This is a genomic window from Corallococcus sp. RDP092CA (genome assembly GCF_041903675.1).
GTDB lineage: Bacteria > Myxococcota > Myxococcia > Myxococcales > Myxococcaceae > Corallococcus.
The window spans coordinates 113,391-170,070 of sequence record NZ_JAYESI010000004.1 but is presented as its reverse complement, the minus strand read 5'-3'; the positions used below and the strand labels follow the sequence as shown (position 1 = coordinate 170,070).

Annotated in this window: 47 protein-coding genes (2 of these 47 only partly in view); 28 read left to right on the top strand and 19 right to left on the bottom strand. The window is 71.1% G+C overall.

From position 1 onward, the window contains the following. From U8525_RS06775 to U8525_RS06765, 3 genes are all read left to right on the top strand, one after another. Positions 1-747: the 3' portion of an acyl-CoA dehydrogenase family protein gene (locus U8525_RS06775; RefSeq protein ID WP_374262673.1), read on the top strand. It extends 390 nt beyond the left edge of the window; the window shows 747 of its 1,137 coding nt (coding positions 391-1,137); the start codon falls outside the window, past its left edge; it ends in the stop codon at positions 745-747. Between the two features lie 131 nt (positions 748-878). Beyond that, a complete protein-coding gene (locus U8525_RS06770; protein WP_374262670.1) occupies positions 879-1,676 on the top strand; it encodes an EtfB protein in 798 nt (265 codons plus the stop codon). A gap of 45 nt (positions 1,677-1,721) precedes the next feature. Then, a complete protein-coding gene (locus U8525_RS06765; protein ID WP_374262667.1) occupies positions 1,722-2,687 on the top strand; it encodes an electron transfer flavoprotein subunit alpha/FixB family protein in 966 nt (321 codons plus the stop codon). Between the two features lie 102 nt (positions 2,688-2,789). Here the strand turns inward: U8525_RS06765 and U8525_RS06760 are convergent, their stop codons facing one another. After that, positions 2,790-3,353, bottom strand: a complete 564-nt coding sequence (locus U8525_RS06760) for a cytochrome c oxidase assembly factor Coa1 family protein (protein ID WP_374262665.1) — start codon at positions 3,351-3,353, stop codon at positions 2,790-2,792. A 112-nt stretch (positions 3,354-3,465) separates the two neighbouring features. On the opposite strand from U8525_RS06760, the gene U8525_RS06755 reads away from it, so the two are divergent. The 4 genes from U8525_RS06755 (at position 3,466) to U8525_RS06740 (ending at position 7,156) form a co-directional block, all read left to right on the top strand. After that, positions 3,466-4,443, top strand: coding sequence for an N-acetyltransferase family protein (locus U8525_RS06755; RefSeq protein ID WP_374262662.1), 978 nt, complete (start codon positions 3,466-3,468; stop codon positions 4,441-4,443). 87 nt (positions 4,444-4,530) lie between these two features. Then, positions 4,531-5,451, top strand: coding sequence for a DMT family transporter (locus tag U8525_RS06750; protein WP_374262659.1), 921 nt, complete (start codon positions 4,531-4,533; stop codon positions 5,449-5,451). A gap of 76 nt (positions 5,452-5,527) precedes the next feature. Next, the gene (locus U8525_RS06745; protein WP_374262657.1) at positions 5,528-6,502 is read left to right on the top strand and encodes an MBL fold metallo-hydrolase; all 975 of its coding nucleotides are present in this window, start codon (positions 5,528-5,530) and stop codon (positions 6,500-6,502) included. 36 nt (positions 6,503-6,538) lie between these two features. Beyond that, positions 6,539-7,156 carry an MOSC domain-containing protein gene (locus tag U8525_RS06740; protein WP_374262654.1) on the top strand — a complete coding sequence of 206 codons (618 nt, stop codon included), beginning with the start codon at positions 6,539-6,541 and terminating at the stop codon, positions 7,154-7,156. A gap of 11 nt (positions 7,157-7,167) precedes the next feature. Here the strand turns inward: U8525_RS06740 and U8525_RS06735 are convergent, their stop codons facing one another. Together U8525_RS06735 and U8525_RS06730 are read right to left on the bottom strand one after the other, a co-directional pair. After that, positions 7,168-8,586, bottom strand: a complete 1,419-nt coding sequence (locus U8525_RS06735; protein ID WP_374262651.1) for a DUF3943 domain-containing protein — start codon at positions 8,584-8,586, stop codon at positions 7,168-7,170. A 368-nt stretch (positions 8,587-8,954) separates the two neighbouring features. Beyond that, on the bottom strand, positions 8,955-10,433 hold the full coding sequence (locus U8525_RS06730) for a pentapeptide repeat-containing protein (RefSeq protein ID WP_374262649.1): 1,479 nt from the start codon (positions 10,431-10,433) through the stop codon (positions 8,955-8,957). A gap of 44 nt (positions 10,434-10,477) precedes the next feature. On the opposite strand from U8525_RS06730, the gene U8525_RS06725 reads away from it, so the two are divergent. Together U8525_RS06725 and U8525_RS06720 are read left to right on the top strand one after the other, a co-directional pair. After that, the gene (locus tag U8525_RS06725; RefSeq protein WP_374262647.1) at positions 10,478-11,440 is read left to right on the top strand and encodes an RluA family pseudouridine synthase; all 963 of its coding nucleotides are present in this window, start codon (positions 10,478-10,480) and stop codon (positions 11,438-11,440) included. A gap of 30 nt (positions 11,441-11,470) precedes the next feature. Then, positions 11,471-14,044: a penicillin-binding protein 1A gene (locus U8525_RS06720; protein WP_374262644.1), complete on the top strand. Its 2,574-nt coding sequence runs from the start codon at positions 11,471-11,473 to the stop codon at positions 14,042-14,044. Positions 14,045-14,075: 31 nt separating this feature from the next. On the opposite strand, the gene pyrF is transcribed toward U8525_RS06720, so the two are convergent. From pyrF to U8525_RS06700, 4 genes are all read right to left on the bottom strand, one after another. Next, positions 14,076-14,927: an orotidine-5'-phosphate decarboxylase gene (gene pyrF / locus U8525_RS06715; RefSeq protein WP_374262642.1), complete on the bottom strand. Its 852-nt coding sequence runs from the start codon at positions 14,925-14,927 to the stop codon at positions 14,076-14,078. A gap of 14 nt (positions 14,928-14,941) precedes the next feature. Next, a complete protein-coding gene (locus U8525_RS06710; RefSeq protein ID WP_374262639.1) occupies positions 14,942-15,703 on the bottom strand; it encodes an SDR family NAD(P)-dependent oxidoreductase in 762 nt (253 codons plus the stop codon). Between the two features lie 192 nt (positions 15,704-15,895). After that, positions 15,896-17,713 (bottom strand): hypothetical protein, encoded by a 1,818-nt coding sequence (locus tag U8525_RS06705; RefSeq protein ID WP_374262636.1) that lies wholly within the window; start codon positions 17,711-17,713, stop codon positions 15,896-15,898. Between the two features lie 142 nt (positions 17,714-17,855). Then, complete coding sequence (locus tag U8525_RS06700) at positions 17,856-19,355, bottom strand: arylsulfatase (protein ID WP_374262633.1); 1,500 nt, start codon at positions 19,353-19,355, stop codon at positions 17,856-17,858. A gap of 522 nt (positions 19,356-19,877) precedes the next feature. On the opposite strand from U8525_RS06700, the gene U8525_RS06695 reads away from it, so the two are divergent. The 5 genes from U8525_RS06695 (at position 19,878) to U8525_RS06675 (ending at position 26,352) form a co-directional block, all read left to right on the top strand. Beyond that, a complete protein-coding gene (locus tag U8525_RS06695; protein WP_374262631.1) occupies positions 19,878-20,870 on the top strand; it encodes an HAD family hydrolase in 993 nt (330 codons plus the stop codon). Then, positions 20,870-21,772 carry a bile acid:sodium symporter family protein gene (locus U8525_RS06690; protein ID WP_374262628.1) on the top strand — a complete coding sequence of 301 codons (903 nt, stop codon included), beginning with the start codon at positions 20,870-20,872 and terminating at the stop codon, positions 21,770-21,772. The genes U8525_RS06695 and U8525_RS06690 overlap by 1 nt, the downstream gene beginning before the upstream one ends. Before the next feature lie 116 nt (positions 21,773-21,888). Next, a complete protein-coding gene (locus tag U8525_RS06685; protein WP_374262625.1) occupies positions 21,889-23,646 on the top strand; it encodes a SulP family inorganic anion transporter in 1,758 nt (585 codons plus the stop codon). Between the two features lie 4 nt (positions 23,647-23,650). Continuing rightward, complete coding sequence (locus tag U8525_RS06680; RefSeq protein WP_374262622.1) at positions 23,651-25,087, top strand: hypothetical protein; 1,437 nt, start codon at positions 23,651-23,653, stop codon at positions 25,085-25,087. After that, entirely contained in the window at positions 25,084-26,352 is a 1,269-nt protein-coding gene (locus U8525_RS06675) for a threonine/serine exporter ThrE family protein (RefSeq protein ID WP_374262620.1), read from the top strand. Before U8525_RS06680 ends, U8525_RS06675 begins: the two co-directional genes overlap by 4 nt. Before the next feature lie 3 nt (positions 26,353-26,355). On the opposite strand, the gene U8525_RS06670 is transcribed toward U8525_RS06675, so the two are convergent. After that, positions 26,356-27,357 (bottom strand): formylglycine-generating enzyme family protein, encoded by a 1,002-nt coding sequence (locus U8525_RS06670; protein ID WP_374262617.1) that lies wholly within the window; start codon positions 27,355-27,357, stop codon positions 26,356-26,358. Between the two features lie 105 nt (positions 27,358-27,462). On the opposite strand from U8525_RS06670, the gene U8525_RS06665 reads away from it, so the two are divergent. Both U8525_RS06665 and U8525_RS06660 read left to right on the top strand, forming a co-directional pair. Continuing rightward, the gene (locus tag U8525_RS06665) at positions 27,463-27,963 is read left to right on the top strand and encodes a hypothetical protein (protein ID WP_374262614.1); all 501 of its coding nucleotides are present in this window, start codon (positions 27,463-27,465) and stop codon (positions 27,961-27,963) included. 46 nt (positions 27,964-28,009) lie between these two features. Further along, a complete protein-coding gene (locus tag U8525_RS06660; protein WP_374262611.1) occupies positions 28,010-28,366 on the top strand; it encodes a hypothetical protein in 357 nt (118 codons plus the stop codon). Between the two features lie 56 nt (positions 28,367-28,422). On the opposite strand, the gene U8525_RS06655 is transcribed toward U8525_RS06660, so the two are convergent. From U8525_RS06655 to U8525_RS06635, 5 genes are all read right to left on the bottom strand, one after another. Continuing rightward, the gene (locus tag U8525_RS06655; RefSeq protein WP_374262608.1) at positions 28,423-30,081 is read right to left on the bottom strand and encodes an arylsulfatase; all 1,659 of its coding nucleotides are present in this window, start codon (positions 30,079-30,081) and stop codon (positions 28,423-28,425) included. Positions 30,082-30,175: 94 nt separating this feature from the next. Continuing rightward, on the bottom strand, positions 30,176-30,931 hold the full coding sequence (locus U8525_RS06650; RefSeq protein ID WP_374262605.1) for a DUF5953 family protein: 756 nt from the start codon (positions 30,929-30,931) through the stop codon (positions 30,176-30,178). Then, positions 30,928-31,830: a DUF6310 domain-containing protein gene (locus U8525_RS06645; protein WP_374262603.1), complete on the bottom strand. Its 903-nt coding sequence runs from the start codon at positions 31,828-31,830 to the stop codon at positions 30,928-30,930. The genes U8525_RS06650 and U8525_RS06645 overlap by 4 nt, the downstream gene beginning before the upstream one ends. A 227-nt stretch (positions 31,831-32,057) precedes the next feature. Further along, positions 32,058-33,893 carry an aspartate:alanine exchanger family transporter gene (locus tag U8525_RS06640; RefSeq protein ID WP_374262600.1) on the bottom strand — a complete coding sequence of 612 codons (1,836 nt, stop codon included), beginning with the start codon at positions 33,891-33,893 and terminating at the stop codon, positions 32,058-32,060. A 28-nt stretch (positions 33,894-33,921) separates the two neighbouring features. Beyond that, the gene (locus U8525_RS06635; protein WP_374262597.1) at positions 33,922-35,313 is read right to left on the bottom strand and encodes a glutamate decarboxylase; all 1,392 of its coding nucleotides are present in this window, start codon (positions 35,311-35,313) and stop codon (positions 33,922-33,924) included. 229 nt (positions 35,314-35,542) lie between these two features. Between U8525_RS06635 and U8525_RS06630 the strand changes: the two genes are divergently transcribed. From U8525_RS06630 to U8525_RS06615, 4 genes are all read left to right on the top strand, one after another. Beyond that, positions 35,543-36,739 (top strand): porin, encoded by a 1,197-nt coding sequence (locus U8525_RS06630; RefSeq protein ID WP_374262594.1) that lies wholly within the window; start codon positions 35,543-35,545, stop codon positions 36,737-36,739. A gap of 140 nt (positions 36,740-36,879) precedes the next feature. Further along, a complete protein-coding gene (locus tag U8525_RS06625; protein WP_374262591.1) occupies positions 36,880-37,689 on the top strand; it encodes a hypothetical protein in 810 nt (269 codons plus the stop codon). 43 nt (positions 37,690-37,732) lie between these two features. Next, positions 37,733-38,356 (top strand): hypothetical protein, encoded by a 624-nt coding sequence (locus U8525_RS06620; RefSeq protein WP_374262588.1) that lies wholly within the window; start codon positions 37,733-37,735, stop codon positions 38,354-38,356. A gap of 706 nt (positions 38,357-39,062) precedes the next feature. After that, positions 39,063-39,584 carry a hypothetical protein gene (locus U8525_RS06615; RefSeq protein WP_374262585.1) on the top strand — a complete coding sequence of 174 codons (522 nt, stop codon included), beginning with the start codon at positions 39,063-39,065 and terminating at the stop codon, positions 39,582-39,584. A gap of 7 nt (positions 39,585-39,591) precedes the next feature. Here the strand turns inward: U8525_RS06615 and U8525_RS06610 are convergent, their stop codons facing one another. Next, positions 39,592-40,638 carry a histone deacetylase gene (locus U8525_RS06610; RefSeq protein ID WP_374262582.1) on the bottom strand — a complete coding sequence of 349 codons (1,047 nt, stop codon included), beginning with the start codon at positions 40,636-40,638 and terminating at the stop codon, positions 39,592-39,594. A gap of 91 nt (positions 40,639-40,729) precedes the next feature. On the opposite strand from U8525_RS06610, the gene U8525_RS06605 reads away from it, so the two are divergent. The 7 genes from U8525_RS06605 to U8525_RS06575 all read left to right on the top strand — a co-directional run bounded on the left by U8525_RS06605 (position 40,730) and on the right by U8525_RS06575 (position 49,398). Beyond that, positions 40,730-42,793, top strand: a complete 2,064-nt coding sequence (locus U8525_RS06605) for a methyl-accepting chemotaxis protein (protein ID WP_374262579.1) — start codon at positions 40,730-40,732, stop codon at positions 42,791-42,793. Positions 42,794-42,822: 29 nt separating this feature from the next. After that, positions 42,823-44,124, top strand: coding sequence for an MFS transporter (locus U8525_RS06600; protein WP_374262576.1), 1,302 nt, complete (start codon positions 42,823-42,825; stop codon positions 44,122-44,124). Positions 44,125-44,267: 143 nt separating this feature from the next. After that, positions 44,268-44,753, top strand: coding sequence for a Sec-independent protein translocase protein TatB (gene tatB, locus U8525_RS06595; protein WP_374262573.1), 486 nt, complete (start codon positions 44,268-44,270; stop codon positions 44,751-44,753). A 39-nt stretch (positions 44,754-44,792) separates the two neighbouring features. Then, positions 44,793-45,998, top strand: a complete 1,206-nt coding sequence (locus tag U8525_RS06590; protein WP_374262570.1) for a twin-arginine translocase subunit TatC — start codon at positions 44,793-44,795, stop codon at positions 45,996-45,998. 12 nt (positions 45,999-46,010) lie between these two features. Continuing rightward, positions 46,011-47,102, top strand: a complete 1,092-nt coding sequence (locus U8525_RS06585; protein WP_374262568.1) for a TrkA family potassium uptake protein — start codon at positions 46,011-46,013, stop codon at positions 47,100-47,102. Positions 47,103-47,447: 345 nt separating this feature from the next. Continuing rightward, positions 47,448-48,389, top strand: coding sequence for an SRPBCC domain-containing protein (locus U8525_RS06580; protein WP_374262565.1), 942 nt, complete (start codon positions 47,448-47,450; stop codon positions 48,387-48,389). A gap of 199 nt (positions 48,390-48,588) precedes the next feature. After that, on the top strand, positions 48,589-49,398 hold the full coding sequence (locus tag U8525_RS06575; RefSeq protein ID WP_374262562.1) for a transglycosylase SLT domain-containing protein: 810 nt from the start codon (positions 48,589-48,591) through the stop codon (positions 49,396-49,398). 20 nt (positions 49,399-49,418) lie between these two features. On the opposite strand, the gene U8525_RS06570 is transcribed toward U8525_RS06575, so the two are convergent. From U8525_RS06570 to U8525_RS06560, 3 genes are read right to left on the bottom strand one after another with little or no spacing between them, the layout of a single operon-like run. Next, positions 49,419-51,932 carry a bifunctional aspartate kinase/homoserine dehydrogenase I gene (locus U8525_RS06570; protein ID WP_374262559.1) on the bottom strand — a complete coding sequence of 838 codons (2,514 nt, stop codon included), beginning with the start codon at positions 51,930-51,932 and terminating at the stop codon, positions 49,419-49,421. Next, positions 51,929-53,266 (bottom strand): alpha/beta fold hydrolase, encoded by a 1,338-nt coding sequence (locus tag U8525_RS06565; protein ID WP_374262556.1) that lies wholly within the window; start codon positions 53,264-53,266, stop codon positions 51,929-51,931. Before U8525_RS06565 ends, U8525_RS06570 begins: the two co-directional genes overlap by 4 nt. 4 nt (positions 53,267-53,270) lie before the next feature. Next, positions 53,271-54,563, bottom strand: a complete 1,293-nt coding sequence (locus U8525_RS06560) for an O-acetylhomoserine aminocarboxypropyltransferase/cysteine synthase family protein (protein WP_374262554.1) — start codon at positions 54,561-54,563, stop codon at positions 53,271-53,273. A 408-nt stretch (positions 54,564-54,971) separates the two neighbouring features. Here U8525_RS06560 and U8525_RS06555 point away from each other — a divergent pair, with 408 nt between their 5' ends. Next, positions 54,972-55,151: a hypothetical protein gene (locus U8525_RS06555; RefSeq protein WP_374262551.1), complete on the top strand. Its 180-nt coding sequence runs from the start codon at positions 54,972-54,974 to the stop codon at positions 55,149-55,151. On the opposite strand, the gene U8525_RS06550 is transcribed toward U8525_RS06555, so the two are convergent. Together U8525_RS06550 and U8525_RS06545 are read right to left on the bottom strand one after the other, a co-directional pair. Continuing rightward, complete coding sequence (locus tag U8525_RS06550; RefSeq protein WP_374262548.1) at positions 55,124-55,750, bottom strand: glutathione S-transferase family protein; 627 nt, start codon at positions 55,748-55,750, stop codon at positions 55,124-55,126. The genes U8525_RS06555 and U8525_RS06550 overlap by 28 nt on opposite strands. Positions 55,751-55,859: 109 nt before the next feature. Then, positions 55,860-56,680 carry the 3' portion of a hypothetical protein gene (locus U8525_RS06545; RefSeq protein WP_374262545.1) on the bottom strand. Its footprint extends 160 nt past the window's final position, so only the last 821 of its 981 coding nucleotides appear in the window; its start codon lies off the right edge, out of view; the stop codon is at positions 55,860-55,862.

Genomic DNA, 56,680 nt, shown 5'->3' with positions numbered 1-56,680 from the left:
TCGGACGTGGCGGCCATGAGCACCACCGCGCGCCGCGAGGGGGACGAGTACGTCCTCAACGGCAGCAAGTGCTTCATCACCAACGCCGGCTACGCGGAGCAGTTCACCGTGTTCGCCACGCTGGACAAGGGCAAGAAGCACAAGGGCATCACCTGCTTCGTCGTGGAGGGCCGTCCGCAGGGCCTCACCACCGGCAAGCACGAGAACAAGATGGGCCAGCGCGCCAGCAACACCACCACCGTCACGTTCGACGAGGTGCGCGTCCCGGTGAAGAACCGCATCGGCGAGGAGGGCGAGGGCTTCAAGATCGCCATGGCCACGCTGGACAACAGCCGCCCGCTCACCGCGAGCATCTCCATCGGCATCGCGCGCGCGGCGCTGGAGCACTCGCTGGAGTACTCGGCGCAGCGCCACACCATGGGCAAGCCCATCCGCGAGCACCAGGCCGTCCAGTTCATGCTGGCGGAGATGGCCATGAACACGCACGCCGCGCGCCTGCTCACCTGGGAGAGCGCGCAGGTGCTGGATGAAGGACAGCGCAACACCCTCCAGTCCAGCTACGCGAAGTGCTTCGCCGCGGACATGGCCATGAAGGTCGCCACGGACGCGGTGCAGGTGTTCGGCGGCTACGGCTACATGAAGGAATACCCCGTGGAGAAGCTGATGCGCGACGCCAAGCTCATCCAGGTCTACGAGGGCACGAGCCAGGTGCAGCGCCTGGTCATCGCGAAGGAACTGTTCAGGTAGAAAAGCAAAACTGTGCCCGGCGGGGCTTTCCCGTTGCCGCCGCCGTGCGCGGATGTCTATTACTCCGGCCCTGATGCGCGACGCGTCAAGCGCCCCGATTCCAAACACTCCCCACTGAGGAGAAGCCCGCCGTGAAGATTCTCGTCACCGCCAAGCGCGTGGAAGATCCCGAGTCGAAGATCAAGGTGAAGCCGGACGGCTCGGACATCGTGAAGGAGGGGTTGAAGTACAAGATCAACCCCTTCGATGAAATCGGCGTGGAGGAGGGCCTGCGCCTCGCGGCGAAGCACACCGGCGAGGTGGTGGTGGTCTCCATCGGCGGCAAGGAGGTGCAGGAGCAGCTGCGCCACGCGCTGGCCATGGGCGCCAACCGCGCCATCTGGGTGAACCACACGGGCCCGCTGGATCAGCTGGGCATCGCGGCGCTGCTCCAGAAGGTCGCGGAGAAGGAGAAGCCGGACATCGTCCTCCTGGGCAAGCAGTCCATCGACGACGACCAGAACCAGGTGGGCCAGTACCTGGCCGAGTTCCTGGGCTGGGGCCAGGCCACGTTCGCCTCCAAGGTGGAGTCGCTGGAGAGCGACCAGGAGAAGAACAAGGTCCCGGCGGTGGTGCTGTCCGCGGACAAGAAGAGCGTCCAGGTGGTGCGTGAGGTGGACAACGGCCTGGCGACCCTGGAGGTCCAGCTGCCCGCCATCGTCACCACGGACCTGCGCCTCAACCAGCCGCGCTACGCCAGCCTCCCGGGCATCATGAAGGCGAAGAGCAAGCCCATCGAGGAGCTGACGCCGGCGGGCCTGGGCGTGGACGTGGCCCCGAAGATCCAGGTGCTCAAGCTGGCGTCGCCGCCGGCGCGCAAGGCGGGCATCAAGGTTCCGGACGTGGCCACCCTGGTGGAGAAGCTGCACAACGAGGCGAAGGTCGTCTGACCGCCGCTGCCAACCCTTCCAAACGATTCCGGAGACAGACACACCATGTCCATCGTCCTCATCGTCGCCGAGCAGCAGCCGGACGGGAACCTGCGCAAGGCCTCCCTCAACGCCATCGCCGCGGGCAAGCAGCTGGCGGACAAGGCCGGCGCCGAGCTGCACCTCGTCCTCCTTTCCAAGGACCCGTCCAAGCTGGCGGAGGAGCTCAAGGGCTCCGGCGCCAAGGTCATCCACACCGCCGCCGCTCCTGAGTTCGAGCACTACCTGGCGGAGGTCTACGCCCCCGTCGTCGCCGGCCTGGCGCAGGAGCTGAAGGCGTCCTTCGTGGGCGCGGCCTCCACGGCGCAGGGCAAGGACCTGCTGCCGCGCGTCGCCGCCCGGCTGAAGGCCGCCATGGCCACCGACATCACCGGCATCAACGGCAGCGGCGCGGACATCACGTTCACCCGCCCCATGTGGGCCGGCAACGTGTTCGCCGAGGTGAAGCTCACCACGCCGGTGCAGGTCATCAGCATCCGCGCCACGGAGTTCAGCGCGGCCGAGGCCGCGGGCGGGGCCGCGGAGGTGAAGTCCTTCCAGCCGAAGCTGGAGGCCTCCAAGACGAAGTTCGTCGCCTTCAACGAGGTGAAGAGCGCCCGCCCGGAGCTCACCGAGGCCAGCGTGGTGGTGTCCGGCGGCCGCGGCACCAAGGGCGACTTCAAGGAGATCGAGGCCCTGGCGGACCTGCTGGGCGCCGCGGTGGGCGCGTCCCGCGCGGTGTGCGACGCGGGTTGGGTGCCCAATGACCTCCAGGTCGGTCAGACGGGCAAGGTCGTCGCGCCGAAGCTCTACATCGCCGCGGGCATCAGCGGCGCCATCCAGCACCTGGCCGGCATGAAGTCCTCGAAGACCATCGTCGCCATCAACAAGGACCCGGAGGCGCCCATCTTCCAGGTGGCCGACTACGGCCTCGTGGACGACCTCTTCAAGGTCCTGCCCGCGCTGCGCGAGAGCATCCAGAAGCTGAAGTAGTCCGCTGCCGCCGTCCTGACGGCGGACCGTGACATCCGAGGGGCGCGTCGCCGGAAGCCTTCCGGGGGCGCGCCCCTCGTCGCGTCGTGGCGCCCGTGGGCCCTACAGCTCGATGTCGTGGTCGCGGTCGGGCTTCCCCTCCGCTGGCGGCGCGTCGGGCCCGGCCTCATCCGGCCGCTCGCCGGGCTCCAGCTCGTGGGGGACCTCGGGCTCCTCGGGAGGCGCCTCGCCCGTGTCGAGCAGGTCGATGCGGCTGCCGTCCTCCAACTGGACGTAGAGGGTGCGGAAGGTCCACGACTCGCCGTCCTTGTCCGCCACGGCGTGGAGGGTGCCGTCCGCCTTGGGGCCATCCAGCGGGACGGTGAACTCCGCGTGGGCGCGGCCGTTGACGCTGCTCACCTGCGAGTGGCTGGGGAAGCCCGGCTTGAAGGTGCCGCCCAGGGCCCGCTGCACGTGCGGATCCTCCTGGGCCTCGGCGATGGCGTCCGTGTACGCGCCCATGTCCTTGAAGGACGCGTAGCCCCAGCCCACGGCGACGGCCGCGAGGCAGAAGCACGAGCCCAACATCCCCAGGCAGCCCACGGGCACCGCCCACTTCCAGTTGCGGCTCCACCACCCCTGGCGGGGCGCGGGTGCGAAGTCTCCCTCGGGACGCGTCGGCGGCATGGGCCCTCCTGGCCTGGACCTGGGGCCGTGTCATAGCCGGTTCCGGACGAAGCGGGGCAGGGCCTGCACCGGAGGCGGGCTTCGGGGGCGCCTTCATGACAGAGTGGAGGTCATGCCCCCTGGTGGCGTCTCGACGGCCGAGCTCGCGGACCTGCTTGCGGCGCTGCCCTTCGGCCACCGGCTGTGGGTGCGCGGCATGGGGCGGTGTCTCTACCCGCTCCTGCGCAGCGGGGACGCGGTGCGGCTGCTGCGCTGCGGGCCGGAGCGGCTGGCGCGCGGGGACGTGGCGCTGGTGCGGCACGGGCCCCGGCTGGCCGCGCAGGTGGTGCTGTCCACGGAGCCCTGGGTGACGGAGTCGCTGTTGGGCGGTACGGACGTGGCGGGCGGGGAGCTGGTGGGGCGCATCATCGCGCTCAAGCGGGGGCGCTGGGTGGTGCGGCTGCCCCGGCCCACGCGGCCCGCGCTGTTCCTCCTCCAGCGCACGCTGTCCGGCGTGTGGACGCAGCCCGCGTCCCGGAGGGTGTTCCGCCAGCTGCGCGACCTGTTCTCCGGGTGGACGAAGCCGCTGCGCCGCCACTTCGTGGGCCCGCTGGAGATCCGGCTGGTGCGCCCGGAGGACCTGGACGCGCTGCTCTCCTTCGCCACCGAGCGGCTGGTGGTCTCCGGCGCCTTCCTGCGCCGCCAGCTGCGCGACCGGTGGGGCCTGCCCCCGGACCGGCGCGTGGGGGCGGCGGCGGGCGCGTTCGACGCGCAGGGGCACCTGCTCGGCTTCGCGTGGGCGGACGACTACCACCAGGAGGGGCTGGCCCTGGACGGCTTCTGGGTGCGCTCGCTGGTGGTGTCGCCGCGGGTGCGGCGCATGGGCGTGGCCACCGCGCTGGTGCGGTGCCTGCTGGAGGAGATCCAGCGGCAGGGCGCGGACCGGCTGCACGCGGACATCGACGAGGACAACACCGCGTCCCTGCGGACCTTCTCCGGCCTGGGGTTCCAGCCCGCGCCGGAGGCGCTGACCACCGCCACGAACCAGCAGTGGGACGCGGCCGGAGGCAGCAAGCGACTGGTCGTGCTGGTGCGCCCGCTCCCCCCCTGACGCCCGACGGGGGTTGCGCTTCGCCGGTGGCTGGGCCAAACGGCGGGGTGTTCTGCCTCGGTTGCGTGGGCAGGGAAGGTGGAGCCGGTGTCTGAAGGGCGCGAGGGTGTGCAGTGGCGGGCGGACGGAGCGCTGGTGCTCCTCACCGTCTTCTGGGGTTTGACGTTCGTGGTGGTGAAGGACGCGCTCGCGTTCGCGGATCCGTTCACCTTCCTCACGCTGCGCTTCCTCGTGGGGGCGGCGGTGCTGGGGGCCCTCGCGCGCGGGCGGATGTTCGCGCCCGGCATCGTCCCCAGGGGGCTGCTCCTGGGGGCGGTGCTGTTCCTGTGCTTCGCGCTCCAGACGGTGGGGCTGACGGACACCACGCCGTCGCGCGCGGCGTTCCTCACCGGCCTCAACGTCCTCTTCGTCCCGCTGATGTCCATGGTGCTGCTCAAGCGGCTGCCCCGGTGGGGCACCGCCGTGGGGGTGGTGCTGGCGGCGGTGGGGCTGTACTGGCTGACGCGGCCCACCGAGGAGGCCCTGCCGGGGGACGTGGGCGGGCTGCGCCTGGGGGACTGGCTGTCCTTCGGGTGCGCGGTGGCGTACGCGGGGCACATCCTGCTCACCGAGCGCTTCGCCACGAAGGACAACGCCCTGGGCCTGGTGGCGGTGCAGCTCGCGGGCGTGGCGGCGCTGTCCGCCCTGGGGCTGCCCTTCGTGGAGCGCAAGCTGGAGTGGACCCCGCAGCTCGTGGGGGCGGTGCTCGCGTGCGGCGTGCTCGCGAGCGCGCTGGCCATCCTGGTGCAGACCTGGGGCCAGGCGCGCACCAGCGCGGTGCGCGCGGCGCTCATCTTCGCGCTGGAGCCGGTGTTCGCCTCGGCCTACTCCGTCGCGGTGGGCCGCGAGGTGCTGGGCCTGAAGGAGTGGCTGGGCGGCGCGCTCATCGTCGTGGGCGTCTTCGCGTCGGAGCTGGGCACGGTGGTGTGGGACGGATGGCGGGCGCGGGGCCGCACGCCCGCCGCCTGAGCGTCCGACGCGTGGGGTGGGGCGCCCGGCCCGGGGGCGCGGGCGGCCGGACCGCGCTATAGACAGCGCCCATCCCATGAGCGTGGAGCTGAGACGCAACGGCCTGCACCTGACGGGCACGCCCCTGTCGCTGGACGCGAAGCGCAAGTCGCCGCTGTCCTTCGTCAGCCACGGGCACTCGGACCACATCGCCCGCCACGAGCGCACCATCGCCACCGCGGCCACGCTGCGCTTCATGGCCCACCGGCTGGGGCCGGTGGCGGCCCCGCTGTCCGTGCCCTTCCGCCGCCCGTTCGAGCTGGGGCCGCTGCTCCTGGAGCTCCTGCCCGCTGGCCACATCCTGGGCAGCGCGCAGCTGCGCGTCACCCGCGCGGATGGCAGGCGCATCGTCTACACGGGCGACCTGAACACCGCGCCGTCGCTCACCGCGGAGGCCACGGAGGTGGCCACCTGCGACACGCTGGTCATCGAGTCCACCTTCGGGCACCCGCGCTACCGCTTCCCGCCGCGCGCGGAGGTGCTGGGGCAGGTGGAGGCGTGGCTGCGCGCGCAGCTGACCCGGGGCGTGACGCCGGTGCTCCTGGGCTATCCGCTGGGCAAGAGCCAGGAGGCGATGAAGCAGCTGGCCCTGCGGGGCTTCCAGCTGGTGGCGCACCCCTCCATCTTCGAGGTCGCGGAGCTGTACGCGGAGCTGGGCGTCCCCATCGAGAACCTGCGGCGCTACGACGGCCGCGTGGAGCCGGGCGAGGTGCTCTTCTTTCCGCCGCACCTGGCGCGGGGCGGGGCCCTGGCGCCGCACTGGCCCCGCGCGACGGCGGTGCTCACCGGCTGGGCCATGGACCCCGGCGGCGCGCGGCGCTACGGCGCGGACGTGGCCTTCCCGCTGTCGGACCACGCGGACTTCCCGTCGCTGCTGCGCTACGTGAAGGACACCGGCGCCCGCGACGTCATCACCTGCCACGGCTTCGCCGAGGAGCTGGCCCAGGCGCTCCGGGACGCGGGCACGGATGCCCGCCCGCTGGGCAAGCCACAGCAGCTGACCCTGTTTTGATTTCACCGCGCCGGCGTGTTGGAACGGGCGCCCGATATGCCCGCTCCCGCCCCCTCGCTGACCGGACACCTGGCCAACGTGCTGCTGTGCACGGACGCCGCGCCCAAGCGCTTCGTCACCCGGGAGGTCCCGGAGGTGAGGGTCACCTTCGAGGGCATCGTCGGAGACCGCCACGCGGGCCTCACGCGCAAGGCGGACGTGCGCGTGCCGTGGTTCCCCAAGGGCACCCTCATCCGCAACACGCGGCAGCTGTCCCTCGTGTCGCGCGAGGAGCTGGCGGAGGTGGCGCGCGCGCTGGGCGTGCCGCACGTGCTGGCGTCGTGGCTGGGCGCGAACCTGGAGCTCGTGGGCGTGCCGCGGCTCACGCAGCTGCCGCCGGGGACGCGGCTGTTCTTCCCGGAGGAGGCCACGCTGGTGATGGAGGGGGAGAACCAGCCCTGCGTGGGGCCGGGCCGCGTGCTTGAGGCGCACCACCCGGACCTGCGGGGGCTGGCGAGCCGCTTCGTGAAGGCCGCGTGGCGGAGGCGCGGGCTGGTGGGCTGGGTGGAGCGCCCGGGCCTCATCCGCGCGGGCGACGAGGTGCGCGTGATGCTGCCGCCGCCGGTGACGTACTCGCTGCCCTCCGCGTCGCCGGAGTCGGAGGCGGTGGGCTGAGCGCCCCCGCTTCAGTGCAGGGAGAGGAAGACGCGCAGCTGCCAGGTGTCCTTCGTCACGTCCGGGTAGGACTCGAAGACGCTGTGGCGCTGGAAGAAGTTGAGCTGCGAGCCCATCCCCAGGTGCTTGTAGACGGGGAGGTCCACCTGCACCTGGGCCTGGTGCACCTGGTGTGAGCCCCCCGAGCCGTCCAGCACCAGCACGCGGGACGCGCCCGCCTCCAGCGTGACGACCTCCCAGTCCTCGCGCAGGTACGCCATCTGGAGCTGGAGGCCCAGGGCGGGGCCGTAGTCGTAGTTGCGGCCCTCGCCGTCCTCGCCGTCGCTGTGCTCGGAGGAGACGCCGGTGAGGATGCTACCGTCCACGAGCAGCGCGGTCCTCAGCCGGGAGCGCTTGGGGAGCTGGCGCTCGTGCAGCAGGCCGAAGTCCAGGGACTGGCCGCCCACCTCATACGCGAGCGTGTCCGTGTAGCTGAGCTGCTGGAGCAGGCCCAGGCGCAGCTCGTCGCGCTCGGTGCGCCAGAGCGTGGACTTCACCAGCAGGCCCTGCAGCCGCGCGTTGCTGACGAGGCTGTCCTCCCGCGTGGTGAACTGGACGCGGGCGTCGAAGGAGTCGAAGGGGCGGTGGTGCCCGCCCTGGTACATGTCCCCGTAGCGCAGGGAGAGCTGGACGAAGAACTGATCCTCGCCCCAGGCCAGCGAGCGGCCGTCGCCCAGCTTGAGGTAGCCCAGGCTGGCCCAGCCCGCGATGTCGTCCGGCCACCACTCCGTTGGCGTGGGGCCGTGGTGGGAGACGTCGCCGCGCACCACGCGGTTGAAGCCGCGCACGGGGCTGAGGAGGCCGGCGGTCAGCTCGCGGACGAAGCGCTCGCGGCCCCGGGCCTCCGTGTCCAGCACCAGCGAGGAGAACCGGTACAGCGCCTCGCCGATGGCCACGCCGCCCACGGTCGTGTTGATGAGGTCGTTGACGGAGGGCGGCTCCGTCTCCGCGAACAGCTCCCACTGCGCGCTGCCCAGCAGCGTGAGCGGCACCGCGGCCACGTACGGCAGGCCGTTGTCGCGCGCGGCCGTGTAGTAGAGGCCGCCGTGGTACGGGTGCGCGAACTGGTTGGTGGAGAACCCGTCCTGGTCCCAGACGAAGCCCGTGCGCAGGTTCTCCTTCCACGCGGACGGGCTCACCCGCGCCCAGTCCTTGTTCGTGATGACCCGGTCCCACGTCCAGACGAACAGGTTGATGGCGGTGACCTCGCCCAGCGCGCGCCACGGGTGGGGCCCGGTGTCCTCCCGCAGGGCGTCCTTCCGGGGCGCGTCCGCCGGCAGCGCGGGGGGCTCCTCCGCCGCGGGAGCGCAGGGCGCCCACTGCGTCTCCTGGCCGGGCAGGAGCTCCGGCGCGCAGAGGGCCACCACGCCGCCCGGGACGGAGCGCGCCATGTCCTGCGGCGAACCATCCGCGAACGCCGCGCAGGCGCGCAGGCCGCACGCCAGCGCCGCGCCCCGCGGCAGCCACGGCCCTCCGCGCCCGCCGCGCCATGGCCCTCGCCCGCCGTGCCCCATCCCGTCCGCCACGCCCCCGCGTGCGGCTCCATGCCGCGCAGCCGCAAGGTAAGCAGTCAGGGGCCGGAAGGCGCCCCCGGCCCCGAGGCTCCCCGGCCCCGTGGGCCGCGAGGCGCGCGCCGTCGGGAAGCGGACAGCGCGCTGTCCGCCCGGGACCGGGACGAAATGCAGCGGCCCGGCGGGAGGCGCGCTTCCAGCGCGTCCGGCCGGGCCGTGTCGTCAGGTCACCTGCGTGACGGAGGGCCTCAGGCCTCCGGCGACTGGACGATGAGCTTCTCCTTGCCGCACACGTCGCAGCGCACGTGCACGAACAGGTCCTCGTCGCTCTCCTCGGGCACCTCGCCCTCGGGCACGCCCAGCTCCACCTTGCCGAGCGCCGGCACCTTCGCCGGGATGTCCTGGGCCTTGAGCGACTGCACGTAGGTCATCTCGCGGTCGTGGCACTCGCGCACCTCCGGGCCGGACAGCCACTGCGGCTCCATGCCCTCCGGCAGCCGGCTGAGCAGCTCCAGGTTCGACACGGACTCCGCCAGGTACGCCAGGCGGCGCAGCCGCGCCTCCTCCGGCAGGGCCGCGAACACCTGGAAGCCCTCCAGGAGCGCCTGCCGGTCCTCGCCCGTGGCCGCCTGCGCCAGCTCCAGCGACGCGTCCGCCGAGTCCAGCGCCTCGTCCCAGTTGTTCTCCGGGGTGAAGCCCGCCTCCAGCAGCGCCGTGTAGAGCTGCGCGGCCGCCAGCCGGCGGCGCACCTCGTGCACGTGCTCCACCACCTCGTGCGTCAGGCGCAGCTCCAGGAGCGCCCCGGTGGTGCGCGGATCCACGGAGCCCGTGAGGTCGTCCACCTCCACCTCGGCGCGCAGCTCCGACTTGAGCTGCTTCGCCGCGGCGAAGCGGAACAGGGGCAGCACGCCCACCTCGCGCAGGTACACCGCCGCGACGTTGGCCTCCTTGCCGCCCATGCGCAGCGCCTTCTGCGCGCGCTCCACCGCGCCGGGGTCCGACGCGGGCTTCTTGTTCTCCAGCCGCGTCTTCACCGCCTCGCGGTAGAGCGTCTCCAGGGAGCTGCCCGGCGGCAGCCGCTGCGGCAGGAGCGGACGCAGGCCCGGCACGTCCAGCACCCAGAGCGGGGGCGCGCCCACGCGCTTGAGCGCCCGGAAGAAGAGCGAGCCCGGCGGATCCTGCGGACGGAACGGGGGCAGCTCGTCCGGGTGCGCGGCGCCGGCGCCGTCCATGGCGCCTCCGCCCATGTGCGCCTGGCCCAGGGCCTTCTCCCGCTGCTCGCGCGTGAAGGCCGTGATGCCCTGCACCGGCGGGGGCGGCGGCGGCGGGGCCTCCTCGCCATCCAGGCCCGTGACGCGGTCCATGTCCACGTCGTCCATCTCCAGGTCTTCCAGCCCCCTGGCGCCCGTGAAGTCACAGCGCAGGAGCTTCAGCTTCTCGAAGACACAGCCCTCCAGGTTGGCGCCGCGGAAGTCGCAGTCCTGGAGGCGGCCCCCGTGGAAGTAGGCGTTGGTGAGGTCCGCGTCCCGGAAGTTCATCTTCGACAGGTCGCAGCGCTCCCACTCGGAGCCCACCAGCTCCAGTCCGGAGAGGTCGGCGTTGGCGGAGAACAGCTGCGTGAACGTGGCGCCCGTCTGGCTGGTGGGCGCCTGGCCGGACTTGCGCAGCTTGTTCCATTCGGCGGAGCCGTTCTGGAGCAGCTTCTCGATAGTTGGGGCTTTCGGCATGGACCGCGAATTATTCGTGTGGTCTGGTCCAGGCGCCAGCACAAATGATCGAGTACCGAATCGAAGCCGACACCGTCGGGATGCGGCTGGACAAGCACCTGCGAAAGCGGATGCCCAACGTCCCCGTCAGCCACCTCTTCAAGATGATCCGCACCAAGAAGGTGCGGGTGAATGGCAAGCGCGCGCAGCCCGAGCAGTTGCTTGTCGAAGGAGACGTGCTCACCATCCGCGGCACCGAAGAGCAGCTGACCCTCGCGGAGCGTCCGAAATCGGACCGTCCGCCCCCCCCGCCGCCGCCGGTGGACCCCTCGCGGCTGGTCATCCTGATGGAAGACGATTGGCTCATGGCCGTGGACAAGCCCAGCGGGATGGCCGTCCATACCGGCAGCGGCATCACCGGGGGCACCCTGGTGGACTACGTGCGCGCCTACCTGGGCCCCAGGGCCACCCGGAACGACTTCACCGCCTCCCCCGCCCACCGGCTGGACCGGGAGACCTCCGGCGTCATCCTGGTGGCCAAGCGCCGCCCGGCGATGGTGCATTTCACGGAAATCTTCACCCACGGCCACCCGAAGAAGCGCTACCTGACCCTGGTGAAGGGGAAGATGCCCCGGGACTCCGGGGTCATCGACCTGCCGCTCGCCGAGCACCAGCAGACGGCCGAGTCCAAGTCCCGTCGGGGAGTGAACATGCAGGAGGCCGTCACCCGGTGGAAGGTCGTGCGCCAGTCGAGCGAGGCAGCCCTCCTCTCCTGCACCATCGAGACCGGGCGCACGCATCAGATAAGAAGGCACCTGGTCGCCGTGGGGCACCCGGTGGCGGGTGACAAGAAGTACGGAGACTTCGCCTTCAACCGCGACGTGCGGGCGCGCTGGGGGCTCAAACGTCTGTTCCTGCACGCCGAGCGCATCGAATTTCCGCACCCCGAGGATGACAGGAAGGTCGTCGTGGAGACCCCCATGCCACCCGAATTGAAGGACGTGCTGAAGCGGGCGGCGCTCCTCTAAGCCTTGAGCCCAGGACTCGACACGACACGCATGTCCGACCCGAAGATTGACCGCAGCCGCAAGAAGCTGGTGCTCGACGGCGTCCCGCCCAAGCGCAACCTCCTCGTGCGCCTGATGAAGCTGGTGGCCGTGCTGGGCCTCATGGGCGCCACCGCGGGCGTGCTCGCCATCGTGGGCGCCTACTACGTCTTCTCCGACGGGCTGCCCGCCATCCCGAAGGTGGACGAGTACTGGCCGCCCATCGTCACGGAGGTCTACACCGACGACGCCGTGCTCGCGGGCGAGTTCTACAGCGAGCGGCGCAAGGTGGTGCCCTACGAGCGCATCCCCAAGCGGCTGGTGCAGGCGTTCATCGCCAGCGAGGACTCCAGCTTCTTCGACCACTTCGGCGTGGACGTGCTGGGCACCGTGCGCGCCGTGTCCAAGACGGTGCTGACGAAGGTGGGCCTGCGCTCTGGCGGCGTGCAGGGCGGCTCCACGCTCACGCAGCAGACCGCGAAGGCGGTCCTCATCTCCGCGGAGGGCTACAAGGAGGCCACCGCGAAGACGCCCAAGCGCAAGATCCGCGAGGCCATCCTCGCCTTCCGGCTGGAGCAGGCGCTGACCAAGGAGGAGATCCTCTACCTCTACCTGAACAACGTCTTCCTCGGGCACCACAGCTACGGCGTGCAGAGCGCGGCGGAGAACTACTACCGCAAGGACGTGCGCGACCTGACGCTGGGGGAGATGACGCTCATCGCGGGCCTGCCCCAGGCGCCCAGCCGCTACTCGCCCTTCCTGCGCCCGGAGGCCGCGAAGAAGCGCCGCTCCTACGTGCTGGGCCGCATGCTGACGGAGGGGATGATTTCGAAGGCCGAGCACGACCAGGCCGACGCGGAGCCGGTGAAGGTGTACCCGGTGGAGGACGTCTTCCACGAGTTCGCCCCGTACTTCGTGGAGCAGGTGCGCAAGGACGTGGTGGACCGCTACGGCAACCCGGTGCTGCTGAAGGAGGGCCTCAAGGTCTTCACCACCATGGACAGCGAGCGGCAGCGCGCGGCGCAGGACTCCGTGCTGGACGGCCTGATGTCCGTGGACAAGCGCCAGGGCTGGCGCGGCCCGGTGATGCAGCTGGCCACGGAGGCGGAGCGCGGCGCCTTCATCGCCAAGGCGAAGAAGGCCATGGGCAAGGAGGAACTCGTCGAGAACCGCCTCTACGTGGGCGTGGTGACGCGCATCGACGAGGACGGCAAGGGCGCGGACGTGCAGGTGGGCCCGCACCACGGCCGGCTGCCGCTGCTGGGCATGCGCTGGGCGCGCAAGGTGAACCCGGAGAGCTACTACCCGGCGAGCATGATCACCTCCGTCAAGAAGGCCCTGGCGGTGGGGGACGTCGTCGTCCTGCGCCACGTGGTGAAGAAGGAGCTGACGGACGACAAGGAGCAGTGGGACCGCAAGCTCGCGGAGGAGATCCCGGACGAGGGCGTGAAGCTCTTCCGGCTGGAGCAGACGCCGGAGGCGCAGAGCGCGCTCGTCTCCATCGACCCGCATCGGCAGTACCTGACCGCGATGGTGGGCGGCTACGACTTCGACGACAACGAGTTCAACCGCGCGTTCCAGGCGTGCCGGCAGCCGGGGTCGTCCTTCAAGCCGTTCGTGTACTCGGCGGCGCTGGAGCAGCTGGGCTGGACGGAGGCCACCGTCATCGTGGACTCGCCCATCGTGGAGCACGACCCGGACAACAAGGTGTCGTGGAAGCCGGCCAACTACAGCGAGGAGTTCGTGGGGGACGTGCTCCTGCGCACCGCGCTGGTGAACTCCATGAACATCCCCGCGGTGAAGACGTTCGGCGCGGTGGGCGTCCACAACATGGCGGACTGGGCGAAGAAGCTGGGCATGACGACGCCCATGAACATGGACTTCTCCGCGGCGCTGGGCTCGTCCTGCGTGTACCCGTACGACCTGGCCTCCGTGTACGCGACCTTCAACCGCTACGGCCGCAAGAAGCCCACGTACTTCATCCGCAAGGTGGAGGACCGCTTCGGGCGCACGCTGGAGGACCACACCGCGTTCGACGACGCGTGGGCGCCCCTGCAGGACCGGGTGGCCGCGGGCTACGCGCGCCTCTTCGAGCCGGGCGAGCAGGTGATGAGCCCGGAGACGGGCTTCATCCTCACGCACCTCTTGCGCGGCGTGGTGCTCCAGGGCACCGGCGGCCCCGCGCAGCGGCTGGGCAAGCCGGCGGCGGGCAAGACGGGCACGACGAACGACTCCTTCGACGCGTGGTTCGCCGGCTACACCAAGGACCTGGTGACGGTGGCGTGGGTGGGCTACGACCTGAACCCGCACCCGCTGGGCCGCTACGAGACGGGCGGCCGCGCGGCGCTGCCCATCTGGCTCAACTACATGAAGCGCGCGCTGGAGGGCCGGCCGCAGTCGGAGTTCTACCCCTGGCAGTCCATGCAGCTGGCGCGGCTCTACATCGACAAGAAGACGGGCAAGGTGTCCAGCCCCGGCGCCAAGGGCGCGGAGCTGATGTTCTTCAAGAAGGGCACCGAGCCGAAGGAGGCCGTGCCCGACAAGAACCAGGTCGGCGTGGATCAGTTCATGATGGGCGCGCAGTAGCCCGCGCGCCGCGGCCCGAGCGCGGTGCCCGTCAGGCGCCTTCGCGGAACGCCCGCGAGGGCGCCTGATGTGCTTCCAGGGCCTTCCTCAGCGCGGCCACGTCCGGGCCCGCCTCCAGCACGGAGCGCGCGGCGGTGGGCAGCACCTGCCGCTCGCGGCCGGAGAAGAGCCTGGGCAGGTCGCTGAAGCCCGCGCCCTGCGAGCCGATGCCCGGCGTGAGCAGCAGCGCGTTGCCCAGCCGCTCCACCACGTCGCGGTCGGCCGGGGGCAGCGTGGCGCCCATCACCGCGCCCGCGGGCAGCACGCCGGGGCCCGCCTGCTCGTTCAGCGCGCGCAGGCCGTCCGCCACCGCCTGGGCCACGGTGCGGCCGTCGCCGCCCACGGCGTTCTGCACGGGCACGCCCTCCGGGTTGGACGAGCGCACCACGACGAAGGCGCAGGCGCCGTGGGCCCGCGCGCGCTCCACCGTCTTCGCCAGGGCGCCCAGGCCCAGGTACGCGGTGAAGGTGGCGGCGTCCACGTCGTACGCGCTGCCCCGCCCGAACAGCGATTCGGCGTAGGCGTCCATGGTGGACCCGATGTCGCCGCGCTTCACGTCCAGCAGCGTGAGGGTGCCCGCGGCGCGGAAGCGCTTCAGCGCGCGCTGGAGCACGACGAGCCCTTCGGGGCCGTGGCGCTCGAAGAAGGCGCTCTGGGGCTTCACCACGGCGAGCGTCTCCCGGGCCGCGTCGGCCAGCCGCTCGCAGAAGTCGGACAGGCCCTGCGCGGTGTCCGGCAGGCTCCAGCGGGCGAGCACGTCGCGGGACGGGTCCAGGCCCAGGCAGAAGGGGGAGCGCTCGTCGGCGAGCTGCTGGAAGCGCTGTGCGAAGGACGGCGTCGTCATGGGCGGGCTTCCTCTCACTTCAGCCGGCGCGCGGTGGCGTCGAAGAGGGGGTTGGGCATGACCTTCAAGAGGCGCATGGGCGTGGCCAGCTGCCAGGGGAAGCTCACCTCGCTGGCGCCGGTGAGGATGGCGCGGCCCATGCGCTCCACCGCGTCCTCGGTCTCCATGAGGAAGGGCATGGGGAAGTGGTTCTTCGCGGTGAGCTCGCTCTTCACGAAGCCCGGGTAGACGCACGTCACCTGGACGCCGGTGCCCTTCAGGTCCACGCGCAGGCTCTCCAGGAAGGTGGCGAGGAAGGCCTTGGACGCGGAGTAGGCGGCGTGGCCCGCGAGCCCCCGCATCCCCGCGAGGCTGGACACGCCGACGAGGTGGCCCCGGCGGCGCTCCACCATCTGGGGCAGCACCGCGCACAGCGTGGCGGCGGCGCCGGTGACGTTGGTGTCGATGATGGCGCGCGTGCGCTCCCAGCTCATCCGCTTGCCGTGCGTGGGCCCGCCGATGCCGGCGTTGGCCACCACCAGGTCCAGCCCGCCGCACTCCGCGTCGATGGCGCGGATGCGCTCCTGGGAGGCGTCCGCGTGGTTGACGTCCATGACGACGGGCTCCACCGCGGCGCCCGCGGCCTGGGCCTCCGCGGCGAGCGCCTGGAGCTGCGACAGCCGCCGGCCCGTCGCGAAGACGCGCACGCCGTGCTTCGCCAGCCACAGGGCCAGTCCACGTCCCAGGCCGCTCGAGGCGCCAGTCACCAGCGCCGTCCGGTAGGTCATCTCCGCCATGCCGTCCTCCGAAGGGTGTCGCAGCGGCCCGCCTTGTCGCACGGTTGCGCGCCGGAGGGCACGCAAAACCCCGTCCCCCGGTCCCGGGGACGAGGCGCCGTCCTGGACGCGTTGCCACCCTGGAGGGGAGGGGGCTTCACCGGGCGTGGCGGGCTCGGACGGGCCCCTGGGCACGGGGGGCCTGCGCGGGCCCTACCGGAACGGGGGCGCCGGCTGGCCCTTGAACCACTCCGTCGCGTTCAGGAGGTGCAGGTCGTGCTTGCCGGGCCGCAGCTCGATGCCGCCCGTCACCGCGCCCAGCGACGCCAGCAGGGCGCCCGTGATGCTGCCCCGCACGAGGTCCAGGTGGCCTTGCAGGGAGAAGCCGTCGCCCTTCGCCCTCAGCTCGCGCAGCTGGAGCCCGCGCTCGTCGATCTGAACCTCTCCGGTCACCTCCACCTTGGGGATGTTGAGCAGGGAGGTGACGAAGCCGGGCAGCTTCTTGGAGGAGGTGAGCAGCGCGACCAGGGGCTGCGTGTCGGTGAGCTGGCTCGCGAAGCGCGCCTTCAGCACGGTGGGGGACAGGACGAGGCTGGCGCGCGGCAGGCTGAAGTTCCCGCTCCAGGCGCGGATGGGCACGTTGCCGTTGGAGGACACCTGGCTCAGCCGCAGCGTGGTCCCGCTCAGGCCCAGCTCGGTCATATCCCAGGACAGGTGCCGCGCGTCCACCTCCACCTCCGCGCGCAGCAACACCTTGTTCGGCCCCATGCGCCCGGAGACGAGGTCTGTGTCCAGGCGCAGCTCCAGGGCGTTGCGCGCCTTCGCGCCCCTGGGCGGCTCCTCGCTGCGCACCGTCACGTGGCCGGAGTCGACCTCGAGCGTCTGGCCGAGCCATGGGTTGAGCACGCGCAGGTCCAGGGGCTTGCTCTTCGCCACGCGCAGCTCGGGCTCCAGGTCCAGGCCCGGCTGGCCTTCACGGCGGCGCCCCAGCACCTGGAGGGAGACCTCGGGCACCTCCAGCTCGTGGCCCTGGGTGGGGCCCGTCACGCGCACGGGCGCGAAGGCCAGCCGCAGCGAGCCCGACGGCCGTCCCCGGGGCGCCGCGTCCATGGACGCCTGGAGCCTCCACGGGGCCCGGGCGCGCATGGGGCCGGCTCTCACGTCCAGCACGTCGCCGGAGGCGTTCAACCGGCTGCCGGGCTCCAGGGTGCTGCGCTCCATGCGCACGTCCAGGTCCACCTGGCCGGCGCCGCCGTGCAGCGACACGGGGGCGCTCGCGCCCAGCTGGTCGTTGAGCCAGTCCAGCGGCAGCACGCCGACGCGCGCCTTCACCTGGCCGCTGAGGGCCTGGGAGAGGTCGTAGCCCTGGCCGGGCTGGAAGGGCGCGTCGAGCCGGGCATTCGAGTCGAGCGCGTCGAGCTTCGCGACGGGCTTGCCGTCCACCTCGATGAAGCCCCCCGCCACGCGCACCGACGGCAGGTCCACCTGGAGCCGCTCACGGGACTGGAGGTTCAGCGTGCCGGTGACGTCCAGGGCTCCGACGAAGCGCACGCGGCTGAAGTCCAGCTCGCGCACGTCGTGCAGCGTGACGTCCTTCAGGTGGATGACCCAGGGCTTGGTGTCCGGATTGAACGGCTGCTCCGGCGCGCCGGTCGGCTCCAGGTGGAAGCTGGCGCCGTGCCCGTCGATGCCGTCCACCTCCACGCGCTTGCGCAGCAGGCCCGCGAGCGACATGCCCGCCTCCAGCGCGTCCACCTCCACCTTCCACCAGACCCTCGAGTCCTGCTGGGTGAGGGTGAAGCCCTTCAGGTGGAGCCTCCCCACGGGCCACAGCCACCACGCGCGCTGCCACGTGAGCTGCGTGCGGTCCGTCGAGCGGCCGATGATGGCCTGGGTGACGCCCGTGTTGAGCGCGACGTTGAGGGCGACCTCCAGCACCGCGACCGCCGCCACGGCCCACCCGGCGACGCGGCGCCACCGCCTCCTGCGAGGCGCTGCGTCCGGGGCGTCGGGGAGCGAGGTGTCGGTCATGGCGTGGGGTTCCGGTCGGGAGGCCTCCGGATGCCCTGGAATCCTCCCTCGCACAAGCCGCCTGTGTCAGGGGCGGTGGATGGGAGACACCCTGCCCGCGCGGCGCGGAGGCGCGCGTCCCGCCTCCGCGCCGGGGCCGTCGTCAGTGGACGGGGACGGCGCCGTTCTCCAGCTTCTCCATCACCTGGTCGATGGAGAAGCTGGCCGGGTGCTGGCGCGACGGGAACTCCCGGAAGGTGGCCAGGAACCGGCTCACGACCGCCTGCGCGGGGACGAGGACGAACGTGCGGTCGACCATCCAGGATTGGTAGCCGACGGAGTCCTCGGAGCGCTCCAGCGGATCCGCGCGCAGGTCGAAGATGAGCGGGACGCGGCGGCTGGTGAAGGGCTGCGCCCACACCTCGATGCCCTTGGCGTTCTGCTCCTCGAAGACGAGCTTGAAGCGCCGGTAGCGCATGGCGACCAGCTCTCCGTCGTCGCCGAAGTAGAAGAACTCCTCCCGCTTGGACTCCTGGGACCGGCCGGACAGCAGGGGCGTCTGGTCGTAGCCGTCCAGGTGGACCTTGAAGTGCTTGCTGCCCGCGTCATGGCCGTCCAGCAGCTTCCGCACGATGTCCGGCTCGCCCGCGGCGGCGAGCAGCGTGGGCAGCCAGTCCTCGGAGGAGAACAGCTCGTTGATCTGCGTGCCGGGCTTCACGGTGCCGGGCCAGCGCACGAGGCACGGGGCCCGGAACGCGCCCTCCCAGTTGGTGTCCTTCTCTCCGCGGAAGGGCGTCATGCCGCCGTCCGGCCACATGCTCGTCATCGCGCCGTTGTCGGTGGTGTAGATGACGAGGGTGTCGTCGGCGATGCCCAGCTGGTCCAGCCGGTCCAGCAGCCGCCCCACGTGGCCGTCGTGCTCCACCATTCCGTCCGGGTAGAGCCCGAAGCCCGTCTTGCCCTGCGACTCCGGCTTGAGGTGGGTGTGGATGTGCATGCGGGTGGTGTTGCACCAGATGAAGAAGGGCCGCTGGTCCTTCTGGGCCCGGTCGATGAAGTCCAACGTGGCGCCGAGGAACTCCTCGTCCACGGTCTCCATGCGCTTCTTCGTCAGCGGGCCGGTGTCCTCCACCTTCTGGCCGCCCTTGCCGTCCGCCTTGCTCCTGAGGACGCCGCGCGGGCCGAAGCGCTTCCGGAACTCGGGGTCCTTGGGGTAGTCCACGTTCTCCGGCTCCTCTTCCGCGTTGAGGTGGTAGAGGTTGCCGAAGAACTCGTCGAAGCCGTGCGCGGTGGGCAGGAACTCGTCGCGGTCGCCCAGGTGGTTCTTGCCGAACTGACCACAGGTGTAGCCCAGGGGCTTCAAGAGGTCCGCGATGGTGGGGTCCTCCGGCTGGAGGCCGACCTTCGCTCCGGGCATGCCGACCTTGGTGAGGCCCGTGCGGAAGGGGCACTGGCCGGTGATGAAGGCCGCGCGACCGGCGGTGCAGCTCTGCTGGGCGTAGTAGTCGGTGAAGAGGGCTCCCTCCCTCGCCAGCCGGTCGATGTTCGGCGTGCGGTAGCCCATGACGCCCAGGTTGTAGGCGCTGAGGTTCCAGTAGCCGATGTCGTCTCCGAAGATGACGAGGATGTTGGGCTGCTTCTTCTTCGTGGGCTTCGTCGCCATGCGGGCACGCTCCGGTGTCTGTGTTTGTTTGCGCGTAGGGATGGGGACGTGACAGGCGGTGGACAACCAGAGGGGGAGCGGCCCGCCGCGCGGTGGCGCGGCTCGTTCCTGTTGCTGGTGCTCGTGCGCATCGTCCTCGCCGCCGCGAGCTCGTCCGAGGGCAGGCACCTGTCCGCGTCAGCGGACATCCCCCTGCGACCCGTGTCCCGTGGCGACCTCCTCCACTTCCTCACCAGCTTCATCTCCGGGCGCAGCGCAGGCGGGGGAGGACGTGATGGCGGGAATCCGGGCGCGCAGCTTGCTGCTCGGACTCATGGGGGGCCTGTGCTGCGCCGCTTCCCTCCAGCCATCACCGGGGGCTCCCGCCAGTCGCGCGGGAGCCTCCGAGCAGACACCGTCGGTGCCTGCCCACTGACGGCCGGGCACAGCGGGCCCTCCACCCGCGCCCTCCACGTCGCGTTGTGACGCGGCCGCCGCGTCCCCAACCTCTTGTCTGGGATTGCGCCGGCACAGGAGGCGACCGTGGAGCGACGCACGAGGAGGCAACCGGCCTGGTGGGCCTGGGCGCTCGCGCTGTGGATGGCCATCCCCCTCCAGGCGCTGGCGGCGGACCCGCTGCCGTCCTGGAACGACGGCCCAGTGAAGCACTCCATCATCGACTTCGTCACCCGCGCCACCACCGAGGGCGGCCCCGGCTACATCCCCCCGGAGGAGCGCATCGCCACCTTCGACAACGACGGGACGCTCTGGCCGGAGCAGCCCGTCGTGCAGTGCGCCTTCCTGCTGGAGCAGGTCAAGGCCCGCGTGAAGGAGGACGCGTCGCTCGCGAAGCGTCAGCCCTTCAAGGCCGTGCTGGAGGGCGACCTGGCCCGGCTGTCCTCCATGGACGAGCCCCAGTTGATGGAGCTGGTCGCCGTCACCCACGCGGGCAAGACCCAGGAGGAGCTCGCCCGCGAGGCCCGCGCCTTCTTCCGGACCGCCCGCCACCCCAAGCTGGGCGTGCCGTACACGCAGCTCGCCTACGCGCCCATGCTGGAGCTGCTCCAGTACCTGCGCGCCAATGGCTTCCAGACGTGGATCTCCTCGGGCGGCGGCGCGGACTTCATGCGGGTCGTCTCCGAGGACACCTACGGCATCCCGCCCCAGCAGGTCATCGGCAGCGGCCTGAAGGAGGAGTTCGACGAGGGCGACGGCCACCCGGTGCTGCGGCGCGAGGCCCGCGTGGACCACGTCAACGACAAGGCCGGCAAGCCGGTGGGCATCGACCAGCACATCGGGCGGCGGCCGGTGTTCGCCGCGGGCAACGTCCGCTCGGGCGGCGACATCCAGATGCTCCAGTACACGCATGAGCAGCCGCGCCCCGGCTTCTCGCTGCTCATCCACCACGACGACGCCGCGCGCGAGTTCGCCTACGAAGAGAAGGACGGCGCGTCGCTGGAGGCCGCGCGCGAGGGCGGCTGGACGGTGGTCAGCATGCGGAACGACTGGAAGCGCATCTTCCCGGAGCGCCGTTGATGCACGTCCTCGAATCCCTCATCACCCTCATGGTCTCCACGTTCATCGTCGCGCTGGGCCTGTCGCAGGGCCTGTCGTGGCACCTGGAGGACCTGGGCCGGGGCGTGCGGCAGCCGGCCTTCGCCCGAGGGCTGGGGGTGTGCCTCGTCGGCGTGCCGCTGCTGGCCCTCATCGTGGTGAAGGTGCTGCCGGTCGCTCCCGTCGCGGCGGGCGTCATCGCGCTGATGGCGTTCTGCCCGGGGCTGCCCATGGCGCTCAACGTCGTGTCCCAGCAGAAGGGCAACCTGCCGCTGGCCCTGGCGCTGTCCGTCACCCTGTCGCTCGTCGCCATCGTGCTGATGCCGCTGTCGCTGCGGCTGCTGGAGCGGCTGTTCCCCATGGCCATCCAGTCGCCCCCGGAGGGGGTGCTCCTGGGGAAGGTCATCCTCCCGTTCCTCATCCCCTTCGCCCTGGGCATCGGGCTCCAGGGGGTGGCGCCCGGCTGGGCCCGCCGGCTGCGCACGCCGGTGAAGCTCTACTTCAACGTCGCCCTGGCCGTGGCCACGGTGACGATGATCGCCGCGAGCTTCCCGCTGCTGAAGCAGCTCCGCTTCTGGGCGTTCGCCGCGATGGGAGTGGTGACGCTGGGGGCCGCGGCCCTGGGGCACGTGGCGGGCCGGCCCCGGCCCGGGGACCGCACGGCGCTGGCCATCTCCGCCGCCTTCGGGAACCCCGCGTTCGCCTTCTGCCTGGGCGGCAGCACCTACCCCATGAAGGGCCTGCTGGGCGTCATGGGCACGTACCTGCTGCTCCGCACCCTGGCGCTGGTGCCGTATCAAATCTGGAACCAGCGACACCAGGCGTCCGAGCGCGGAGGCGGGCCTTCGCTGCCGTCGGGCAGGCGGGCCTCCGCGGGCACGTGAGCCCTTGCCTGTCGTGAAGCCGATGCGCGCAACGCACCCGGGTGGGTGATGCCACGACGCCCGGGCGCCTCCACCCTTCCTCGCGTCCAAGGCGCCGAGCACACGGGGGGAGGGCCATGAAGCGCACCGCGGCCACGGCCGCTCACGTCCTGGGTCGCTTCCTCCCGGGCGTCGAGCAGGCGCGGACCTATGAGCGACGGTGGCTGCGCGCGGACGTCCTGGCCGCGCTCACCGTGGGCGCGATGCTCATCCCCCAGGGGCTGGCCTACGCCCAGATTGTCGGCGTGCGCCCCGCGGCGGGGCTGTACGCGGGCGTCTTCGCGATGCTGGCGTATGCGCTGTTCGGCCCTTCACGCCACCTGCTGCTGGGGCCGGAGGCGGGCGCGGCCATCCTCACCGCGACGGCGCTGGCCCCGATGGTGGGCGACGGCGGGCCGGCGCGGCTGGCCTCCCTGGCGGCGCTCCTGGCGTTGATGGTGGGCGTCGTGAGCCTGCTGGGAGGGCTGTGCCGCGCGGGCGCGCTGGCGGACTTCCTGTCGCGGCCCATCCTCATCGGCTACGTCAACGGCGCGGCGCTCATCATCATCGGCAGCCAGCTGGCGCGGATGTTCGGGCTGGAGCGCAGGTCGAACGAGTTCGCGGGCCAGCTGCACGAGGTGGCGGCGAACCTGGGCCGCACGCACGTGCCCACGCTGGTGCTGGGGCTGAGCATCGTCGCGGCCCTGGTGGCCCTGCGCCGCTTCCTGCCGCGCTGGCCCGCGCCGCTGGTGATGGTGGCGCTCACCACGTTGGTGACGTGGCGCTTCCAGCTGGAGCACGGCGGCGTGAAGGTGGTGGGGGCCGTCGCGGCCTCGGCGCCCACCTTCGGCCTGCCGTCGCCACGCTTCGAGGACGTGCGCGCGCTGCTGCCGGCGGCCTTCAGCCTCGCGCTGGTGAACTACGCCAGCTCCGTGCTCACGGGCCGCATCTACGCGGACCGCTTCGGCTACCGGCTGGACGCCCAACAGGAGTTCTTCGGACAGGCGGCGGCCAACCTGCTCACCGGCCTCACGCAGGGCTTCCCGGTGACGGGCAGCGACTCGCGCACGGCGGTCAACGCGTCCATGCGGGGACGCACGCAGCTCGTCGGCGTGGGCGCGGCCGGGGTGGTCCTGGTGTTCTCCCTGTTCCTCACGCCGCTCCTGTCGAAGCTGCCGCTGGTGACGCTGGGGGCCATCGTCATCGTCGCGGCGGTGTACCTGCTGGAGGTGAAGCCCCTCCTGCTGCTGTGGCGCGTGCGCCCGGTGGAGGCGGTGCTCGCGATGGTGACGACGCTGGGCGTGCTCTTCCTGGGCATCCTCCAGGGCATCCTCATCGCCGTGGCCCTGGCGCTGGTGGACCTCATCCGCCGCGCGGCGCACCCGCACGACGCCGTCCTGGGGGAGCGCGAGGGCGTGCCCGGCTGGCATGACGTGGAGGGCCACGCGGACGCGGAGACGGTGCCCGGGCTCGTCGTCTACCGCTTCGACGCGCCCCTCTTCTTCGCCAACGCCCGCTTCCTGCGCGAGCAGGTGCGCCGGCTGGTGGCGGAGCCGCGCCACCCGGTGCGCTGGTTCGTGCTGGATGCGTCCTCCGTGTTCGACCTGGACATCACCGCCGCGGAGAGCCTGGAGAAGGTGTGCCACGAGCTCGCGGAGCAGGACATCGTCTTCGCCGTGGCCCAGGCCCGCGCGCCGATGCGCCGGATGCTGTGGCGCTCGGGCTTGCAGGACCTGATGGGCCAGGAGCGGCTCTTCCCCACGGTGGGCGCGGCCGTGCGCGCCTACCTCGACGCGCGGGACGGCGCGTGGGCCGCCCGCGACGGCGAGCCCGTCCCCTCGCCCCAGGTGCACTGACGCCATGACGCCCATCCCATCCAGGGTCCCGTGGGGCGTGGTGCTGGGCCTGCTCGTGTCCGCGACGGCGCTGGCGCAGGACGCGCACTACTCCACCCGGCAGTTCGGCAACCGGGCGTGGCTGTTGGGGGGCTCCTTCGTGGGCAACCCGAACGACATCAGCGCCACCTATTACAACCCCGGCGCGCTCGCGCTCCTGGGCGCGCCGGAGCTGGAGCTCACCGGCAGCGTGTTCGAGTACATGCGCCTGAACGTGAAGGACGGGCAGGGTCAGGGAAGGGGCCTGGCCGACTCCAACATCGACGTGCTGCCGTCGTTGATCGCCGGCTCGCTGCGCTTCGGGTTCCTGGGGAGGTCCCGGCTGGCCTACTCGCTGCTCACGCGCCAGGGCTTCGCCTACAGCCTCCAGGCGCGCGGCACGCGGATGGGCACGGCCCTGGGCGGCGTGCAGGGCCTGGACACGCTGTCCACGGACGTGCGCCTGGACCAGTCCGTGACCGAGGTCTGGACGGGCCTCTCCTGGGCCACGCCCCTCACGGAGCACCTGGGCCTGGGCTTGACTCCGTTCCTCGCGGTCCGGCATCACGAGCTGCGCTTCCAGACGCTCGCCGAGGGCTCCGGCGCCGCCGGCCAGCGGCTGCTGGCGACGCTGGGCCGCGACCTGGAGCTGGACCACATCCGCCTGTTGTTGAAGCTGGGCGCCAGCTACCAGCGCGGCCCCTGGGCCGTGGGGCTCGCCGTGACGACGCCGAGCCTGGCGGTGTGGGGTCGGGGCTCGGTGGGGTTCGAGCGCGCCGTCCAGTCCCAGGGCCTGGCCACGAACGCGCCCGCGCCCGTGTTCAACTTCCAGGAGGACCTGCCGGCGCACTTCCGCAGCTCCTGGTCCGCGGCGCTCGGGGTCAGCCGGAGCTTCGGTCCATCGACCACGGTGTACGCGTCCGCGGAGGGCTACGCGCCCGTCGGGTCCCTCACCCTGGTGGACACGGAGCCCATCGTGCCGCGCGACGCCACGGAGTCCATCAACGGCGACTACGCCTTCGCGCTCAAGGCGGTGCTGAACGGGGCGCTGGGCGTCGAGCAGAAGCTGGGGGAGCGGGTGCGGGTGTACCTGAGCGGGCACACGGACTTCAGCGCGCTGGAGCAGACGCCGGAGACGAACGCGCTGCTCGGGGGCTGGGACCTGTACCACGTCGCCTCGGGCGTCCACTTCACCCTGGGACGCTCGCGCTTCACGCTGGGCGGCAACCTGGCGTGGGGAGGCAAGCAGACCGAGCGGCTGTCGGAGAGCTTCCAGCAGCTGGGCCTGTCCGCGCCCATGCGCAGCCAGGACGTCCACTACTTCCAGGCCACGCTGCTGGTGGGCGCCAGCTTCGCGTTCAAGGACGCGCGGGGCCCGGGTGGCTCCGGCGCGGACCCCGCTCCTGCCGCGGAGTCGCCATGACGCGAGAGCATGACGCCGCGATGGACGGGGAGGCGGCCTCCGCCTTCCTGCTGGACCTGGCGAAGGCGCTGCACCTGGCCTACCAGCCGTCGTTGCTGGTGGAGGAGCGCGTGCGCCGGGCGGCGAAGGCGTGGGGCCTGGACGTGGAGGTCTTCACGCTCCAGAGCCTGGCGATGACGGAGGTGGTGTCCCCGGAGCGCTCCCAGGTGGTCTTCGCGCGGCTGCCCTTCAACCCGCACTGGAACCTGGGCCGGGCCGCGGCGCTCCTGCGGCTGGCGGACGCCATCCCCGAGGGCCGCCTGCGCCTGCCCGAGGCCCGCGCGGAGCTGGACCGCATCGAGACCTCGCGCCCGCCCTATCCGGAGTGGCTCGTGTTCGTGGCCTACGGCGTGTATGGCGCGGCGGTGGCGGCGCGGGTGGGCGGGGCGTGGCGGGAGATGCTCGCGGCGTTCTTCGTGGGCGTCGTCGCGGGCCTCGTCCACTTCGGCACGCTGCGCTCGCAGCGGGTGGACTTGCAGAAGAGCTTCCTGGCCGCGTTCCTGGGGTCGCTGGTGGCGCTCGGGTTGACGTTCGTCCTGCCGCCGTTCAACGCGGTGCGGGCGCTGTTCGGCGGGGTGACGCTGCTGGTGCCCGCGATGGTGGTGACGCTGGGCTCGCTGGAGCTGGCCACGGAGTCGGTGGAGGCGGGGGTGCCCCGGTTGACGTATGGCCTGCTGCGCTTCCTGATGCTGGGCGCGGGCATCGCGGCGGCGGGGACGCTGTGGAGCCTCTTCTGGCCGCTGCCGCCGCACGCGGCGCCGCATGTGCTGCCGCCGCTGCTGACGCTCCTCCTGGTGGCGGTGGGGGGCGTGGCGCTGTCGGTGTGCATGGCGGGGCGGCCGCGCGACGTGGGCTGGATCGTCGGCGGGGTGCTGCTCGCCTACGAGACGCAGACGGTGGCGAAGGCGCTGCTGGGGGACCGGGGCAGCCCGCTGGTGGCGGCGTTCGTGCTGGGCGTGGCGGGGCTGCTCTACGGGCGCGGGAGGAATCGGATGCCGATGACGGTCATCATGCCCGGGATGTTGCAGCTCGCGCCGGGCTTCCTGGGCACGCAGGTCGTCGTCGAGCTGCTGGGCGTGGAGGGCGTGAGCGACGCCCGCTTGTTCAACGTGTTGCTGGTGGCGCTCCAGCTGGTGTTGGGGCTGGTGTTCGCCACGGTGGTGGTGCCGCCGCGCGGCTCCGTGGAGCGCGCGTCGTCGGTGCCTCCGAGCGCCGGCGCCGCATAGTGGCTACGGGCGCACGATGCAGCGGAAGCCGATGTGGCTGGCGCCGCTGTCCACGGCCTGGGGCGAGCGCGCCGCGGGCCGGTAGCGGCGGCAGTAGTTGGGCGCGCACAGGTGGCTGCCGCCCTTGAGGACGCGGCGCGGGATGGAGATGGCGGGCGTGCCCGGGTCCTGGCTCCCCTGCGCGGAGGCGGGGCCGCGCGGGTTGACGGGGATGCAGCAGGCCTTGCCCTTGTTGCCCTGGTGGCGGTCCAGGTACCAGTCGGTGGTCCATTCCCAGACGTTGCCGGCCATCTCGTACAGGCCGTAGCCGTTGGGTGGGAAGGTGCCGACGGGGCAGGTGCCCTCGTGGCCATCCTCGCGGAGGTTCTGCCAGGGGAAGTAGCCCTGCCAGGTGTTGGCCTGGTGTTCTCCGTTCGGGGTGAAGTCATTGCCCCAGCAGAACTCGTTGCGGTCCAGGCCGCCGCGCGCGGCGCGCTCCCACTCGGCCTCGGAGGGGAGCGTCTTGCCGGCCCAGGTGGCGTAGGCCTCTGCGTCCTCGAAGGCGATGTGGACGACGGGGTGGTCCAGGCGGTCTTTCACGGAGGAGCGGCGGCCTTCCGGGTGCTTCCAGCAGGCGTCGGGGACATAGCCCCACCAGTGGGCCACGTTGCCCAGGTCCACGGGCCCGCGGGGCTTCTGGAAGACGAGCGAGCCGGGGACGAGCGACTCCGGCGTGGCGCCCGGGTAGTCCGCGGGATCGAGGGGGCGCTGGGCGACGGTGACGTAGCCGGTGGCATCGACGAAGCGGGCGAACTGTTCGTTCGTCACGGTGAAGCGGTCCATCCAGAAGCCGGAGACGGTCACCTGATGGGCGGGCGCCTCTTCCGGGTAGTGGTGGTCGGAGCCCATCCAGTACGTGCCACCGGGGATCCACATCATGTCCGGGAAGGGCGCGCGCCCGGGCCGCGCGGCGGTGTCGGTGGGCTCCGCGTCAGGACTGGCTTCGCGGGTGTCGTTCCGGTGCATGGCGTGATGCCTCCGGTGGGGAACATCCGGCCCGGCGTGGGGAATGACACTCGCACCGGAGGCCGGGTAGGGTGTCGGCACGTTGACGCGCGCGTTGGAGCGTGGATGGCCAACAACGTCCGAGAGCGGAAATCAGCCTTGCCCAGAGCTCTTGCCGCATGGGGCCTGCTTGCCGCCGCTGTCGCTGGCGGATGCTCCCATGCTCAGAGGCCAGAGCGGCGTGCCTACCTCATCGCGGAGGACGCGGGGGGCGTTGGGGGGGCTGGCGGACGGGACTGTGATGCCGAGCATGTCGCGTGCTTCGACCGTTGCTGGAACTCCTCCCCTCCGCTGTCGAGCATCAAGCGAGGCTCTGGCAAGCATCATGAGTACTGCACGGAGGAGTGCCGCGAGCGATACATGGATTGCCTCGATGCGTTGGAGCGGGCGCCGCGGAGGGATGCTGTCTCGGAACTTCGATTCTCGGACATTGATGGCGCGCTGAACTGGTTGAGGGTGCACCGGTCGGAGTTGGTGGTGGGAACGCTCGTCGTCGTAGCGGGTGTGACGTTCGTCGTCGCCACTGGCGGGACAGGTGCGTTGATTCTCGCTCCACTGGCGTTGTAGTGCCCACGCACCGGACAAGGCCATGACTGCTCCCAAAGAGTTCGAGATGGAATCGACGCTGCGGATCCTGGACACCGTGAGCAAGAGCTATCCGCCCGGTTCCAGGGAAGAGGCCGCTGTGCAGCTCGCGGCCGTCGCGTTGCTCTATCTTCGCCGCCTCAAGAAGCTGGACGGTTTCCTTGAGTACCATCGGGAGTTCTCCGACCTCTCGGCGCATGTCCCTGTCGTGAAGGAGTTCGCGACCCAGACGGAGGCGGACGCATGGCTGGCCAGGGGTGAGGCGGTCGACGGTGCGCTCGTCAAGATTGATGGCCGTGGCTTCCAGGTCATCCAAGTGCCCAAGGGGCTGAAGTTCCTACGAACGCCTCTCCCAGAAGAGTTGGGGCCTCCCACGTCGAAGTAGGCGGCAACGCCGCCACCACCGTGGATGATCCGTCCGGTGGTGGCGGTAGGAGCGGGCTACTGATGTGACTGCTGGAAGCGGTGGATGAACTGCTCCACCTCGTTGGCCAGGGACATGACCTGGTCGCTGACGCTGGGCTCCTGCTTCTGCTTGCGCGCCTCCATCACCTTCTGCTTCACGCGCTCCTTCAGCGGCCCGATGCTCAGGCTGCCCGGAGCCTGGCTGGGCAGGAACTCGATGAGGCTCTCCGCGAACTGCCGCACCAGCATCTGCGCCGGGACGAACGTGAACATCCGCTCGCCGTACCACGACGTGTAGAGGCCGGAGTTCGGCCCATATTCGAACGGGTCTGAGCGCAGGTTGATGAGGTACGGCCACGCCGGGTTGAAGCGCTTGCCGCTGAACCACATGTCCGGGCCTTCGCCGTCCTGGTAGCTGAAGATGATCTTCCAGTCGTTGTAGCGGACCGCCGCCAGGTCGCCGCTGTCGAGCACGTAGATGAACTCGTGCCGACGGCCCTCCTCCGTGCCCGCCAGGAGCCCCCGTTGGTCATAGCCGTCCAGGTGGACCCGGAAGGTCTTGTGGCCCACCTTGTGGCCGCGCTTGCACTTCTCCACCAGGTCGTCGGGGCCACCCGCCGCCGCCACCAGCGTGGGCATCCAGTCCTCATGCGCGAAGATGTCATTGATGACGCGCCCCGGCTCCACCACGCCCGGCCAGCGCACCACGCACGGCACGCGCACGCCGCCCTCCCACGTGGAGCCCTTCTCCCCGCGGAACGGGCTGTTGCCGCCGTCCGGCCAGCCCATCTTCTCCACGCCGTTGTCGGTGGAGAACACCACCACCGTGTTGTCCGCGATGCCCAGCTCATCCAGCTTCGCCAGCAGCGCGCCGACGATGTCGTCCAGCTCCCGCATCGCGTCCGCGTAGAGGCCGTAGCCCGTGGCGTTGCGGTACTTCTCCTGGAGGAACGTCCGGACGTGCGTGCGCGTGGTGTTGTGCCAGAGGAAGAACGGCTTGCCCTCCTTCACCGCGCGCTCCATGAAGTCCAGCGCGCCCGCCAGGAACTCGCCGTCCACCGTCTCCATGCGCTTCTTGGTGAGCGGGCCGGTGTCCTCGATGCGCTGCTTGCCCACCACGCCCCAGCGGGCGTCCTCGGTGGGGTCGTTGCGCGCGGTGGCCCAGGAGTGCAGCACGCCGCGAGGCCCGAAGCGCTCCTTGAAGGACGGGTCCTTCGGATAGTCCGGGCACTCCGGCTCGTTCTCCGCGTTCAGGTGGTAGAGGTTGCCGAAGAACTCGTCGAAGCCGTGGTTCGTGGGCAGGTAGGGGTTGGAGTCGCCCAGGTGGTTCTTGCCGAACTGGCCACAGGTGTAGCCCAGCGGCTTGAGCATCTCCGCGATGGTGGGGTCGGAGTCCTGCAGGCCGTACTTCGCCCCGGGCATGCCGATGGTGGTGAGCCCCGTGCGAAGCGGGTTCATGCCGGTGATGAACGCCGCGCGGCCCGCGGTACAGCTCTGCTGGCCGTAGCAGTCCGTCATCATCGCGCCTTCCTTCGCGATGCGGTCGATGTTGGGCGTGCGGTAGCCCATCATCCCCTGGTTGTAGGCGCTGATGTTCCAGAAGCCGATGTCATCTCCCCAGATGACCAGGATGTTGGGCTGCTGCTTCGCCTGCTTGCCATGACCGTTGCCCGAGGGCTTCGCCTTGCTTGCCATGCACGACCTCCTGTCCACGAGATGTGTACAGGGAGGGCATGGGGCATGGTCCCGGAGGAGGGGACAGCCGGGCACTCAAGAGCCGGACCCGGGCTCACGGGGATGCGCGTCCCCCAATCACGGGGAAGCGCTCGTAGGCCCGCCGGAGCGCTTCGATGTGCTCGGGGTCGTCGTAGTCGAGTGGTGCCTCGGTGAGTTGCACCACCCATCCGCCAGATGGAGTGCGCCGCGAGCGCGACAGCAACTCCGCGTCACGCACCGGATCCGGGAACCCGATGGTCCGTGCGGCGGCGGCCGACCAGTAGTTCAGCCATCCGAGGTGTCTGGGAATTGCTGGCGAGCGAATGTTCCATGGCATCTCCAGCATGGGGAGCCCCCGGGGGGAGCGCTTCGGCGCATCCGGGTCGCGACGCAGTTGGTCCGCGATTTCCGAGCCGAAGCCATATTCCGAGGCATGTCCCCAGTACGCACGAGCGCTCTCCGCGATGCCTTCGAGCATCGCTGCCGCGCAATCGATGACGCGTGCGTCGAGTGGCAGCTTCGCCTGGATGCTGAGAAGTGCCTGGTGGCCCGGAGATTGGTTCGCTGGGAATTCCAATCCACCCACCGTGATGGCGTAGCGCTCATCACCATTGCAGAGCAGTGGGAACCTCCTCCGTGACGCTGCCTCCTCAAGCCATGCATCACGGCGTGCAAGAGCTACGGGCTGTCCGGCCTTGGAAATCTCCCACTCCAGACGCATGCCGGAGAGCGCCTGCTCCATTTCACGGGCAACTCCAAGAGGGCGGGTGTCGTTTGGCACCAGCGGTGGGGCGTAGACCGTGAAGACGAGGCGAGAACGTGAAGTCATCGTTTGCACCCTGTGACGACGATGGGAAGAGAATCGTCACGCTCATGCAGTGCCTGCTTGTGTGCTTCGGTGCTGACTCCGATCTTGAAGCCATACCCACAGTCGGTCGCGATCTTCCATTCCTCTTGTATCTCCTCTACTTGGTCTTCAGCGACCTGGTCTCGGAGGAAGTCGCTGTAGGTGTCGAACTGGTCGGTCTTGATCTCCCACAGCACGAGGACGCCGACCTGTAGCGCGTCGAAGTGCTTACCATCGACAAGCACATCCATGCCGGGATACCGGTTCGGCGGGAAGCGATCCGCGCACCTGTTGTGGTCGTCATCTCCACCCCGATGTGGCACGGGAACGGGCTCGCAGCGGGCGCGGCGCTCGCGATGCTTGGCGGGAGGTGGTGGGAACAAGTCCTGGCCTGAAGGTTCCGGCTGGGGCTTTCGTTTCGCCATCGCCTCCCGAGGCGCTGTCCTCGTCCCGACCGTCGACGTCACCTCTTCTGGAGAGAGCTGGCGGAACTCATACGCATCCAACGCCTCCTTGATGGCGATGCCGACCACCACCACACCGACGACAATCACCGCGCCTACGGCGACTTCAGGCGCCGCCAGGACACAGACTCCCAGCCCGAGCGCCGCCGCGTCGGCGGATGCCACCGTGCACCGCCCCGAGGTGTCATGGAACCGGACCCGGTCGGCATCCAGCGCCGGAAAGCAGCGCTCCACCACCTCGGCCCAGGGCTCGGACGCCTCCCGGACGATGCACCGCCCCGCATCCTTCCAGGGCAGCTTCGCGGCCCGCTGGAGGTTGGAGATGCGTTGGGCCCGGCCCGATGTGCTCGGCGCCTGCGTCGATCCGGCACAAGCGGAGAGAAGAAGCAGAAGCACGAGGGCGGCTCGACGCTGCATGGCCACGTTCTTTCGAGGGAGGAAGCCCTCGCACAGTACCAACCACGCCGCTCAATGCGTTGGTCCCCGCGAGTCGTCCTCGCTCGCTGGATGCGCCAGGTGCCGCGGCGACTCCCGCACCCGGGCGTCCTCGTCACCCAAGCCACACAGGCAGTTCCTCCCGGCAGGGGCACCCAGGCGGCAGGAGACCTCGGAAGAGGTCGCGGAGGAGGCGCCGGGCTACCCCCTCAACCCATCAAGGCGAAGAGGTAGCAGATGAGCGTGAGCAGCAGGTTCGACACCGCGAACGTCACCGGATAGCCGATGGCCGGGATGATGCTGTGCGTGGCCTCCTGGGACGCGCGCATGCCCGCGCTGTTGCACCGCGCGCCCGCGATGGCGCCCATCAGCACCGCGGTGTTCATCTTCATCACGTACTGGCCCACGGCCCACGCGAGGATGGGCGGCACCATCGCCGCGATGAGGCCCACCACCAGGATGGGCGTCAACGCGCCCCCCGCGATGGCGCTCGCCACGCCCGCCCCCGCGTTGAGGCCCAGGATGGCGATGAAGACGTTCAACCCCAGGTCCTCCAGCAGCTCGCGCGCGGCCTCCGGGAAGGGGCCGCCGAGGGCCGGGTTGTGGGTGCGCAGGATGCTCAGGCCGATGCTCACGATGAGCAGCCCCACCGCCGAGCCCAGGCTGAACTTCACCCCGCCCACCGGCACGGTGATGGCCCCCAGGAGCGCGCCCAGGGACACGCCCAGCGCCAGCGTGATGATGTCCGTCACCAGGCTGGGCCGCACCACGCGCCCCACGCGCTTCTCCAGCGCCGCCAGCCGCCTGCGGCTGCCCGTCACGCGCAGCACGTCGCCCCGGCGGATGACCGCGCTCGGGTCCACCGGCAGCTCGTCACCGCCCCGGAACAGCGCGTTGAGGTAGAGGCCATGGCCCTCCTCCCGGGCCAGGTCTCCGAGCGTGCGCCCCACCAGGTCCGCCTTGTGCGCGACGAGCTCCACCGTCTCCACGCGCACGTCCCCCAGCGACGAGTTCACCTCCGGCCCGATGCGCACGGGCCCCTCCAGCAGCAGCCCCACCGGCCCCGCCACGGCGACCTCGTCCCCCCGGTGCAGCACCAGCCCGTCCTCGGGCAGGTAGGTCCGGCCCGCGTGCAGCACCCGCTCGATGCCCGCGCGCGGCGCCAGGGGCTCCAGCTGCCCCAGCGTCCGCCCGTCCACCTCCGGGTTCTCCACGCGGAAGACGCGCACGTGCAGGGCCGTGTTGGCGCGCAGGAAGGACTCGGCGGTGCCGGGCAGCGCCGCCTGCTGCTCCCCCTCCAGGACCTTCTCCATCGCCTTCGCGTCCGCCACCGCGTCGCGGCCGAACAGCCTCGGCAGCACCTTCGCCATCACGGTGAAGAGCACCATGCTGACGGAGTAGAGCAGCGCGTAGGACGTGGTCATGTTCGCGCGGGCCTCCTCCAGCGTCGCGCCCGAGGGGAGCTTCACCGCGCCGCTGGCCAGCGCCGACTGCGCCGCGCCGAAGCCCGGCGTGGCGGTGTTCGCGCCGGACAGGATGCCCGCCAGCAGCCCCGGCTGGAGGTGGAAGACGAACCGCGACAGGTACACCAGCAGCGACGACAGCAGCGGCACCAGCAACGCCAGCACCAGCAGGTGCCGCCCCTCGCGCTGGATGCCGCCAATGAACTGCGGCCCCACCTTCATGCCGATGGCGAAGATGAAGAGGTTGAAGAACACCGTGCTGGTGAACTCCGGGATGGAATAGGGGATGCGGAACGCCTGGTAGGCCCAGAGGCTCACCGCCAACCCCAACAGCAGCGTGGCCGCAGTGGAGCCCAGGCCCACGCCCTTCACCTGCACCTTCCCCAGCGCGTAGCCCCCCGCGACGACCAGGAACAGCAGGATGAAGGGCTGGTGGCCCAGCGCCCCCAGCAGCTTCCCGAAGAGGCCGTGCGGCACGGGCGGAGCGCTCGGCGCGGGCGCGCCCTGGGCGAAGGCGGCGACCGCCAGCCCCACGGCCACGGCCCCCACGACGAGCGCGGTGTGGCGGGTGATGACTCGCATCGGGACGCTCCCTTTCCGCCGAGGGCCTTCAGTGGTGGTAGCCGGACGCCTCTTCCTTCGACATGGGGGTGCCCACCGGGTGGCGGCGGAAGTGCTCGATGCAGGCCACCAGGTCGTGCACCAGCAGCGTGGCCAGGTCCCGGCTGACGCCGTGGCGCACCAGCACGCGCTGCACGACGAGGTCCTGGAGGTTCGCGGGCATGGGGTAGGCGGGCACCTGCCAGCCGCGCTCGCGCATCCGGTCCGCCAGGTCATAGAGCGTGAAGCCGGGGCTCACGCCGTCCTTCATCTTCCAGCACACGCCGGGCACGCCGCCCCGGCCGTCGTAGAGGATGTCGAAGAGGCCGATCTGCTCGATGGCCTTCGCCATGAAGTTCGCCGTGTCCGAGCACGCCTGCTGGATGCGGCGGTAGCCCTCCTTCCCCAGCCGCAGGAAGTTGTAGTACTGGATGACGATCTGCCCGCCCGGCCGCGAGAAGTTCAGCGCGAACGTGGGCATGTCCCCGCCCAGGTAGTCCACGCGGAACACCAGCTCGTCCGGCAGGTCGCTGCGGTCACGCCACACCGCCCAGCCGCAGCCCAGCGGCGTCAGGCCGAACTTGTGGCCGGAGGCGTTGATGGACTTCACCCGCTCGATGCGGAAGTCCCACACCACGTCCTTGTGGATGAACGGCGCGATGAAGCCGCCGCTGGCCGCGTCCACGTGGATGGGGATGTCCAGGCCCGTGCGCCGCTGGAGGTCGTCCAGCGCGTCCGCGATCTCCTTCACCGGCTCGTAGACGAGGTTGAAGGTGATGCCTAGCGTGGGCACCACGCCGATGGTGTTCTCGTCGCAATACTTGAGCACCTCCTGCGGCGTCAGCGTCATCCGGCCGGGCGCGAGCGGCACCTGCCGCAGCTCCACGTCGAAGTAGCGCGCGAACTTGTGCCAGCAGATCTGCACCGGGCCGCAGATGAGGTTGGGCTTGTCCGTGGGCTTGCCCTCGGCCTCGCGGCGCTTGCGCCAGCGCCACTTGAGGGCCAGGCCGCCCAGCATCGCGGCCTCGCTGGAGCCGGTGGTGGAGGTGCCCACCGTGTCGTTCGCGTCGGGCGCGTGCCAGAGGTCGGCGAGCATGTTCACGCAGCGCGTTTCGATCTCCGCGGTCTGCGGGTACTCGTCCTTGTCGATCATGTTCTTGTCCAGGCACTCGTCCATCAGCCGGTGCACCTGGGGCTCGGACCAGGTCTGGCAGAAGGTGGCCAGGTTCTGCCGCGAGTTGCCGTCCAGGAGCAGCTCGTCGTGCACCACCGCGTAGGCGTGGTCCGCGCTGTGCTCGTCGTCCGGGATGCGGAACTTGGGCATCGGGACCGACAGGTCGGGTGACGCGTAGACGTCATCGTCGATGCGGTCGCGGACTTCGTCCTTTCCATGCAGCGGCATGCGCGCTCCTTGGCGGTGGAGGGTGTCCTTCCCTGGCTGAGATGGCGCGTGCGCGCGGCGCGGGCGTCGTCCTCCAGGGGGGAGCGGCCAGCGGCGCGTCCGCACGTTCCGCCTGGCGGGGAGTGTCCGGCGCGCGACAGGCGCACGGCACCGTGGACGGTGATGCCGCGCGGGCCCTCGCTTCCCACCATGCCCCGGGTCCCTGTTCGGCCGGGACTGGGGAAGGTGCATGCGCGAACGGTGGAGATGGGCGGCGGGCCTCCTGGGCACACTCGTGGCCTGCGCCGCGGGCGCCGCGGCGCCGACGCAGGAGGGGGACGGCAAGCCGCCGAAGGTGGAGACGCCGCGCGGGGACAAGGGCTTCGCCATCGCGTCGGACGACGGCCGCTACAAGCTGGGCGTGGGCCTGCAGAGCGCCTACAAGCTGGAGCCCGTGTGGGAGGACGGCGACGCGAAGTCCCGCACGGCGTTCCCGTTCCTGCGTCCGCGGCTCTACGGCAACGTGTTCCGGCCGTGGATCTCCTACTGGACGTCGCTGGAGCTGGCGTCGCCGGGGTCGCCGTACCTGCTGGACTCCTACGTGGACCTGCAACCCTGGAAGGCGCTGGGCGTGCGCGTGGGGCAGTACTACACGCCCATCAGCCGGCACGAGTCGCTGGGGCCGCAGCAGATCCTCTTCCCGGAGTTCGCGCCGGTGGCGAACTACTTCTGGACCGGCCGCGACAAGGGCGTGACGTTCCTGGGGACCACGGACACGCTGGAGTACTACGCGGGCATCTACGGCGGTTCGCCCCTGCGCTCCGTCACCTCCGACCCCGGCCGGTGGGTGTCCAACGCGCGGCTCACGGTGAGCCCCCTGGGCCCCATGGGCTACGGCGAGCTGCCGTTCATCATGTCCGACGAACAGGGCGCGCCGCTCCGCGTGTCCTTCACGGTGCAGGGCGCGGGCGGCAAGGCGGAGCGGCGCGACGAGAACTTCAACGTGGAGACGGGCGGGTTCGACGTCACCGATGAAGGCCTGCGCAAGTTCGTCACCGGCGGCGTGGACTTCATGCTCCAGGCCCAGCGCTTCACCTTCTACGCGGAGGGCTGGCTCCAACGCACCCGGCCGGAGAAACCCGCCGGCCCGAACTACACCAGCGTGGGCGCGTGGGCGCAGGCGGACTACGTCTTCTACAAGAAGGTGCTGGACGCGGGCGTGCGGCTGTCCTGGCTGGACGCGAGCACCGAGCTGGACGACGACACCCTCTACGTCGCGGAGGCACAGCTCGCGTGGTTCGTGGATGCGCCGTTCCTGGCCTTCAAGCTGCGCTACCAGTTCGCGCACCAGGACGCGCCGGACCCCGCGCTCCAGGGAATGGTGAGGCTGGCCCGAGACCCGGGCTCGTCCAACCTGGTGACGCTCCAGCTCAACCTGGCGTTCTGAGGGCTCCGCCCCCACGCTTGGACCGACAGCTCCCGCTGCGACTGATGGGTGGCGGACGTCCAGACGCGCCGTGCGTGACGCGGCGTGTCCGGGTGGGATGCTTTCGCGCTACCCTGGGCCTCCCTCCCAGGAGCGCATCCATGCCCCGTGGCATCTCCAAGGCCGGCCCCGGCCCGTCCCTTCCGACGAAGCGCAAGCATGACGAGCTGACCTCGCCCATCCGCAAGCCGGTGGTGGAGGGGCCGCCGGCGAAGAAGCAGCGGCTCCAGGCGCCTGGCGCCGGGCCGCAGCAGCCAGCGCAGTTCCTGCCCACGGACCCCTCGATGCATGCCGCCTACGACAAGCTGGCGCACGAGGAGATGCTGAAGAACCCGAAGTACGCGGCGCTGGCGAACGACGCCTCGCAGGCGTCCGATGGCAAGGCCATCAACGTCGTCACCAAGGACCAGGTCCATGGCGGCATGTTCTACAAGAAGGACAACCAGATCGGCCTGCGGCCGGACGTCACGGGGCCCAAGCGCGCCGGCGTCATGGCGTTCGAGCTGACGAACGTGGCCCAGCAGAAGAAGTTCGACAAGGTCACGAGCGATGCCTTCAGGAACGAGCTCAGCGGCGCGCTGGGCAAGCAGGTCGTGGGCGGCGACTTCAACGCCCGGAAGGAGAACTTCGCCAAGAGCATGGAGCGCATCGAGTACGACGGCATCAAGCGCCACCATGAGGTGATGAAGGACGGCATCCAGAACCAGGGCTGGCCCCAGGAGATGGACCGGTTCGGCAAGCGGCTGGAGGGCAGGGACCCCAGCTTCGACAGCTACTGGAAGACCCAGAACAAGCCGAATCCGGCGACGGGCAAGAGCCACTCGGACGTCTACCGCGCGCAGTTCGACAACATCCACGCCACTGCTCAGAAGGCCGCGGCGGAGATGAAGGCGAAGCAGGGCATCAAGTAGCCCCCCTGGCAGCGCGCGCCACTTCGCGCTAGGGAGTGAAGGCATGTCCACTGCCCTCCAGACCCGTCCCCGGAGTGAGCTGGCCTCCGGGCGCTTCGGCCAGACCCGCTTCATGATCCGCCGCAAGTTCTTCAAGCTGTTCGGCGGCGCGTTCCACATCTACGACGAGGCGGGCAACGTCGCCTTCTACTCGAAGATGAAGGCCTTCAAGCTGAAGGAGGACCTGCGCATCTACAGCGGCGAGGACATGCAGGAGGAGCTGATCACCATCCAGGCCCGCAACATCCTGGACTTCGGCGCCACCTACGACGTCACCGACGCGGTGTCGGGCGAGCGGGTGGGCGCGCTGCGCCGCAAGGCCCTGAGCTCCATCCTGCGCGACACCTGGCTCATCCTGGACGTGGACGGGCAGGAGGTGGGGAAGGTGGAGGAGGACAGCATGCTGCTGGCGCTCGTGCGGCGCTTCCTCACCAACCTCATCCCGCAGACCTTCACCGGCACGCTGGGCAGCGAGCAGGTCTTCAGCTTCAAGCAGCACTTCAACCCGTTCATCCAGAAGATCGACCTGGACTTCTCCATGGACACCCGCCGTCTGCTGGACCGGCGCCTGGGCATCGCCGCCGCGGTGCTCCTGTGCGCCATCGAGGGCCGTCAGTCCGGCGGGTGAGCCCGCCCGCGTCACCCTGCGGGGCGCGCGCGACACCCGCGGGGGGCAGCCGAAGTGTGCGCGGAAGGCCCGGGCGAAGCGGCCCGGGGCTCCGAAGCCGCATGCGAGCGCGGTCTCCAGCACGGACGTGGCCTTGCTCCCTCGCAGCCGCTCGGCGGACTGGTTGGCGTGCTTGGGGCCCCGGCCGACGTGGCTCCCCGCGAAGGCCCGGCGCTGGAAGCAGAGGGGCCGGTGCGCTGCTTCGCTCATGCCGCGAAGCGCGACGCACGTCACGATTCGCGGCGCGGACCACCCGTTGCGCCGAGACCGGGGACGCGAGGGCTTGTCTCGTGCGACCACCGGACGGCATGGTGGCCGCGCGGTGGAGTGAGCCTGTCGGAGCGCCAGAGGACATCCTCGAAGCCACGTTGGAGAGGCTGCTGTCCCGCGCGGACCTCGACAGTGGGCAGTCCGTGGTCCCCGTATGACAATGAAGTAGGCTGCACCTCGCAGGGCCGCGGTGTGCAGCGGGCCAGGAGGGGGCATGAGATCATCCGCCATCATTGTGGGCCTGCTGCTGCTTGGGGCCTGCGCCCCGCTGAGGCCGCCAGTGGGGCCGCCCCTGGGGTTCATCGAGGAGGGATTCCCGTCCAACGGACCCTGCCGTGAGACGTGGCCGGCGCTCCTGCCCGATGTCTTTCCCCGAGGGGCTTTTGCCCTGTCACTGATGCCTGGGCTGGAGGTGGAGCTCCATGATGCGAGCGACCAGCAGTTCATGCACTGCTCGTGCTCCGGCTTGTTGCGGGCCTTGAGAGAGGGCCCGCTGCTGCCCCTGGCACCCGGCGCCGAGGTCTACCGGTTCACGTGGATCCCCTCTTCCCGTGGGGCCCTCGTCGTCCGCGTCGAACACCTGGGGCCTGTCCACTCCCTGCATGTGAAGGTGTCCGGGATGGAAGAGGGGACGTTGGTCGTCGACCGGCGCATCCTGCTCACGCCCACCCAATGGAGGGCGGTGCAACAGCATCTGGCGGCGGCCCGCTTCTGGTCCATGGACCGCTTCTTCGCGTCTCGCGGCCTCTCGTACTTGGACGGAGCGACGTGGCTGTTCGAGGGAGGGCGGGAAGGGCGCTATCGGATGGTGAGCATCCTCAGCCCGGACCCAGCGGGGCCCGCAGGTGCCATCCATGACCTGGGCGCGTTCCTGGTGGAGCTGGCTGGCGTCCCGCTGACGCCGTTCGGGCTCTACTGAGCCACCTTCAGCGCACGCTGGCCCAGTACGGCTTGAGCGCCTCGCGGCTCGTGGCCAGCGCGGCCCGCGCGTCCGCGTTGACGGTGCCGGGCCCGAAGCTGTCATCGCGCCCCGCCAGCACCTCGATGCACGCGTGCACGGAGTTCGACAGCCCCTCCAGCGAATAGCCGCCCTCCAGCACCAGCACCAGCTTCCCGCCGGAGACCTCCTCCGCCAGCTTGCGCACGGCCGTGCACATCGCCGCGAAGCCGCGCTCGGTGACGTCCATGCCGCCAATCGGATCCGCGCGGTGCGGGTCGAACCCCGCGGACACCAGCATCAGGTCCGGCCGGTACGCCTGCGCTACCGGGAGCAGGAGCTCCTCGAAGATCATCCCGTAGTCCGCGTCCGTGTTGCCGCCGGGCAGGCCGCAGTTCACCGTGAAGCCCTGGCCCTCTCCGAGTCCCACCTCCGGCGCCGCGCCGCTGCCCGGGTAGTAGGGGAACTGGTGCACGGACTGGTAGAGCACGTCCCTGCGCCCCCAGAACGCCGCCTGCGTGCCGTTGCCGTGGTGCACGTCCCAGTCCAGCACCAGCACGCGCTCGGCCCCCAGCCGCCGGCCGGCCTCCGCCGCGATGGCGACGTTGTTGTAGAGGCAGAAGCCCATCGCCTGGCCCGGCTCCGCGTGGTGGCCGGGCGGACGCACCAGCGCGAACGCGTTCCTCGCCTGCCCCGCCATCACCTTCTCCACCGCCTGCACCGCCGCCCCCGCCGCCAGCCGTGCCGCGTCGAGGCTGTCCGGTGACACCGCCGTGTCCTCGTCGATGCGCTCGAAGCGGCCCCCCAGCCTCTCCATCGCGTCCAGGTGCGCCGGGGTGTGCACCGCCAGGAGCTCCGCGTCCGTGGCCGAGCGCGGCTGGGTCATCACCGTGCCCGCGACCGGGTTTCGCGCCAGCACCTGGAGGATGCGCCGCAGCCGGGCGGGCGACTCGGGGTGGCCCTCGCCAGCGTCGTGCTGGAGGAACAGCGGGTCGGTGAGCAGCAGCGTCGCGGTCATCCCCTGGACCTTACGCATCCTGACCTCGGGAACCCAGCGTCCGGCCCCGGCAGGCGGGGAAGTCCGTTCCTTGCCCTGGACGGGCCACCCTCCCTACAGTGGGCGGGCCTTGCCACGTCGCCTCCAGAAACCCGGTCTCCGGGGCATCCTCCTGGGTTCGTTCGGCCTCGCGCTGGCCGTCATCCTGGGGACGCTCTACTTCGTCGTTCCCCACCAGGTGGCCAACCACCTGAGGGAGCGCATGGCCCTGCACGCCCACGGCAAGGCCCAGGAGGTGCGGGCCCTGGTCGAGCAGCAGGCGGACACCCAGCCGGTCCCCAGCCTGGACGGGCTCTACCTGCATGACGACGACTTCAGCGTCGTGGCGGTGCTGGACGCCCAGGGCGTGCCCCGCGCCACCTACCCCGCGCCCCCGCCCGCCTGGTTCCGCCAGGGCCTGGAGCAGCGCCTCCAGCAGCGGCCCCTCCCGCCCCTGGAGGCGATGACGTTCGAGGACCACGGCTGGGCGGTCTCCGAGCCGGTGTCGCTCGCGGGCAACGTGCCCGGCGAGGTCGTGGTGGTGGTGGACGCGGCCCGGCTGGAGGGCGTGCTCCAGGCGCTGCGCCAGACGGTGCTGCTGGCCTTCCTCGTGGGCCTGATCCTCTTCCTCCTGGTGGCGTTCCTCATCTCTCGCGCGTTCATCCTCCACCCGCTGGACGCGATGATGTCCATGGCGCGCAAGCTGGCGGAGGCGGACCTCACCGGCCGCGTGGAGGTGCGCAACAACAAGGACGAGCTGGGCCAGCTGGCGGAGGCCCTGAACCGCATGGGCCAGTCCTGGCGAGACACGCTGGGCCGCGTGCGCGGCGTGTCCGACGTGGTGGCCGGCGTCATCGAGCAGATCCACCGCACCGGCACCACCGTGTCCTCCGGCGCGGGCACCGTGCAGGCCCGCGTGGAGGAGACGTCCTCCTCCATGGTGCAGATGATGGCCTCCCTGCGCGGCATCGCGGAGAACGTGGAGGTCCTCTACCAGAGCGCGGAGGAGAGCAGCTCCTCCATCATGGAGATGGCCGCCACCAACGACGAGGTGGCGGAGAACGTCCAGGCCATGGCCGCCAGCGTGGAGGAGACCACCAGCGCCATCGAGCAGATGACGTACTCCATCAAGGAGGTGGCCAAGAACATCGAGGACCTCTCCGCGTCCACGGAGGACACCTCCTCCGCCATCAGCCAGATGGACGCCGCCATCGGCCAGGTCGACGCCAACGCCAACGAGACGGCCCGCCTGTCCGAGCAGGTCTTCGAGGACGCCCAGACGGGCGTGGAGGCCCTGCGCAAGACGCTCTCCGGCATCGACCGCATCAAGGAGACCAGCCGCACCGCCGCGGGCGTCATCGACAGCCTGGGCCGGCGCATCAGCGAGATTGGCAACATCCTCAACGTCATCGACGACGTGGCGGAGCAGACGAACCTGCTGGCCCTCAACGCCGCCATCATCGCCGCCCAGGCGGGCGAGCACGGCAAGGGCTTCGCCGTGGTGGCCGAGGAGATCAAGGACCTGGCCGAGCGCACCGGCGCGTCCACCAAAGAGATCGCCGAGCTCATCCGCGGCGTGCAGGAGGAGAGCCGCAACGCCGTGGTGGTGATGAACCAGGGCGTCAAGAGCGTGGAGGAGGGCGTGCAACTGGGCCGCGAGGCGGAGGGCGCCCTCCGGAAGATCAACGACAGCACCCAGAAGTCCACGCAGATGGTGAAGGCCATCGCCCGCGCCACCGTGGAGCAGGCGCGCGGCAGCAAGCAGGTGACGGCCGCCATCCACCGCATCTCCGCCACCGTGTCGATGATCTCCCAGGCCTCCAACGAGCAGGCCCGGGGCGGCGAGCAGATCATGAAGAGCGCGGAGCGGATGAAGACGCTCACCCAGCACGTGCAGCGCTCCAGCCAGGAGCAGGCGCACGGCAGCAAGCAGATCACCCGCTCCATCGAGAGCATCAACGAGATGGTCACCCACCTGAACCGCGCCCAGAAGGAGCAGACCAAGGGCAGCGAGCAGGTGCTCAAGGCCGTGGAGACCATCAAGGGCGTGTCCGAGCACCAGACGCGCTCGGTGCGCCAGCTGGAAGAGGCCATCGACAACCTCACGCGCCAGGCGGAGATCCTCCGGGCGGAGGTGCGCCGCTTCCGCGTCTGAAGCCTCAGCCGTTCCCCCCGAAGGCCTCCATGCCCGAGTCGTCCGAGCCCGCCTCCCCCCGTCCCGTGTCCGAGCGCGCCGTGGTGCTGCTCATCGGCGCGGTGCAGTTCGTCAACATCCTCGACTTCGTGATGGTGATGCCGCTGGGCCCGGACTTCGCGAAGGGGCTGGGCATCGAGTCCTCGCACATCGGGACCATTGGCGGCAGCTACACCGCCGCCGCGAGCGTGGCGGGGCTCCTGGGCGGCTACTTCCTGGACCGGTTCGACCGGCGCAAGGCGCTGGCCGTGTGCATGCTGGGGCTCGTCGCGGCCACGGCGGCGGGGGGGCTGGCGCTGGGGCTGTCCACGCTGCTGCTCGCGCGGGTGTGCGCGGGCATCTTCGGCGGGCCGGCGACGGCGCTGTCCCTGTCCATCATCGCGGACCTCATCCCGGTGGAGCGCCGCGGCCGGGCGCTGGGCGCGGTGATGGCGGCCTTCTCCGTGGCCTCCGTGGTGGGCGTGCCCCTGGCGCTGAAGGTGGCGGAGCTGGGCGGCTGGCGGCTGCCCTTCTTCGTGGTGTCGGCGCTGGGCCTGATGGTGGTGGGCGCCGCGCTGTGGTTCCTGCCGCCGGTGCGCGGACACCTGAGGCCGGGCGGCGGCGCGGCCAGGGCCCCGGGCGTGGGGGACCTGCTCTCCCGCGCCGACGTGCAGCTGTCCTACCTGATGACGGCGCTGGTGATGATGAGCGGCTTCATCGTCATCCCCAACATCTCCGCGTACCTCCAGCAGAACCTGGGCTACCCGCGCGACCGCTTGTGGATCCTCTACTTCGCGGGCGGCATCGTGAGCTTCGTCACGCTGCGGCTCACGGGGCCGCTGGTGGACCGCTTCGGCTCCTTCCGCGTGGGCACGGTGGGGGTGGCGCTGGCCGCCATCACCACCTACGTGGGCTTCGTGGCGTACCCCGCGTGGCTGCCCATCCCCGCGCTGTTCATGGTCTTCATGCTGGCCATGGGCGTGCGCAACGTGGCGTACAACACGCTCACCTCCCGCGTGCCGGACAACCCGGTGCGCGCCCGCTTCATGTCGCTCCAGTCCGCCACCCAGCACATGGCCTCCGCGCTGGGGGCCTTCCTGTCGTCGCGCCTGCTGGTGGACCTGCCGGACGGGACGCTGGGCGGCATGGACACCATCGCCTGGGTGTCCATCGGGCTGGCGGCGGGGGTGCCCGTCATGTTGCGGGTGGTGGAGGGGCGGGTGCGCTCGCGCGAGCGGGCCCGCGCCCTGGCGGTGCCCCCGGCCCAGGGGCTGGCGGCGCCGCTGTCACCGGAGGCCCAGCCTCACGGCTGATGGGGCAATGTGCCCCAGGCCCGGCCGCCCGCCTCCTGGCCGCGTGGCCGGACGGACGCTGGACGGTCGCTGACGGTTGCGCGGGCCGCCGGTGGGCGCGATAAAGCCGGGACGTTCCCTCCTGAGGGGAAGACGGACCACCCATGTTCAACATCGGCGCAGGCGAAATGGTGTTCATCCTGGTGGCCGCGCTGATCGTGCTCGGCCCCCAGCGGTTGCCTGAGCTGGCGCGGGCCATCGGCAAGTTCATGCGCGAGTTCCGCCGGCAGACGGACGACGTGCGCAACGTGGTGGAGCGCGAGTTCTACGCCATGGACGAGGACTTCAACCGCGAGCCCGCGCCGACGCGCCCGGGCACGCGCGTGCCGTCCCCGCCCCCGGAGCTGGCCCCGTCCACCCTCCCGGACGCCGCCCCGGCCAACGTGCTCGCGGAGCCCGCGCCCGCGCTCATCGCGACGGCGGAGCCGGCGAGCGGGCCCGCGCCCTCCGAGCCCCCCGCGGACGCTCCCGCCACCGGCGAGCAGGCCGCGGCGGAGCCGGGCGGCGCGCCGGCGCAGGACGAGAACGGGATCCCGCAACTCGCCCCCATCCCGGGCACGGTGGCGCGCAACGCGCCGAAACGGAGCTGAGCCCTGAACCGCCAAGGGGTTGACCTGTCGGATTTGCGCATGAGCCTGGCGGAGCACCTGACGGAGCTCCGCTCGCGGCTCATCAAGTGCTCGCTCGCGGTGCTCGTGCTGGGCGCCGTGTCGCTGGTGTTCGCCAAGCCCATCTTCGGCGTGCTGATGCGGCCGGTGCTGGACGCGCTGCCCCCGGACGGGCGGTCGCTCGTCTACACATCCGGCATCGAAGAAATCAACGTGCTGATGAAGGTGGGCGTGTACTGCGGCATCTTCCTCACCACGCCCGTCATCCTCTGGCAGATCTGGGGCTTCGTGTCGCCGGGGCTCTACCCGGAGGAGCGCAAGTACGCGTCGCCCTTCGTGGTGCTGGGCTCGGTCGCGTTCATCGTGGGCGCGATGTTCTGCTACTTCCTGGTGCTGCCCAACATGTTCAAGTTCCTCCTCAACGAGGAGGAGACGATCGCCCTGGAGCAGCGCGTGGACACGGCGCGCATGGGCGCGGAGGACGCGCTGCGCTTCCTGCGCATTGGCGAAGTGGAGCGCGCCGGCCACCTGGCCAAGGAGACCAGCGCCGCGCTCACCGCCGCCGGTGAGGGGCAGGTGCGGGACCCGGAGGTGGCCTCCGCGAAGAGCGTGGAGCTGACGGCCCGGCTCAAGGGCCTGGGCGACCTCCTGGACGCGGCGTCGGACGGGCTGGGAGTGTCCGCGCGCGGGGTGCTGCGCCAGGCGGTGGAGAAGCGCGTGGAGGCGGTGACGGCCTTCGGCAAGCAGGACTACGTCGCGGCGGAGGCGGCCATGGACCAGGCGGCCAGCCTGCTCGCGGGCGTGGCGCCCACGCGCGCGGAGGAGATGGCGGGCCTGTGGCGCTTGCAGAAGGAGCTGGCCAAGGGCCACGCGGAGGCGGAGGCCGCGCGCTGGACGCGGCCCATGCTGACCATGGACGAGCAACTGTCGCTGGTGCTGCTGCTCATCCTCGCCTTCGGCGTCATCTTCGAGCTGCCGCTGGTGATGGCGCTGCTGGGCATCGTCGGGGTGGTGCAGTCGCGCTGGCTCTTCCGCTACCAGCGCCACGCGTTCGTGGTGTGCCTCATCGCGGCGGCGGTGCTGACGCCCACGGGGGACGTGGTGAACCTGTCGCTCATGGCCGGCCCCATGCTGCTCTGCTACGAGCTGGGCGTGCTGGCGGTGTGGCTCATCGAGAAGCGCCGTGGGAAGGCGGAGGCCTCCACGGACCTCACCCCGGCGGCGTAGACTCCCGCGCGCATGAAGAGCCCCACCGCGCGCCTGCTGATGGACCTGCGGTACCTGCGCGCGCTGTCGCGGAGGTTCCGCAGCACGCTGCTCTTGGCCGCGGCCATCTTCGGGCTGGGGCCGGCCGTCTACCACTGGCGCTACGTGGGGGCGGGCGGCGAGCACGTCTCCTACGGCGAGGCGCTGCACCACGTCTACTTCCTGCTCTTCGGCCAGCCCTCGCTGCCCTACGTGAGCGACTGGCTGGTGGAGAGCCTCAACATCCTCATCCCGCCGGTGAGCATCGCGCTGGTGGTGGATGGCGTGGTGCGCTTCGCGTACCTCTTCTTCGCGCGGCACAAGAACGACAAGGAGTGGGTCTCCGTGGTGTCCGAAACGATGAAGGGCCACGTGGTGGTGTGCGGCGCGGGGCGCGTGGGCTACCGCGTGGTGACGCAGCTTCGGGAGATGGGCAAGGACGTGGTCGTCGTGGAGAAGCGCGAGGACGCGACGTTCGTCTCCGCGCTGCGCGACGAGAACGTGCCGCTGCTCATCGACGATACGCGCAGCCCGCTGTGCCTGCCGCGCACGCACGTGAAGAAGGCGTCCGCCATCGTGTGCGCCACGGACGACGACCTGGCGAACCTGAACATCGCGCTGGACGCGCGGCGGCTGAACCCGGGCATCCGCGTGGTCATCCGCCTGTTCGACGACGACCTGGGCGCGAAGGTGCGCGACACGTTCAAGGCGGAGGCCCTGTCCAGCTCCTCGCTGGCCGCGCCCGCCATGGCGCTGGCGGCGCTGGACCCGCGGCTCGTCCACTCCTTCCGGATTGGCAAGCACCTGATGGTGGTGTCGCTGTTCGTGGTGCGGGAGGGCCTGCCGGGGATGAACATCTCCCAGGTGCGAGACCGCTTCGGCGGGCTGGCCCTGTCGCTCATCCGGGGCGACGAGGAGACGCTGCACCCGAACGGCGACGTGGTCCTCCAGGTGGGGGATCAGATCACCGTCCAGGCGTCCTACCCGGAGTACTGCGCCCTGCGCGCCTTCACCGGAGAGGCGGACGCGCCGGCGTACGCGGACCACGACAACTTCCTCATGCCGGGCTACCGCCCGACGGGGTGAGCCGTCAGCTCCGGTTCGCGGCTGGCGCTATTTGCAGAGCGCATGGGAGACGGACGTGAAAGTCGTCGTCTGGCCGTAGGTCAGGGGGGCCGGTGCAGCTACAGATGAGGTGGCCCACCTCGATGGTCTTCGTGCTGTCGCTGAAGTAGGTGACTCGGGTGTACTGGCCCGCGCGACAGGGGGACGCGGCCTGCTCCGTCGTGTCGAGGGTGGGCGCACCGAGGTCTTCCGCTTCGCCACAACATGCGGCCCACAGCAGGGGGCCCGTGCACAGCAGGCCGGTCAGAAGATGTCTCACGGTTCCTCTCAGGTTTGTAGAACGAGATTGGAAGGACAGGAGTGTCTATGTCGACGGGTCGGGTCGCGACGGGTGGCTATCAGGCGGGTGTACGGCGGTCGTTCGCGGTGGGCTCTGAGATGGCGTGGGCCGCGTGGGGCGAGCCCTCGGGGCTGGTGCGCTGGGTGGGCGCTTGCACGCAGGAGCTGACGGAAGGAGCTCGGGTCGAGCTCGCGGATGGCACGCGCATCCAGGTGGTGCGTCAGGTTCCGCCCCGGCAGCTCCGCCTGCGCCTGGAGCGTGACGAGTGGCCCCGCGCGCGCACCGTGCAACTGCGCGTGTTGCCGTCGGTGCATGGCGTCACCGTGGCGCTGCACGCGGAGGGGCTGCCGGACGCGAGCGCGCGTGAGGAGGTGCTGGCGCGGTGGACGCGCGCGCTGGAGAGCTGGGAGGCGTTCTCCGGCAGGACGGTGGAGGTGAACCGCGAAGGGCCTCCGACGCGCGAGCCCGCGGGCAAGAAGGGAGCGCGGAAGCCTCCCGCGTTGGAGCAGGGGCTCGCGGAGAAGGGCGCCGCCGCGCTGAAGGAGCATGGGCCCGCGAAGGGCACGAAGCAGGCCGTGGCCGCGAAGCAGCCCCGCACCGTGAAGGAGGCGGGCGGTTCGAAGCAGGTCGCGTCGGAGAAGAAGTCCGCTGCTCCGAAGAAGGCCGAGTTGGAGAAGAAGGCCGTGGCTTCGAAGAGGGCCGCGTCGGAGAAGAAGTCCGCCGCTCCGAAGAAGGCCGAGTTGGAGAGGAAGGTCGTGGCTTCGAAGAGGGCCGCGCCGTCGAAGAAGGCTGTGGCCTCGAAGAAGGCCGCCCCGGCGAAGAAGGCTGTGGCTTCGAAGAAGGCCGCGGTCGCCTCGAAGGCTCCAGGGGCGAAGAAGGGCGCGGACGCGAAGCAGCCTCGGGCCGGGAGGCAGGCCGCGACGCCCTCGCGCGCTGGGCGCCGGAAGAGCTCCGGGCGCGCGAAATAGGGCGCATCGCGGCTGATGACTGCTGTTGCCGAGCGGTGACTTCCGTCACCAGGGACGGGCTCCGGTTCGTCCCGCCGCGCCTCGCGTTTCCGCAAGGACATCAAACACTTGGCCTCACGCGGGTGTCAGTCCATGGGCTGGCATGGCTCGTGCTGTAGGTGTTCCTCGTCAGACGTACTCAAGCTCTTGAGGAAATCCCATGGCCATCGCGCCCGCTTCCGCCCGCTCCGCTTCCTTCCGCGTTCCCTCCCAGGACTTCGCTTCCCGGCCGGATGCTGTGTCCGGTGCCCGCGTGCAGGGCAGCCACTGCCCGAAGCCGGGCTCGAATGGCGTGTCCCCGTTCCAGCAGGACGGCTTCAGCGCGGGCCCCGCGAAGGGCGCGCAGTGGAAGCAGTTCGCGGAGGGACTCGAGGACGTGGTGAACCAGCTCCAGCAACTCGTCCAACTGCTCCAGACCCAGATGGGGGGCGCCGCGGCCGCCGCGGGCGGCGCGTCCGGAACCGGCGCCCCGTCGGGCGTGTCCGGCGCTTCCTGCGGCGGCGGTGCGCCGGGCACGGGGGCTCCTCCGAGCGCGGGTGACCCGGCGAGCGCGGGTGGCGCGTCCCAGGCCGGGGCCGCCCAGTCGGCCGGCTCCGCGGGCGACGTCCCGCAGGGCGAGGTGGGCGACTGGATCAAGCAGGCCATGGAGATCCTCAAGGCCAACGGCGTCCCGGTGGACAAGATGAACCCGCAGGACATCGCGAAGATCATCCAGCACGAGTCCAGCGGAGACCCGAACGCCATCAACAACTGGGACCAGAACGCGAAGGATGGCCACCCGTCCATCGGCCTGATGCAGACCATCCAGCCGACGTTCGACGCGTACAAGGTCGCGGGCCACGACAACATCCGCAACCCGGTGGACAACATCGTCGCGGCGGTGCGCTACGCGGTGGACCGCTACGGCTCCGTGTCCAACACGCCGGGCATCCAGGCGATGAACGGCGGCAGCGGCTACGTCGGCTACTGAGCCGCTCGCCAGTCCCGGGCTCACCGCCCCCGCAGGTTCTGGGCAATCTTCAGGATGTCCGCGAGCACGCCGGCCGCCGTGACGGGCCCGCCCGCGCCCGCGCCCTGCACCAGCAGCGGGTAGTCCGCGTAGCGCTCCGTGGAGAAGGCCACGAACGCCTCCGAGCCGCGCAGCCGCGTCGCCGGGTGCTCCTTCGCCACGGCGACCGGGCCCACGCGCAGCACGGGCCCGTCCTTCGCCGCCGGGTCGATGCGCGCCAGGTAGCGCAGCACCTTGCCCTCCGCGCGCAGCCCCTCGACGCGCGCGGTGAACGTCCGGTCCAGCTTCTCCAGCCCCGTGAGGAAGCGCTCCACGTCCGGCTCCTCCAGGTGCTCGCGCGGGACGAGGGGCTCCACCTCCACGTCCTCCAGCGACAGCTCCAGGCCCAGCTCCCGCGCGAGGATGAGCGCCTTGCGCGCGGCGTCCGTGCCTGCCAGGTCCTCGCGAGGGTGCGGCTCCGTGAAGCCCTTCTCGCGCGCGGTGCGCACCGCCTTCGACAGCGGCACGCCCTCCATCAGCTGCTGGCTCAAGTAGCCGAGCGTCCCGGAGAACGAACCCTCCACGCCGTGCACCCGGTCCCCCGTGCGCACCAGGTCCTTCAGCGTCTGGATGACCGGGAGCCCCGCGCCCACCGTCGTCTCGTAGTGGTACGCGCGGTGGTTCAGGTGCGCGGTGCTCCGCAGCCGCTCCCACACCTCGAGCGGCTGCGTCAGCGGCTTCTTGTTCGCCGCCACCACGTGGATGCCGCCGCGGAACGCCTCCAGGTAGAGCGCCTCCATGCCCTCCGCCGCCGTGCAGTCCACCAGCACCGGCACCGGCAGCCGGCGCAGCGGCTCCAGCAGCGCGCGCACCACGGGCGGCGACGCGCCCTCGGGAACGGACTGGATGCGCTCGCGCCACTGCTTCAGCGGGATGCCCTCCGCGGAGAAGAGCACCCGCCGGCTGTCCGCGAGCCCCACCAGGTTGAGCTGGATGCCGTGTCCCTGCGCCAGCGTCTCCTGGAGCGTGCGCAGCTGCTCCAGCAGCTGGCTGCCCACCACGCCATGGCCCAGCACCAGCAGGCTCACCTCTTCGTGCGCGAAGTGGAAGGCCGCGTGCACCGTGCGCACCGTCAGCGCCGTCTCCGCCCCGTCCACGATGAACGAGATGGACCGCGCGCTCGCCGTCTGCGCGATGGCGCGCACGTTGACGCCCAGCGCCCCGAGCGGCTGGAACAGCCGTCCGGCCACGTTCGCGCCCTGGCCCATGGCCTCCGCCACCAGCGCCACCTGCGTCACCGGCGCGCGCACCTGGGGCGGCTGCAACGCGCCGCGCTCCAGCTCCGGAGCCAGCTCCCGCCGCAACACCTCCTCCGCCCGCTCCGCATGGGCCCGGCGCAGCACCACCGCCACCGAGCGCCCCGGTGACGACTGCGCCGCCATCCACGCGTCGATGCCCGCGGCCTCCAGCGCCTGTAGCGCGCGAGGCCCCACCGGCCGCGCCGCCTCCTCCGTGCCGCCCTCCAGGCCCAGCAGCGCCAGGTCCTCCAGGGACACCACGCACGTGGGCACGCTGCCGTTGCCCGCGCCGCGCACGTCGATGAGCGTCCCGGGCTCGTCGGGCTGTTGCAGGTGGCGCACGCGCAGCGGGATGTCCGCGTCGCGCAGCGCGGACAGCGCGCGAGGGTGCAGCGTGGGCAGGCCCAGGTACACCAGCTCCAGCGCCTCCGTGTAGCTCAGGTGCGGCACCGGCCGCGCGTCCGCCACGTGCAACGGATCCGCCGTCATCACCCCGGGCACGTCCGTCCACAGCGTCAACGGCGTGCCCAGGAGCACGGACAGCACCGCCGCGGACTCGTCCGCCCCCGCCACGCCCAGCGTCGTGGAGCGCCCGTCCAGCGACGTGCCCCGGCCCCCCGCGTGCAACGTCAGCCGTCCCTCCCACGAAGGCCGCAGCGCCGCCACCCGGGCGCGGGTGTGCGCGCGGCTCACGCGGGCGTGACCGGGCTCACCCTCCGTCACCGTCCAGTCCGCCGCGTCCACCTCCAGCGACGGCACGCCGCGCGCGCCCAACAGCCTCGCGAGGAGCGCCGCGGTCAGCCGCTCGCCGGTGCCGTGCACCACGTCCTCCAGCGCGGGCCGCCGTTCACGCACCAGGCTCGCGCCATCCAGCGCGCGGCGCGCGGGCTCCAGCAGCGACGCCAGCGTGCGCGCGCCGTTCGCCTCCACCGACGCGGAGCCGGGGGGCGCGCCCAGCCGGCGCTCCGCCTCCTCCAGCATCAACAGCCCCCGCGCGAGCAGGCCGTCCAGCTCCTGCCGGGCCAGCGTGGAGTTCCCCTTCAACGCGATGGACAGCGCGGACTCCAGCCCCGCGGCGAGCCAGGGCGGCGACGACACGATGGCGGCGCGCGTGCTGCCCGCGTCGCGGCGCGACAGGTGCGTGGCCACGGACGCGAGTCCCTGGGCGGTATCCAGAAGGAGCGGCGCGTAGCGGGTGATGCTCACGGGGGCGGTCATGAGGTCTTCCGGGCGCGGACGCCGGCGAGGGAGGAGAGGCGGGCGTCGCGGCCCACGCCCGGAGGCAGGGCGAGCGCGCGGACCAGCAGGGGCGCGAGCGCGTCCCATTCGATGAGGAAGCCGTCGTGGCCGTGGAGGCTGCTCAGGGCCGCGTACTCGGCATGCAGCCCCTGCGCGCGCAGGCGCCGGGAGAGGGCCTTCATGTGCTCGGGCGGGAAGAGCGCGTCCCGGTCGATGCCGATGGCGAGCGTGCTCGCGCGGATGCGGTCCACGCCGGGCCCTCCGCTCGGCGTGGGCACGCGCGCGAGGTCGTGGTGGTCCATGGCGCCCAGGAGCGCGAGGTACGACCGCGCGTCGAAGCGAGCCTCCAGCTTCGCGCCCTGGTGCTCCAGGTAGCTCTCCACCGGGTACAGCGCGCGCGATGACCAGGCGTGGGGCCTCGGCTGGAGCGCCTCCAGCCCGGTCTCCGCGCGGTAGGTGAGCGTCGCCAGCTGGCGCGCCAGCTCCAGGCCGCGCCTGGGGGACTCGGGATACTCGGGGTCGAGCAGGACGACCTGCCGGGCCACGTGGTTCCAGCCCACCACCCACGCGGACGCGGCCTCCGCCGTCGCGATGGGCACCATGCGCTGGAAGCGCTCCGGCGCGAGCGCCGCCAGGCACAGCACCACCATGCCGCCCAGCGAACCGCCGATGACGAGCGCCACCTCGTCCACGCCCAGCGCGTCCAGCGCCGCGAGGAGGGAGCGCGCCTGGTCCCACGGCGTGAGGGTCGCGGGCAGGCTGCGCTCATCCAGGCGCAGGTCGCCCTTGGGCAGCACCGGCGCCGGGCCGAAGCGCGTGTCATCGGTGCGCTGCGGGAAGCCCTCGTCCGCGGGGCCGGAGGTGCCGTAGCAGGAGCCCAGGTTGTTGAAGCACAGCAGCCGCACGCGCGACGGATCCAGCGGCCGCCCGTGCCCGATGACGGGCGCCCACCAGCCGCCCTCGCCTCCGGCGTTCATGTCCCCCGTGAGCGCGTGCACCAGCAGCACGGTGGGCACCGCGTCCGGCGTGCGGCGGGGGCCGGTGCGACGCGCGTCGGTGGCGGCGTCGCGCAGCTCGGAGGCGGACCTCCGCACCACGCGCAGCCGGCCCGCGCGCGTCGCCTCCTCGGAATGCACGCGGGCGCGGGACTGCAACCACGCGAGGTCCTCTGGCGGCCCCCACCACCAGCCGCGCACGAGGTGGGGCGCCACGCGGGCGCCGGCCTCCAGCGGCAGGTCCGGCAGCGACAGGTCGAAGACGCGCGGGGTCTCCGCGCGCGGGGGCAGCTCCTGGCCAGGCCTCACGGGTCGCATGGCGTCAGACCGCGCCCAGGGCCTGATCGAGGTCGGCCACGATGTCGTCCAGGTGCTCCAGGCCCACGGACAGGCGCACCAGGTCGTCGGTGACGCCCGTGCTGGCGCGCTCCTCCGGGGTGAGCTGCTCGTGCGTGGTGGACGCGGGGTGGATGATGAGCGAGCGCGTGTCGCCGATGTTCGCGAGCAGGCTCCACAGCCGCACGCCGTCAATCACCTTGCGCCCGGCGGACAGCCCGCCCTTCACGCCGAAGGTGACGAGCCCGCCGAAGCCGCCCTTCAGGTACTTCTTCGCGTTGGGGAACGAGGGGTCGTCCTCCAGGCCCGGGTAGCGCACCCACGCCACCTTCTCGTGCTGCTTGAGCCACTTCGCCACCGCGAGCGCGTTCTGCGAGTGCCGCTCCAGCCGCAGCCGCAGCGTCTCCAGGCCCAGGATGAACGCGTGCGCGTTGAAGGGGCTGAGCGCCGGGCCGATGTCGCGCAGGCCCTCCAGCCGGGCCTTGAGGATGAAGGCCGCGGGCCCGAAGGCCTCGCGCAGGCGCAGGCCGTGGTAGCCGGGGTTGGGCTCGGTCAGCTCCGGGAACCTGCCGTTCTCCCAGGGGAAGTTGCCGCCGTCCACGATGACGCCGCCGATGGAGGTGCCGTGGCCGCCGATGTACTTGGTCGCGCTGTGCAGCACGATGTGCGCGCCGTGGCGCAGCGGGTTGAAGAGGGCGGGGGACAGCGCGGTGTTGTCCACGAAGAGCGGCAGGCCCGCTTCCTTCGCCACGGCGCCGATGGCGTCGAAGTCCGGCACGTCCAGGCGCGGGTTGCCCAGCGACTCCAGGTAGAGCGCCTTCGTCTTCGGGCCAAGGGCCTGGCGGAACGCGTCCGGGTTGCCCGCGTCCACGAACCTCGTGGTGATGCCCAGGCGCGCGAGCGTCACCTTGAAGAGGTTGTACGTGCCGCCGTAGAGGCTGGCGCCGGAGACGATCTCATCCCCCGTCTTGAGGACGTTGAGGATGCCCAGCGTCTGCGCGGCCTGGCCGGACGCGACGGCGAGCGCGCCCACGCCCCCTTCGAGCGCGGCGATGCGCTTCTCGAAGACGTCCGTCGTGGGGTTCGTGATGCGCGTGTAGATGTTGCCGAACTCCTTGAGGCCGAAGAGCGCGGCGGCGTGGTCCGCGTCGCGGAAGCGGTAGCTGGTGGTCTGGTAGATGGGCACCGCGCGCGAGCCCGTGGTGGGGTCCGGCGAATAGCCGGCGTGCAGCGCGAGCGTGTCGGGGTGGAGCGGGCGTTCGTCGTGGGGCGTGCTCATGGCAAGGGACTCCTGTTCGCGTCGCTCCGGGAGGAGCGCGCGTGGCGTGAAGGCAGAGGGGTGGCGGGGACGTCAGGGCACTGCGGGCGGTGGGGAGGGCTTCAGGACTTCAGTGGGCGCTGCGACGCTCCTCGGCAGGGTGCGAGAGCGGAGGCCCGGAACGACGAAGCCCACCGACCCTCGCGGGTGGGTGGGCTCCGGTTGGCTCGCCAGGGGCAGGCTGTGCGTCAGCCTACCGCGGCGGGCTTGGGCCCACCCGGAACAGGCATCGAACACATGCACATGGCGGAGGTGACGAACATTCTGCGAGAACAAGTAGCGGCGATGCCGAGACCTGTCAAGCCACCCTCCGGAGCGGCGCCGCGCATGTCGCGGATCCGTGACGCGGATTCACTGCGTATTCCCAGAATGAAGTCCTTCTCCCGCCATGCCCTGCGGGCCTCTCTCTTCCTCGCCGCGTGCGCCAGGCCCGCGCCGCCCACGTCCGTGAACCAACGCAAGGGCTTCCACACGCAGTTGAAGGTGGAGCCGGCGCATCGCGCGCCCGCGCGTAGCCCGCGTCAGCGCACGTGCGCGTTCGCGGTGTAGGGCGGCACGGGGCCCAGGAAGCCGGGCTGGGCCTTCACGCGCTCCAGCCAGGCGCGGACGGATGGGTAGGGCGTCAGGTCCACGCCCGCCTCCGGCGCCAGGTGCGTGTACGCGAAGAGGCAGAGGTCCGCGACGGTGTAGCGCTCCTCCACCAGGAACGCGTGCTTGCCCAGGTGTCGCTCCATCGAGGCCAGCGCGCGCTCACCGCCCTGCACGCGGTTCCGGACGACGTCGGACCCCGGCCGCTGCCGGCCGGTGAGGAGCCAGAAGCGCGCGGTGCCGAGGTTCGGCTCCACCGTGTTCTGCTCGAAGAACATCCACTGGTGCACCTGCGCGCGAGCGAAGCGGTCCTCGGGCAGGAAGCGCGTGCCCTCCGCGAGGAACAACAGGATGGCGTTGGACTCCGCGAGGAACCGCCCCGGCTCCGGCTCCAGCACCGGGATGCGGCCGTCCGGGTTCTTGTTCGCGTGGAAGTCCGCCGTGTGGCTCTCCCCCGCGAAGAGGTCCACCGGCACCAACTCGTAGGCGAGGCCGAGCTGCGCGAGCAACGTGCGGATCTTGTAGCCGTTCGCGGAGGGCAGATAGTCGTAGAGGCGCATCCCAGGCTCCCAGGAAGAGGATGCGCCTCACGCTAGGAACTTCACGCCTCCCCCGCACTCCGCTTCTTGCGATGGAAGCACCCACGCGAAGCGGAGCAGGGCGGGATGCCTACTGCCCGGTGGCCTCGCTCCACACCTCCGTGACGCGGCCCACCTGGTCGAACGCGCAGTGCTCGGCGCCCGCGATGACCTTGTCGTTCACCGGGAACCCGAGCCCGCCGAAGTACGCCTTCGCGTCCTGGATGTCCGGGTACAGGAAGTCCAGGTCGCCATAGGTGAACCAGAACTGCGTGCCGCCGCGCAGCGCCGCGTTCGACGCGTCCCAGTCCATGCTGCCCGTCCACGGCTTCTCACCGCCGCAGCTCAGCGCGTAGATGCCCGGGTAGCGGTCGCCGTAGCGCGGCAGGAAGCTGGCCGTCAGCTCGATGGAGCCGCCCGACGAACCGCCGAAGAGGATGGGGCCGTCCTGGATGTCCCAGCCCTTGCGCAGCGCCTCGATGAGCGACGCCAGCTCCGCCGCGTTCCTGCCCTCCAGGTCGCGCGCCTCGATGGGCGCGTCCGTGGAGCAGTCCGTGCGCTCCGGCACCGTCCACCACGCGCACTTGTTAGGCGCGAGCGCCGTCACGTAGAGCGTGTTGTGCCCGTACGTCCAACCCCCGTGCGTGAACAGCGAGCGCGGGTTGCTGCCGTTGTACGTGGCCGCGCCGTCGCCGTGCAGGTAGATGGCCAGCCGCATGGGCGCGGGCGTGATGCCCTGCTTCGGCTCGATGTACTTCACCTCCGTCGCGCCCACCTGCGCCACGCAGTACGTCAGCGTGCCCGCGTCCGTGCTCACCGTGCCCGTCTTGCTGCACGCGAGCTTGCCGGAGCCGTGCGAGCTGCCCGTGCCCGCGTCCACGTCCGTCCCGGCATCCGTGCCCGCGTCCACGT

Bases quoted from the DNA above. Each gene is read 5' to 3' on its own strand.
- U8525_RS06585 (WP_374262568.1), top strand. From the start codon at position 46,011: ATGAAGAGCCCCACCGCGCGCCTGCTGATGGACCTGCGGTACCTGCGC.
- U8525_RS06670 (WP_374262617.1), bottom strand. From the start codon at position 27,357: ATGCACCGGAACGACACCCGCGAAGCCAGTCCTGACGCGGAGCCCACC.
- tatB (WP_374262573.1), top strand. From the start codon at position 44,268: ATGTTCAACATCGGCGCAGGCGAAATGGTGTTCATCCTGGTGGCCGCG.
- U8525_RS06625 (WP_374262591.1), top strand. From the start codon at position 36,880: ATGCCCCGTGGCATCTCCAAGGCCGGCCCCGGCCCGTCCCTTCCGACG.
- U8525_RS06600 (WP_374262576.1), top strand. From the start codon at position 42,823: ATGCCCGAGTCGTCCGAGCCCGCCTCCCCCCGTCCCGTGTCCGAGCGC.
- U8525_RS06710 (WP_374262639.1), bottom strand. From the start codon at position 15,703: ATGGCGGAGATGACCTACCGGACGGCGCTGGTGACTGGCGCCTCGAGC.
- U8525_RS06725 (WP_374262647.1), top strand. From the start codon at position 10,478: ATGATCGAGTACCGAATCGAAGCCGACACCGTCGGGATGCGGCTGGAC.
- U8525_RS06555 (WP_374262551.1), top strand. From the start codon at position 54,972: ATGAAGTCCTTCTCCCGCCATGCCCTGCGGGCCTCTCTCTTCCTCGCC.
- U8525_RS06565 (WP_374262556.1), bottom strand. From the start codon at position 53,266: ATGCGACCCGTGAGGCCTGGCCAGGAGCTGCCCCCGCGCGCGGAGACC.
- U8525_RS06580 (WP_374262565.1), top strand. From the start codon at position 47,448: ATGTCGACGGGTCGGGTCGCGACGGGTGGCTATCAGGCGGGTGTACGG.
- U8525_RS06735 (WP_374262651.1), bottom strand. From the start codon at position 8,586: ATGGCGCGCTCCGTCCCGGGCGGCGTGGTGGCCCTCTGCGCGCCGGAG.
- U8525_RS06685 (WP_374262625.1), top strand. From the start codon at position 21,889: ATGAAGCGCACCGCGGCCACGGCCGCTCACGTCCTGGGTCGCTTCCTC.
- U8525_RS06740 (WP_374262654.1), top strand. From the start codon at position 6,539: ATGCCCGCTCCCGCCCCCTCGCTGACCGGACACCTGGCCAACGTGCTG.
- U8525_RS06640 (WP_374262600.1), bottom strand. From the start codon at position 33,893: ATGCGAGTCATCACCCGCCACACCGCGCTCGTCGTGGGGGCCGTGGCC.
- U8525_RS06700 (WP_374262633.1), bottom strand. From the start codon at position 19,355: ATGGCGACGAAGCCCACGAAGAAGAAGCAGCCCAACATCCTCGTCATC.
- U8525_RS06630 (WP_374262594.1), top strand. From the start codon at position 35,543: ATGCGCGAACGGTGGAGATGGGCGGCGGGCCTCCTGGGCACACTCGTG.
- U8525_RS06575 (WP_374262562.1), top strand. From the start codon at position 48,589: ATGGCCATCGCGCCCGCTTCCGCCCGCTCCGCTTCCTTCCGCGTTCCC.
- U8525_RS06690 (WP_374262628.1), top strand. From the start codon at position 20,870: ATGCACGTCCTCGAATCCCTCATCACCCTCATGGTCTCCACGTTCATC.
- U8525_RS06760 (WP_374262665.1), bottom strand. From the start codon at position 3,353: ATGCCGCCGACGCGTCCCGAGGGAGACTTCGCACCCGCGCCCCGCCAG.
- U8525_RS06650 (WP_374262605.1), bottom strand. From the start codon at position 30,931: ATGACTTCACGTTCTCGCCTCGTCTTCACGGTCTACGCCCCACCGCTG.
- U8525_RS06660 (WP_374262611.1), top strand. From the start codon at position 28,010: ATGGAATCGACGCTGCGGATCCTGGACACCGTGAGCAAGAGCTATCCG.
- U8525_RS06765 (WP_374262667.1), top strand. From the start codon at position 1,722: ATGTCCATCGTCCTCATCGTCGCCGAGCAGCAGCCGGACGGGAACCTG.
- U8525_RS06560 (WP_374262554.1), bottom strand. From the start codon at position 54,563: ATGAGCACGCCCCACGACGAACGCCCGCTCCACCCCGACACGCTCGCG.
- U8525_RS06745 (WP_374262657.1), top strand. From the start codon at position 5,528: ATGAGCGTGGAGCTGAGACGCAACGGCCTGCACCTGACGGGCACGCCC.
- U8525_RS06635 (WP_374262597.1), bottom strand. From the start codon at position 35,313: ATGCCGCTGCATGGAAAGGACGAAGTCCGCGACCGCATCGACGATGAC.
- pyrF (WP_374262642.1), bottom strand. From the start codon at position 14,927: ATGACGACGCCGTCCTTCGCACAGCGCTTCCAGCAGCTCGCCGACGAG.
- U8525_RS06615 (WP_374262585.1), top strand. From the start codon at position 39,063: ATGCCTGGGCTGGAGGTGGAGCTCCATGATGCGAGCGACCAGCAGTTC.
- U8525_RS06610 (WP_374262582.1), bottom strand. From the start codon at position 40,638: ATGCGTAAGGTCCAGGGGATGACCGCGACGCTGCTGCTCACCGACCCG.
- U8525_RS06705 (WP_374262636.1), bottom strand. From the start codon at position 17,713: ATGACCGACACCTCGCTCCCCGACGCCCCGGACGCAGCGCCTCGCAGG.
- U8525_RS06680 (WP_374262622.1), top strand. From the start codon at position 23,651: ATGACGCCCATCCCATCCAGGGTCCCGTGGGGCGTGGTGCTGGGCCTG.
- U8525_RS06730 (WP_374262649.1), bottom strand. From the start codon at position 10,433: ATGCCGAAAGCCCCAACTATCGAGAAGCTGCTCCAGAACGGCTCCGCC.
- U8525_RS06590 (WP_374262570.1), top strand. From the start codon at position 44,793: ATGAGCCTGGCGGAGCACCTGACGGAGCTCCGCTCGCGGCTCATCAAG.
- U8525_RS06550 (WP_374262548.1), bottom strand. From the start codon at position 55,750: ATGCGCCTCTACGACTATCTGCCCTCCGCGAACGGCTACAAGATCCGC.
- U8525_RS06755 (WP_374262662.1), top strand. From the start codon at position 3,466: ATGCCCCCTGGTGGCGTCTCGACGGCCGAGCTCGCGGACCTGCTTGCG.
- U8525_RS06720 (WP_374262644.1), top strand. From the start codon at position 11,471: ATGTCCGACCCGAAGATTGACCGCAGCCGCAAGAAGCTGGTGCTCGAC.
- U8525_RS06655 (WP_374262608.1), bottom strand. From the start codon at position 30,081: ATGGCAAGCAAGGCGAAGCCCTCGGGCAACGGTCATGGCAAGCAGGCG.
- U8525_RS06620 (WP_374262588.1), top strand. From the start codon at position 37,733: ATGTCCACTGCCCTCCAGACCCGTCCCCGGAGTGAGCTGGCCTCCGGG.
- U8525_RS06665 (WP_374262614.1), top strand. From the start codon at position 27,463: ATGGCCAACAACGTCCGAGAGCGGAAATCAGCCTTGCCCAGAGCTCTT.
- U8525_RS06675 (WP_374262620.1), top strand. From the start codon at position 25,084: ATGACGCGAGAGCATGACGCCGCGATGGACGGGGAGGCGGCCTCCGCC.
- U8525_RS06645 (WP_374262603.1), bottom strand. From the start codon at position 31,830: ATGCAGCGTCGAGCCGCCCTCGTGCTTCTGCTTCTTCTCTCCGCTTGT.
- U8525_RS06570 (WP_374262559.1), bottom strand. From the start codon at position 51,932: ATGACCGCCCCCGTGAGCATCACCCGCTACGCGCCGCTCCTTCTGGAT.